Source organism: Streptomyces sp. NPDC002888 (assembly GCF_042888465.1).
Taxonomy (GTDB): Bacteria; Actinomycetota; Actinomycetes; order Streptomycetales; family Streptomycetaceae; genus Streptomyces.
Genome location: NZ_JBIAPU010000004.1, coordinates 115,343 through 173,013, shown reverse-complemented (window position 1 = coordinate 173,013; position 57,671 = coordinate 115,343). Strand labels below are relative to the sequence as shown.

42 protein-coding genes, 2 tRNA genes and 1 pseudogene (2 of these 45 running past the window's edge) are annotated in these 57,671 nt (G+C 68.2%); 10 read left to right on the top strand and 35 right to left on the bottom strand.

All coding sequences use genetic code 11. From position 1 onward, the window contains the following. From ACFYWX_RS08460 to ACFYWX_RS08425, 8 genes are all read right to left on the bottom strand, one after another. On the bottom strand, positions 1 to 750 hold the beginning of the coding sequence (locus tag ACFYWX_RS08460; RefSeq protein ID WP_389423200.1) for an alkaline phosphatase D family protein. Its footprint begins 810 nt before the window's first position; 750 of the gene's 1,560 nt are visible here — the first part of the coding sequence; the start codon lies at positions 748 to 750; its stop codon lies beyond the left edge, outside the window. Between the two features lie 347 nt (positions 751 to 1,097). Then, positions 1,098 to 2,534 (bottom strand): GTPase ObgE, encoded by a 1,437-nt coding sequence (gene obgE, locus ACFYWX_RS08455; protein WP_389423199.1) that lies wholly within the window; start codon positions 2,532 to 2,534, stop codon positions 1,098 to 1,100. 115 nt (positions 2,535 to 2,649) lie between these two features. Then, a complete protein-coding gene (rpmA, locus tag ACFYWX_RS08450; RefSeq protein ID WP_389423198.1) occupies positions 2,650 to 2,904 on the bottom strand; it encodes a 50S ribosomal protein L27 in 255 nt (84 codons plus the stop codon). Between the two features lie 14 nt (positions 2,905 to 2,918). Then, complete coding sequence (rplU, locus tag ACFYWX_RS08445; protein WP_007381993.1) at positions 2,919 to 3,239, bottom strand: 50S ribosomal protein L21; 321 nt, start codon at positions 3,237 to 3,239, stop codon at positions 2,919 to 2,921. Between the two features lie 258 nt (positions 3,240 to 3,497). Further along, positions 3,498 to 7,724, bottom strand: a complete 4,227-nt coding sequence (locus tag ACFYWX_RS08440) for a ribonuclease E/G (RefSeq protein WP_389423197.1) — start codon at positions 7,722 to 7,724, stop codon at positions 3,498 to 3,500. 272 nt (positions 7,725 to 7,996) lie between these two features. After that, positions 7,997 to 8,761 (bottom strand): TIGR03936 family radical SAM-associated protein, encoded by a 765-nt coding sequence (locus tag ACFYWX_RS08435; RefSeq protein ID WP_389423196.1) that lies wholly within the window; start codon positions 8,759 to 8,761, stop codon positions 7,997 to 7,999. A 46-nt stretch (positions 8,762 to 8,807) separates the two neighbouring features. Beyond that, positions 8,808 to 9,875: a hypothetical protein gene (locus ACFYWX_RS08430; RefSeq protein ID WP_389423195.1), complete on the bottom strand. Its 1,068-nt coding sequence runs from the start codon at positions 9,873 to 9,875 to the stop codon at positions 8,808 to 8,810. 290 nt (positions 9,876 to 10,165) lie between these two features. After that, a complete protein-coding gene (locus tag ACFYWX_RS08425; protein ID WP_389423194.1) occupies positions 10,166 to 10,405 on the bottom strand; it encodes a hypothetical protein in 240 nt (79 codons plus the stop codon). Positions 10,406 to 10,523: 118 nt separating this feature from the next. On the opposite strand from ACFYWX_RS08425, the gene ACFYWX_RS08420 reads away from it, so the two are divergent. Beyond that, positions 10,524 to 11,504: a hypothetical protein gene (locus tag ACFYWX_RS08420; RefSeq protein WP_389423193.1), complete on the top strand. Its 981-nt coding sequence runs from the start codon at positions 10,524 to 10,526 to the stop codon at positions 11,502 to 11,504. On the opposite strand, the gene ACFYWX_RS08415 is transcribed toward ACFYWX_RS08420, so the two are convergent. Then, positions 11,501 to 12,949, bottom strand: a complete 1,449-nt coding sequence (locus ACFYWX_RS08415) for a Yip1 family protein (protein WP_389423192.1) — start codon at positions 12,947 to 12,949, stop codon at positions 11,501 to 11,503. The two genes, ACFYWX_RS08420 and ACFYWX_RS08415, sit on opposite strands and share 4 nt — an antisense overlap. Positions 12,950 to 13,101: 152 nt before the next feature. Continuing rightward, positions 13,102 to 15,456 carry an ATP-binding cassette domain-containing protein gene (locus tag ACFYWX_RS08410; RefSeq protein ID WP_389423191.1) on the bottom strand — a complete coding sequence of 785 codons (2,355 nt, stop codon included), beginning with the start codon at positions 15,454 to 15,456 and terminating at the stop codon, positions 13,102 to 13,104. Positions 15,457 to 15,616: 160 nt separating this feature from the next. On the opposite strand from ACFYWX_RS08410, the gene ACFYWX_RS08405 reads away from it, so the two are divergent. Next, complete coding sequence (locus ACFYWX_RS08405; RefSeq protein WP_389423190.1) at positions 15,617 to 16,642, top strand: hypothetical protein; 1,026 nt, start codon at positions 15,617 to 15,619, stop codon at positions 16,640 to 16,642. Between the two features lie 29 nt (positions 16,643 to 16,671). On the opposite strand, the gene ACFYWX_RS08400 is transcribed toward ACFYWX_RS08405, so the two are convergent. Next, positions 16,672 to 17,757: a DUF5937 family protein gene (locus tag ACFYWX_RS08400; RefSeq protein ID WP_389423189.1), complete on the bottom strand. Its 1,086-nt coding sequence runs from the start codon at positions 17,755 to 17,757 to the stop codon at positions 16,672 to 16,674. Between the two features lie 99 nt (positions 17,758 to 17,856). Here ACFYWX_RS08400 and ACFYWX_RS08395 point away from each other — a divergent pair, with 99 nt between their 5' ends. Both ACFYWX_RS08395 and ACFYWX_RS08390 read left to right on the top strand, forming a co-directional pair. Continuing rightward, complete coding sequence (locus ACFYWX_RS08395) at positions 17,857 to 19,038, top strand: MFS transporter (RefSeq protein ID WP_389423188.1); 1,182 nt, start codon at positions 17,857 to 17,859, stop codon at positions 19,036 to 19,038. Positions 19,039 to 19,257: 219 nt separating this feature from the next. Further along, positions 19,258 to 20,877 (top strand): recombinase family protein, encoded by a 1,620-nt coding sequence (locus ACFYWX_RS08390; protein ID WP_389423187.1) that lies wholly within the window; start codon positions 19,258 to 19,260, stop codon positions 20,875 to 20,877. 404 nt (positions 20,878 to 21,281) lie between these two features. Here ACFYWX_RS08390 and ACFYWX_RS08385 read toward each other — a convergent pair whose 3' ends face one another. Then, positions 21,282 to 21,839 carry an ATP-binding protein gene (locus ACFYWX_RS08385; RefSeq protein WP_389423186.1) on the bottom strand — a complete coding sequence of 186 codons (558 nt, stop codon included), beginning with the start codon at positions 21,837 to 21,839 and terminating at the stop codon, positions 21,282 to 21,284. Between the two features lie 203 nt (positions 21,840 to 22,042). Between ACFYWX_RS08385 and ACFYWX_RS08380 the strand changes: the two are divergent. After that, positions 22,043 to 23,415 (top strand): annotated as a pseudogene (locus tag ACFYWX_RS08380) (sporulation protein). Positions 23,416 to 23,418: 3 nt separating this feature from the next. Here the strand turns inward: ACFYWX_RS08380 and ACFYWX_RS08375 are convergent. Beyond that, positions 23,419 to 24,333, bottom strand: coding sequence for a phosphotransferase enzyme family protein (locus tag ACFYWX_RS08375; RefSeq protein WP_389423185.1), 915 nt, complete (start codon positions 24,331 to 24,333; stop codon positions 23,419 to 23,421). A 275-nt stretch (positions 24,334 to 24,608) separates the two neighbouring features. Between ACFYWX_RS08375 and ACFYWX_RS08370 the strand changes: the two genes are divergently transcribed. Further along, the gene (locus ACFYWX_RS08370; protein WP_389423184.1) at positions 24,609 to 26,834 is read left to right on the top strand and encodes a hypothetical protein; all 2,226 of its coding nucleotides are present in this window, start codon (positions 24,609 to 24,611) and stop codon (positions 26,832 to 26,834) included. 388 nt (positions 26,835 to 27,222) lie between these two features. Here ACFYWX_RS08370 and ACFYWX_RS08365 read toward each other — a convergent pair whose 3' ends face one another. The 13 genes from ACFYWX_RS08365 to ACFYWX_RS08305 all read right to left on the bottom strand — a co-directional run bounded on the left by ACFYWX_RS08365 (position 27,223) and on the right by ACFYWX_RS08305 (position 46,028). Beyond that, on the bottom strand, positions 27,223 to 29,280 hold the full coding sequence (locus tag ACFYWX_RS08365; RefSeq protein ID WP_389423183.1) for a restriction endonuclease: 2,058 nt from the start codon (positions 29,278 to 29,280) through the stop codon (positions 27,223 to 27,225). Between the two features lie 468 nt (positions 29,281 to 29,748). Beyond that, positions 29,749 to 31,728 (bottom strand): TIGR03960 family B12-binding radical SAM protein, encoded by a 1,980-nt coding sequence (locus ACFYWX_RS08360; RefSeq protein ID WP_389423182.1) that lies wholly within the window; start codon positions 31,726 to 31,728, stop codon positions 29,749 to 29,751. Between the two features lie 102 nt (positions 31,729 to 31,830). Then, entirely contained in the window at positions 31,831 to 33,339 is a 1,509-nt protein-coding gene (locus tag ACFYWX_RS08355) for a CHAD domain-containing protein (protein WP_389423181.1), read from the bottom strand. 45 nt (positions 33,340 to 33,384) lie between these two features. After that, positions 33,385 to 33,993, bottom strand: coding sequence for a hypothetical protein (locus ACFYWX_RS08350; protein WP_389423180.1), 609 nt, complete (start codon positions 33,991 to 33,993; stop codon positions 33,385 to 33,387). A 24-nt stretch (positions 33,994 to 34,017) separates the two neighbouring features. Further along, a complete protein-coding gene (rodA, locus tag ACFYWX_RS08345) occupies positions 34,018 to 35,217 on the bottom strand; it encodes a rod shape-determining protein RodA (protein ID WP_389423179.1) in 1,200 nt (399 codons plus the stop codon). Continuing rightward, positions 35,214 to 37,469 (bottom strand): penicillin-binding protein 2, encoded by a 2,256-nt coding sequence (gene mrdA, locus ACFYWX_RS08340; protein WP_389423178.1) that lies wholly within the window; start codon positions 37,467 to 37,469, stop codon positions 35,214 to 35,216. Before mrdA ends, rodA begins: the two co-directional genes overlap by 4 nt. 176 nt (positions 37,470 to 37,645) lie before the next feature. After that, the gene (gene mreD / locus ACFYWX_RS08335) at positions 37,646 to 38,317 is read right to left on the bottom strand and encodes a rod shape-determining protein MreD (protein ID WP_389423177.1); all 672 of its coding nucleotides are present in this window, start codon (positions 38,315 to 38,317) and stop codon (positions 37,646 to 37,648) included. A gap of 13 nt (positions 38,318 to 38,330) precedes the next feature. Next, complete coding sequence (mreC, locus tag ACFYWX_RS08330) at positions 38,331 to 39,278, bottom strand: rod shape-determining protein MreC (protein ID WP_389423176.1); 948 nt, start codon at positions 39,276 to 39,278, stop codon at positions 38,331 to 38,333. 154 nt (positions 39,279 to 39,432) lie between these two features. Beyond that, the gene (locus ACFYWX_RS08325; RefSeq protein WP_130436780.1) at positions 39,433 to 40,452 is read right to left on the bottom strand and encodes a rod shape-determining protein; all 1,020 of its coding nucleotides are present in this window, start codon (positions 40,450 to 40,452) and stop codon (positions 39,433 to 39,435) included. Between the two features lie 365 nt (positions 40,453 to 40,817). Beyond that, positions 40,818 to 41,231 carry a nucleoside-diphosphate kinase gene (gene ndk / locus ACFYWX_RS08320; RefSeq protein ID WP_389423175.1) on the bottom strand — a complete coding sequence of 138 codons (414 nt, stop codon included), beginning with the start codon at positions 41,229 to 41,231 and terminating at the stop codon, positions 40,818 to 40,820. A gap of 51 nt (positions 41,232 to 41,282) precedes the next feature. After that, entirely contained in the window at positions 41,283 to 41,639 is a 357-nt protein-coding gene (locus ACFYWX_RS08315; protein WP_389423174.1) for a DUF4233 domain-containing protein, read from the bottom strand. A gap of 9 nt (positions 41,640 to 41,648) precedes the next feature. Next, positions 41,649 to 43,169 carry a bifunctional folylpolyglutamate synthase/dihydrofolate synthase gene (locus ACFYWX_RS08310; RefSeq protein WP_389423173.1) on the bottom strand — a complete coding sequence of 507 codons (1,521 nt, stop codon included), beginning with the start codon at positions 43,167 to 43,169 and terminating at the stop codon, positions 41,649 to 41,651. Positions 43,170 to 43,403: 234 nt separating this feature from the next. Beyond that, a complete protein-coding gene (locus ACFYWX_RS08305) occupies positions 43,404 to 46,028 on the bottom strand; it encodes a valine--tRNA ligase (protein ID WP_389423172.1) in 2,625 nt (874 codons plus the stop codon). A 136-nt stretch (positions 46,029 to 46,164) separates the two neighbouring features. Here ACFYWX_RS08305 and ACFYWX_RS08300 point away from each other — a divergent pair, with 136 nt between their 5' ends. After that, on the top strand, positions 46,165 to 47,184 hold the full coding sequence (locus ACFYWX_RS08300; protein WP_389423171.1) for a hypothetical protein: 1,020 nt from the start codon (positions 46,165 to 46,167) through the stop codon (positions 47,182 to 47,184). A 74-nt stretch (positions 47,185 to 47,258) separates the two neighbouring features. Here ACFYWX_RS08300 and clpX read toward each other — a convergent pair whose 3' ends face one another. The 5 genes from clpX to ACFYWX_RS08275 all read right to left on the bottom strand — a co-directional run bounded on the left by clpX (position 47,259) and on the right by ACFYWX_RS08275 (position 52,107). Then, complete coding sequence (gene clpX, locus ACFYWX_RS08295) at positions 47,259 to 48,548, bottom strand: ATP-dependent Clp protease ATP-binding subunit ClpX (protein ID WP_389423409.1); 1,290 nt, start codon at positions 48,546 to 48,548, stop codon at positions 47,259 to 47,261. 182 nt (positions 48,549 to 48,730) lie between these two features. Continuing rightward, on the bottom strand, positions 48,731 to 49,411 hold the full coding sequence (locus tag ACFYWX_RS08290; protein WP_389423170.1) for an ATP-dependent Clp protease proteolytic subunit: 681 nt from the start codon (positions 49,409 to 49,411) through the stop codon (positions 48,731 to 48,733). 50 nt (positions 49,412 to 49,461) lie between these two features. After that, positions 49,462 to 50,070 (bottom strand): ATP-dependent Clp protease proteolytic subunit, encoded by a 609-nt coding sequence (locus ACFYWX_RS08285; RefSeq protein WP_389143684.1) that lies wholly within the window; start codon positions 50,068 to 50,070, stop codon positions 49,462 to 49,464. 349 nt (positions 50,071 to 50,419) lie between these two features. Continuing rightward, positions 50,420 to 51,814, bottom strand: a complete 1,395-nt coding sequence (gene tig / locus ACFYWX_RS08280; RefSeq protein ID WP_389423169.1) for a trigger factor — start codon at positions 51,812 to 51,814, stop codon at positions 50,420 to 50,422. Positions 51,815 to 52,030: 216 nt separating this feature from the next. After that, a tRNA-Pro gene (locus tag ACFYWX_RS08275) sits at positions 52,031 to 52,107 on the bottom strand. A 164-nt stretch (positions 52,108 to 52,271) separates the two neighbouring features. Here ACFYWX_RS08275 and ACFYWX_RS08270 point away from each other — a divergent pair. Next, positions 52,272 to 52,342, top strand: a tRNA-Gly gene (locus ACFYWX_RS08270). Positions 52,343 to 52,373: 31 nt separating this feature from the next. On the opposite strand, the gene ACFYWX_RS08265 is transcribed toward ACFYWX_RS08270, so the two are convergent. Then, entirely contained in the window at positions 52,374 to 52,568 is a 195-nt protein-coding gene (locus ACFYWX_RS08265; RefSeq protein WP_351140186.1) for a hypothetical protein, read from the bottom strand. 601 nt (positions 52,569 to 53,169) lie between these two features. On the opposite strand from ACFYWX_RS08265, the gene ACFYWX_RS08260 reads away from it, so the two are divergent. Next, positions 53,170 to 54,387 (top strand): acyltransferase family protein, encoded by a 1,218-nt coding sequence (locus ACFYWX_RS08260; protein ID WP_389423168.1) that lies wholly within the window; start codon positions 53,170 to 53,172, stop codon positions 54,385 to 54,387. Here ACFYWX_RS08260 and ACFYWX_RS08255 read toward each other — a convergent pair. Both ACFYWX_RS08255 and ACFYWX_RS08250 read right to left on the bottom strand, forming a co-directional pair. Then, positions 54,384 to 54,911, bottom strand: a complete 528-nt coding sequence (locus tag ACFYWX_RS08255) for an HD domain-containing protein (RefSeq protein ID WP_389423167.1) — start codon at positions 54,909 to 54,911, stop codon at positions 54,384 to 54,386. The two genes, ACFYWX_RS08260 and ACFYWX_RS08255, sit on opposite strands and share 4 nt — an antisense overlap. A gap of 6 nt (positions 54,912 to 54,917) precedes the next feature. Continuing rightward, positions 54,918 to 56,099 (bottom strand): PP2C family protein-serine/threonine phosphatase, encoded by a 1,182-nt coding sequence (locus tag ACFYWX_RS08250; RefSeq protein ID WP_389423166.1) that lies wholly within the window; start codon positions 56,097 to 56,099, stop codon positions 54,918 to 54,920. A 163-nt stretch (positions 56,100 to 56,262) separates the two neighbouring features. Here ACFYWX_RS08250 and ACFYWX_RS08245 point away from each other — a divergent pair, with 163 nt between their 5' ends. Continuing rightward, positions 56,263 to 57,510 carry a GNAT family N-acetyltransferase gene (locus ACFYWX_RS08245; RefSeq protein ID WP_389423165.1) on the top strand — a complete coding sequence of 416 codons (1,248 nt, stop codon included), beginning with the start codon at positions 56,263 to 56,265 and terminating at the stop codon, positions 57,508 to 57,510. 54 nt (positions 57,511 to 57,564) lie between these two features. Here the strand turns inward: ACFYWX_RS08245 and ACFYWX_RS08240 are convergent, their stop codons facing one another. Further along, positions 57,565 to 57,671, bottom strand: partial view of an Fpg/Nei family DNA glycosylase gene (locus ACFYWX_RS08240; protein WP_389423164.1) — the 3' end only. The gene runs 697 nt beyond the window's last position; the window shows 107 of its 804 coding nt (coding positions 698-804); its start codon lies off the right edge, out of view — the gene reads right to left on this strand; the stop codon is at positions 57,565 to 57,567.

Sequence of the window (57,671 nt, the reverse complement as noted above, 5' to 3'; positions counted from 1 at the left end):
GTCGACCTCGTGGTCGTCGAACGTGACCACCCAGGGTGCGCCCGCGTGCATCTTCTGGAGGTCGGGGTCGGTCCGGTACTGGGCGTACCGGTTGCGGTACTGCGTGAGGGTGTACGGCTCACCGCTCCCCTCGTGCTTGCGCAGCGCGGTCGCCGAGGGCGTCGACTCGTAGACGTAGTCGCCGACGAAGAGGACGACGTCCGGATCCTGGGCCAGCATGTCCTTGTACGGCGTGAAGTAGCCCTGCTGCCAGTTCTGGCAGGAGGCGAGCGCCAGACGCAGCGAACCGCCGGTGCTGCGGACGGAGGGCGCGGTGCGGGTGCGGCCGACGCGCGATATCTGCCCGCCGGCGCGGAAGCGGTACCAGTAGGGGCGGCCGGGCCACAGCCCCCGTACATCCACGTGAACGCTGTGCCCGTACTCGGGCCGCGCCTGGGCGACACCGCGCCGCACACCGGTGCTGAACCGCTCGTCCTGAGCGATCTCCCACTCCACGGACACGACCTGGTTCGGCATGCCGCCGCCGTTCAGCGGATCGGGGGCGAGCCGCGTCCACAGCACGACCCCGTCGGGCAGCGGGTCCCCCGAGGCGACCCCGAGTTTGAACACCCCGTCGGGCAGCGCGTTCCCGGCCGCCCGGGCGGTCGACGGCAACCACAACTGCGCGGAGGCCGCGGCCCCGACCACCGCGGCACCGGCGGTCAGAAAGCGACGACGGTCGTGCGAAACGGCTCCGGTCACGCCGGTCATCGGGAAACTCCCTTACCTCGCAGGCCTCTTGACCTCCGGAAGCTCCCACGCGCAGCGGGTCCGCCCGCTGAACAGAACCATTCCCGTACATGACAAACAGCCAGACAAGAGAAAACCCGTTGCCCCTGGGGGGCAACGGGTTGAACGTGACATTACGTCAGGCAAACCGCAGGCACGCGCGCCGCCAGAGCCACGCCGTCAGTCCGCGGGCATGCGTGCCGCCTGGGGCGGCTCCCGACCCACAGAAGGGCGGCACCCGGTAAGCGCCGGAATGCGCGACCCACCCACGGCCCGCACCAACCCCGCGCACACCTCAGGCAAAGCCCACGCCAAAGAACCCGGCACAACTAGAACGGCTCGAACCCGTCGTACTCCTGCTCCGCCTCGTCCCGTTCGGCCTGGCGGTCGCGGCGGCGCTGGGTCGCGGGCCGCGGGGCCTCGAAGCGGTGGTCCTCACCGCGCCGGCCCAGCATCTCCGCACCGGCGGTCACGGACGGCTCCCAGTCGAAGACGACCGCGTTGTCCTCGGGCCCGATGGCCACACCATCGCCCGACCGGGCCCCGGCCTTCATCAACTCGTCCTCCACACCGAGGCGGTTGAGACGGTCGGCGAGGTATCCCACAGCCTCGTCGTTGTTGAAGTCGGTCTGCCGCACCCAGCGTTCGGGCTTCTCGCCCCGGACGCGGAACAGCCCGTCGTCCTCGCGCGTGACGGCGAACCCCGCGTCGTCCACGGCCTTGGGCCGGATGACGATGCGCGTCGCCTCTTCCTTGGGCTTCGCGGCCCGCGCCGTGCCGACGAGGTCGGCGAGCGCGAACGACAGCTCCTTCAGCCCCATGTGGGCGACGGCCGACACCTCGAAGACACGGTAGCCACGTGCCTCCAGGTCGGGCCGCACCATCTCCGCGAGGTCCTTGCCGTCCGGTACGTCGATCTTGTTCAGGACGACCATGCGGGGACGGTTGTCGAGCCCGCCGTACTGCCGGAGCTCCTCCTCGATGATGTCGAGGTCGGAGAGGGGGTCACGGTCGGATTCGAGCGTGGCCGTGTCCAGCACGTGCACGAGCACGCTGCACCGCTCGACGTGCCGCAGGAACTCCAGACCCAGCCCCTTGCCCTGGCTGGCGCCCGGGATGAGACCGGGCACGTCGGCGATGGTGTAGACGGTCGACCCGGCGGTCACGACCCCCAGGTTCGGGATGAGGGTGGTGAACGGATAGTCGGCGATCTTCGGCTTGGCCGCGCTGAGCACGGAGATCAGGGACGACTTGCCGGCGCTCGGGTACCCGACCAGCGCCACGTCGGCGACGGTCTTCAGCTCCAGCACGATGTCGTGCAGATCGCCTGGCTCCCCGAGCAGCGCGAACCCGGGCGCCTTGCGCCGCGCCGACGCCAGCGCCGCGTTGCCGAGCCCGCCCCGGCCGCCCTGCGCGGCGACGAACGACGTGCCGTGCCCGACCAGGTCGGCGAGCACGTTGCCCGCCCTGTCGAGGACGACCGTGCCGTCCGGCACCGGCAGGACCAGGTCCTGCCCGTCCTTGCCGGACCGGTTGCCGCCCTCACCGGGCTTGCCGTTGGTGGCCTTGCGGTGCGGGGAGTGGTGGTAGTCGAGGAGGGTGGTGACGGACTGGTCGACGGTGAGGATCACATCGCCGCCGCGTCCGCCGTTGCCGCCGTCCGGACCGCCGAGCGGCTTGAACTTCTCCCGGTGGACGGAGGCACAGCCGTGACCTCCGTTGCCTGCGCCGACATGCAGTTCGACGCGGTCCACGAAGGTGGTCATGGTGGGTGCCTCCAAAGACGTGCGGGTGTTACCTGGTCAACACGCGAAAGGCGGACCCGCCTTCCCACCCGGGAAGTGAGGTCCGCCTCGCGAAGCGTTCGGTCTAAGCCTGAGCTCAGGCGACCGGAACGATGTTCACGACCTTGCGGCCGCGGAACGTACCGAACTCCACCGCACCGGCCTGCAGCGCGAACAGCGTGTCGTCGCCGCCACGGCCGACGCCGGAGCCCGGGTGGAAGTGGGTGCCACGCTGGCGGATCAGGATCTCACCCGCGTTGACGACCTGACCGCCGAAGCGCTTCACGCCGAGCCGCTGGGCATTCGAGTCGCGACCGTTCCGGGTGGACGATGCGCCCTTCTTGTGTGCCATGTCTCCTCAGTCCCTTACTTCGCAGCCGCGGGGATCTCAGTGACCTTGATCGCCGTGTACTGCTGGCGGTGGCCCTGACGACGGCGGTAGCCGGTCTTGTTCTTGTAGCGAAGGATGTCGATCTTCACACCCTTGTGGTGGTCCACGACCTCGGCCTGGACCTTGATACCGGCCAGCACCCACGGGTCGCTGGTCACAGCGTCGCCGTCGACAACGAGCAGGGTCGAGAGCTCGACCGTGTCGCCAACCTTGGCGGTGGAAATCTTGTCAACCTCAACGATGTCGCCGACAGCAACCTTGTGCTGGCGACCACCGCTGCGCACGATGGCGTACAAGCGGATCTCACTCTCTCGCTCGGAAACGGCACCCCCGCAGTCCAGCCACCCGGGCACGAACACGGACGGCCTCTCCCAGTCACCGAAGTACCCGGGAGGAAAAGGTTTACGGGGATGTGGCACGTCATTCGACACGCCGACGGTCAAGATTACGGGGCCCCGGCCGAAAGGGTCAAACCGAGCCGGGCTCCGCAGGTATGCGGCCGATCACGTCGGCAGTGGTGCCGGAGCGCGCGGCCCCGGCACCACTGACGTCGGTCAGCCCTCGTCGGTGGAGGCCGACACGGAGGACGGTGCCTCCTGCTCAGCCGCCACGGTCTTCTTGGCCGCGGCCTTCTTCGCCGTGACCTTCTTGGCCGTCGTCTTCTTCGCGGCCGTCTTCTTGGCCACGGTCTTCTTGGTGGCGGCCTTCTTCGCCGTCGCCTTCTTGGCCGTCTTGCGGGCGGCCGTCTTCTTGGCCGGCGCCGTGTCCTCGCCCGCCTCCTCGGCGGCCGGGGCCTCGACGGCCTCCTCCGCCGGGACCGCGGGGACGACCACGACGGCTGTCTCCTCGGACGCGGTGGGTGCGGTGGCCTTGCGCACGGCGCGGCGCCGCGGACGGGCCGGAGCGGCGCTCTCGGCGGGCGCCTCGGCCTCGGCGGCCTCAGCGACCTGAGCGGCGGTCTCGGCCGGCTCCGCGGCCTGCGCCGCCTCGGGCTGCGGGGTCGGCGCGGCCTCGGAGACCGTCACCACGGCCGCCTCCGCCCCGGCCGGCGAACCGGCGGGCGCGGTCGCCTTGCGGGTCGCACGACGGCGCGTACGGCCCTTCGGCGCGGCCTCCTCGGCTGCGGGAGCCTCGACGACCGGGTCCTCGACGGCGACCGGCTCGGCGTGCGCGACGGCGGCCTCCTCCGGCAGCACCGGACGCGCGACCTCTTCCTCGGCCGTGACGTCCTGAGCCGTCGGCTGGACCGTCGGCGCCTCGGCGACGACCTCGGCCTTCTTCACCGTCTCGCTCTTCGCGCCGCCCTTCGGCGCACCGGCCGGGGCCGACGCCCGCCGGCTCGCCCGGCGCCTGCCGCGACCACGTCCGATGGCGGCCTCCGCCTCGGCGACGCTGCTGTACAGCTCCTCGTCCGGCGCGAAGTCGGGTGCGGTGAGCGCGACCGGCTCGGCCACCTCGGCGGCGACCTCGGCCTCGCTCTCCGCCTCCTCCTCGGCGGTCAGGACGGCCTCGGTGGTCTCCACGGCCTCGTGCTCGTGGACGTGTCCGTCGCCGCCCCGCCCGCGCTTCTTGCGCTTGCCGCCGCCTCCGGTGGAGGTCGGCTGCTCCATGTGGACGATGACACCGCGCCCGTTGCAGTGGACGCAGGTCTCGGAGAACGACTCCAGCAGGCCCTGGCCGACCCGCTTGCGGGTCATCTGCACGAGCCCCAGCGAGGTCACCTCGGCGACCTGGTGCTTCGTACGGTCCCGGCCCAGGCACTCCAGGAGGCGCCGCAGGACGAGGTCCCGGTTGGACTCCAGCACCATGTCGATGAAGTCGATGACGATGATGCCGCCGAGGTCGCGCAGCCGCAGCTGACGCACGATCTCCTCGGCCGCCTCCAGGTTGTTCCTGGTGACCGTCTCCTCGAGGTTGCCGCCCTGACCGGTGAACTTGCCGGTGTTGACGTCGACCACGACCATCGCCTCGGTCCGGTCGATCACCAGCGAACCGCCGCTGGGCAGCCAGACCTTGCGGTCCAGCGCCTTGGCGAGCTGCTCGTCGATCCGGTACGTGGCGAAGACGTCGACCTCGGAGGTCCACTTCGACAGCCGCTCGGCGAGGTCCGGGGCGACGTGCGAGACGTAGCCGTGGATGGTCTGCCAGGCGTCGTCGCCGCTGACGACGACCTTGGAGAAGTCCTCGTTGAAGATGTCGCGCACGACCCGGACGGTCATGTCCGGCTCGCCGTACAGCAGCGTCGGGGCGTTGCCGCCCTTCGCCTTCTTCTGGATGTCCTCCCACTGCGCCTGGAGCCGTTCGACGTCCCGCCGCAGCTCGTCCTCGCTCGCGCCCTCGGCGGCGGTGCGCACGATGACGCCCGCGTCCTCGGGGACGATCTTCTTGAGGATGGTCTTCAGCCGGGCCCGCTCGGTGTCGGGCAGCTTGCGGCTGATGCCGGTCATCGAGCCCTCGGGGACGTACACGAGGTAGCGGCCAGGAAGCGAGACCTGGCTGGTCAGACGGGCGCCCTTGTGCCCGATCGGGTCCTTGGTGACCTGCACGAGCACCGACTGGCCCGACTTCAGCGCGGACTCGATGCGACGCGGGCCGTTGGCCATGCCCAGCGCCTCGAAGTTCACCTCACCCGCGTAGAGGACCGCGTTGCGGCCCTTGCCGATGTCGATGAAGGCGGCCTCCATCGACGGCAGCACGTTCTGGACCTTGCCCAGGTAGACGTTGCCGACGTACGAGGTCGACTGCTCCTTGTTGACGTAGTGCTCGACGAGCACGCCGTCCTCCAGGACGCCGATCTGCGTGCGCTCACCGCTCTGCCGGACGATCATCACGCGCTCGACGGCCTCGCGCCGGGCCAGGAACTCGGCCTCGGTGATGATCGGAACACGACGGCGGCCCTGCTCACGCCCCTCGCGGCGGCGCTGCTTCTTGGCCTCGAGACGGGTCGAGCCCTTGATGGACTGCACCTCGTCGGACGGCTCGGAGGGCTTGCGCGGCTCGCGGACCTTCACAACGGTGCGCTCGGGGTCGTCGGTCGACGACTCGGCCTCCGTGCCGGAGTCACCGGCACGACGGCGACGGCGACGGCGGCGACGGCTGCTGGAGCTCGACCCACCGGACTCGTCGCCGTGTGCGTCGTCGTCCTCCGCGTCCTCGTCGGCCTGCTCGGCGGTGTCCTCGGCGTCCTGCTCGGCCTGCTCGGCGGCGAGCTCGTCGGACTCGGCGTCCCCGGACTCGCTGCCCTCGGCGTCACCGGAGTCGCCCCGGCGCCGACGACGGCCACCGCGCCGACGGCGTCGCCGCGACCCGGTCTCCTCCGACTCGTCACCCTCGGCGGTGTCCTCGGCCGAGTCCTCGGCCTCCTCCGACTCGCTTTCCTCCACGGCGGTCTCGGCGACCCGGACGGTCTCGGCCTCGGCGGGCCGGGCGGTCTCGGTCTCGTCGCCGCCCGCGCCCCGGCGCCGACGACGCCGTCGCGAGCCGGCCTGCTCCTCCGGGAACTCCTCGACGGCCTCGGTCTCGACGGGCTCCTCGGTGACATCCTCCGCAGCCGTGGCGGCCGCTTCGGCAGCGGCCCGCTCCGGCGTCTGGAACCTCGGCTCGGCGAACACCGGCGCCTGGAACACGGCGACGGCGGGCCGCGCCGGCCGACGCGGCGCCTCGGCCTCGCCGGCCTCCGCCCGCCCGGACTCCGAGAACCCGACAGCAGCCTTGCGCACGGACCGGCGCCGGGCACGGCGCGGGGCGCCGGCCTCGTCGGCCTGGGCGGCGGCGTCATCGGCGGCCACGGTGACAGGGGTCTGCCCACCCGACACCGCGTCGGTACGGGCCTCGTCGCTCGGCGTGGCGGCCTCGGACACGGGAGCCTTCGCCGCGCCGGTGTCGGCGTCGGCGGACTCGGAGACCTGGGCCGACTCGTCGCTCACGGCCGCCTCCGCCTCCACCGGAGCGGAGACACGACGCGTGGCACGACGGCGCGCCCGGCGCGGGGTGGCCTCCTCACCGGAGGCAGCGGTCTCGGCGGAGGAAGCGGCGACCTCGGCGGGGGCGGCGACCTCGGCCTCCCCAGCACCGGCGGCAGCCGTCTCCGGCTCCGCACCGGCCTGAGCCACGCCCGTCTCGGCGGCCTCGGCATCCTTCGGCGCACCCGCAGGCGTGGTCGTCCGGCGGGTGGCCCGGCGGCGCGGACGCGCGGCGGGCGCGGTCTCCTCGGCAGCGGGGGCAGTCTCAGCGGCCGGAGCGGCGGCCTCGGCCGTCACCGACGCGTCGGCCGCGCTCTCCACGGCCTCGGCCGGAGCGGGAGCCGCGGCGGGCGCGGACACGCGGCGCGTCGCACGACGACGGGCCCGGGGCGGAGCGGCCTCCTCGGCCTCCCCCGCCTGCTCCGGCGCCTCGGCCACCGCAGGGGCGGCAGTACCGGTCTCCTCCGACGCGGCAGTCACCGGCACGACCGTTTCGGCGGCCTCGGCCGAAGCCGGAGCCCCGACGGGCGCGGACGCGCGCCGTGTCGCACGACGCCGCGGACGCGCGGCGGGCGCAGCGGCCTCGGTGGCCTCCTCGACGGCCTCGACGGTCTCGTCGGTCTTCTCTTCCTCGTCCTCGTCCGTCACAGCCGGTATGGCCGGCGCGACGATCTCCGCCGACTCCTCGGCGGACGCGGCGGTCGGCGGACCGGCCGGGCGGGACGCGGCACGGCGCCGGCGGCGCGGCGGCAGCGTGTCGCTGGGGCTGTTCTTCTCGGAGTCCGTCACGGACTCATCGGTTTCGGTCGGCTCGAGCATGCGGGCGTTTCTCCCGTCAGGCTCCCGGGCGCCGCGCCTGGTCCGGCGTCGATCACGTCGATCGCCGTTGACGTCCGCGGCTCGCGCGATGCGCGGTGCCGCCGTCCGGGGCGCGGGCGCCGCACGGGAGCTCTCTGTGTCCTGTCTCGCCGGTTCCGTACGCCGAATGCGTACGGCCTGGCGAAAGTCTTGTGGTCGGTGCGCTGCCCGACCCAGGTGGCTCCCGAGTCCGAGGGCTGCGCTACGACGTCCGTCCCTTCGCGGGACCTTCCTTACGCCGACACCTTCGCGGCGGCAGTCGGATCGGCCGTTGAGTTGGCCTCCGCTGCCTCGCGGTCGGGCGCGAGCGGGTCGGTCACCGTGCCGGTCTCTTCATCGAGCAGCCCCTGCGCCAGCCTGGTCACCGCTGCGGGGACCGGCGGCGCCAGGTCGGCCACGGCGCGGAGACCGGACAGGACGTCGTCGGGTCGAACGGCAGGCGTCACGTGCCGAACAACCAGCCGCAGTATCGCACAGGGCTGGTCGGTCGGCCTATCAGCCGGGTCACTGTGCGTTTCCAGTTGTACGACCGCGGGGCGGGCGTCGAAGGTGCGGACGCCGTTCTTGGTCTTGCGCTGGACCTCGACGGTCTCGGCCGTGTTGAAGGCCTCGACCGCGCGGCCGGCGTCGGCCGGGTCCACTCCCTCCAGCCGCAGCTCCCACACGGAGGCCGTCAGCCGGTCGGCGAGACCCGAGATGCGGGCCTCGACCGCGTCGACGATGTCGAGCCCGGTGGGAAGCGACTCGTCGAGGAGGAGCCTGAGCTTCTCCGGGTCGCGCGCGTCGGTGAGCGCGATCTCCAGGTACTCCGCCTCACTGCCCGTGCCGGTGGGTGCGGCATTGGCGTACGACACCTTCGGATGCGGCGTGAACCCCGCCGAGTACGCCATCGGCACCTCGGCACGGCGCAACGCACGCTCGAAGGCGCGCTGGAAGTCACGGTGGCTGGTGAACCGGAGGCGGCCGCGCTTGGTGTAGCGCAGTCGGATGCGCTGCACCGCGGGTGCGGGCGGCGGGCCTTCGGGCTGTCGCTTGCCCAGTGTCCTAGTCCTTCGTGAGAGCGGTCGTACTACTACCAAGAATACGTGTCTCACGGTCAGAGGGTTCCCGCCGGGCCACCGCCTCCCGCTCGCGCGGCTCGCCGAAGAGCATGCGGCGGAAGTCGGCACGCGCCTGCCGTACGGAGTCACGGGCGGCGGCGAGGGCCTGCCGGGTGGCCCGCCCCACGGCGCGGGCGGCGTCGGCGGCGGGCCGCAGCACCAGGTCCCGTACGACGTGCCCGACCGGTGTCAGCACCGTGCGGTACACCCACCGCACCGGCTCCACGAAGATCCACCGGAAGAGGGTCCCGAGGAACCGTCCGACGGCGAGCGAGATGTGCCCGGCGATCCGCCAGGCGTGCCCGAGCGCGTCCCACACCTCGCGCCCGACGACGGCGAGGACGCGTCCGACGGGTGTGAGGATCCAGCGCCAGAGGGCGAGCGCGGGCAGCACGAACAGAATGCGGGTGGTCCAGTACAGGACCATGCCGACCAGCCGCACGACCCCCGTCACACACCAGGCCACGGCCCGGCCGACGGGCGCGAGGATCCACTCGTACAGCCATACCGCGGGTACGACGACCAGGTACCGCGCGAGCCCGGCCATGACGGTGTACATGCCACGGCCGAGGGCGGCGAACACGGCCCCGATGCCCCTGAGCAGCCACATGATCCCGTGCCCGACCGGGGTGAGCACGCGCGCGTACACCCAGGCGAAGGCATGCCCGACCGGCGTGAGCACGTACCGGTGGAGCCAGATGAGCGGCACGACGACGAGGACCTTGCCGAGCCACGCGAGCACCTTGCCGACAGGGACGAGGAGGTAGCGCCACAGGCCGACGACCGGCCAGACCAACAAGACCTTCCCCAGCCACAGCAGCGCCCGCCCGAGCGGCCTAAGCACGGTGTCCCTCAGAACGCGCCCGACGACGACGAGCGCGTCCCACACCATCCGCACCGGCACGACCAGCACGAGCACCACGATCCGCACGGGAATCCGGATCGCGACGGCGAGACACCCTTCGGGTGGTGCCTGCTGCTGGGGCTGAGCTGATGGCTTTTCGAGGTCCATGACGGCGTAGACGCCTCAGCCGCCCGTCCGGTTCGTGGAGAGCGACCCTTCGGCGACAACACCTGGTCCGAGGCCCGGCGTTCGCGTTGCACGATGCGCCGACCGGGTGAACAGTGGATTCATGGGGCCGGCCCCGGGTCCGCAACGGATGAAGCAAGCAGCACGCGAAGCGCATCTGGAACGACTATGGCCAGAACCGCCCGGCGACACGCCTTCCACAGGGTCAACGCGTCTGTCCTGGTTGCGGCGCTCGCGTTTCCAGCAGGTCTGACAGGTGCGGTGACAGCACTTCAGTCCTCCGGCGTGAGCAGCACCGAAACACCCGCCCAGACGACACCGCCTCCGTCACCCACGGCCACGTCGCCTCCCTCGTCGACGCCGAGCGCGACGCCGAGCGCGACACCGAGCGCGACACCGAGCGCTACTCCGAGCGCTACTCCGACGCCTACGTCCACGCCGTCCACAACGAGTGGTACGTCGACTTCGGGCGACACGCCGACCTCTGAGCACTCGTCAGGTGCCAGCGACACAGACCAAGGTCCGTCCGATCCCCCGACGGAACAAACAGAACAGATTGAAGACGTAACGACGAGCCTGGACGAGGCGAAGGAAGACCTGCCCGAGGAACTCGCGCCGACTGTTGACGAATTGACGACCACCCTCGAAACAGTCGAGGACCCGGAGACGTCGCCGCAGGACAGGCAGGGCGTCATCGAGAGCGTGAAGCAGCTGATCACCGCGCTGGAAGCCATCGGTGACGAGGGCACACCCGACGAGCTGCGGGACCAGCTGATCACACTTGTGGAGGAGGTGTCCTCCACCCTGACGGTGGGCAGCGACCCCGAGGTGTCGCCCGAGGAGCGGTCGTTGATCATCCTGGTGGTGAAGCGGACGACATCTGCTGTGCCCCTGATCTGCGACCCCGACACACCGCAGGAGCTGCGGGACCGGATGATGGCGACGTGGGGACAGCTGAACGACGCGTTGGCGGAAGGCGGGGGTGACCAGACGGTCGGCTGGTTCGCGCGGCAGGTGAGCGCCACGGAGGCCACGGCCGCCGCCCCGGAGACGTCTCCGGAGCAGACGCAGGAACTCGCGCAGAGCGCCTACGACCAGAGTCGGTCCCTGAGGGCCTACAGCGCCCCCGAGACGTCGCCGGAGGGCAAGGCCCGGGCGAAAAAGGACATGAAGGACCGGGGCGCCCGGATCAATAAGCAGCAGGAGGACGCCGCGGCGGATCAGGAGCAGTCGGACGCGTCCCTCGCCGAAGAGGCCACCGTCTGCACCAGCGCCATATTCGAATCGGTGGCGGATCACACCCTCGCGCAGGGGCTGGAGAGCCTCGTGCCCGACGACTGGGACACCGAAGGGGTCAAGGATTTCTGGAAGGCCGAGGAGGCGGAGGACGACGATGAACTCCTCGATGTCCTCGCCCAGCTGCGGAACGACGCGCACGTCCACGGCCCGTTCGAGATTTCGTCACTCATCCCCCAACTCGCTGAGATCCTTCCGAGAGACGAACTCTTCGGAACCCTCGGCACACCGGCTTCCCAGTGCGAGCAGACCGCTTCGGACCTCGACCAGGACTACGGAGTCGATACGGGAACCTGGCTCGCGGAGGCGGATTAGGAGGACCTCAGCAGTTCCGCCAGGGACACCTCTGATGTGAGGGACACCTGCGCGGCCCCGTATCTGTCCAGCTCCCTCTTCTCCTCCTGCCGGAAATTCGACTCCCCCTGGAAGTGGAACGGTGAAATGGACGCGATGGGATCACGCAGTGGAGACCAGATCGCCGTCACATAACGCGGTGCGCGCGTCAGATTGACGAGGTTGTTATTGTGCCGCACCAGCCCGTGATAAATGACCGTCGGGGCGCACCCGCTGCTCAGCGGACAGTAATACCTTCCAGACCTTTTCTTCCAGGAGTAGTGAGGAGTTTCGAACTCCTCCACATCGAGTTTCCCCCGGTCCTTTCTCATATAGAAAATCCTGAGGTCGACCTTCACCGTGTCGTACGTCGCGTCCTTGGGAAGCTGGAAAACATGTCTGAGGGTGTATTCCTGTCCGCTTTCGATCCGGTTGCCCGGGCCGTAGAAATGTCCGCTGCTCAGCATGGTGTAGCCGATCTGACCGACGTGGAGTTCTGCTTCCTCGCCCCGCTTGCCCGCACTCTTTCTCCACTCGTCCTCCAAGTCCCCTTCATCGCTGTACTTTTCGTACCCAGCACCTCTGGCACGGACCTTGTACATGTCATTGACGATGTACACCGGAATTCCTCCGGTGTTCTTCACGTAAAGCGTCAGCGGGACCTGAACGTAAGAAGAGACCGTACGATCCACCTGCGCCTTCCCGAACTCAGCCTTCAAGGCGAAGTGCATCGGGGCCGCCGTGGGTTGGTACATGGTTGAGTAGGCCAGACTGATGCCGGTCAGGAGCGCGGTCGCGACCACACCGGCCGCGAACCTCTTGGGCTGCGGAACCCCCTTCCACGACTTGTCGCGAACAAGAAAGAAAAGCGCCCAGACGGACCAGCACCACAGAGGCATGAAAACCAGCGCGTACGTCGTGAACTCCATCTCTTCGAACCACATGAGCAGCAGAAGACTGTCCGTGGCCAGCGCGATGAGCACACCGAGCAGGACGACCGCCCCGGAGACCTTGGACTGCCGTTTCGACCCGTAGTCGACCGCCGCGCCGGCCGCCAGCAACTGCACCGCGCCCGCCAGGAGGAACGACACCCCACTGATCCGTTGCGCGAACGTCAGCGCCCCGGAGGCGTCCGGCCCTCCGACGACCGCGTTGAGGGCCATGGACGCGAGCAGTCCGGCCACCACGAGGACAGTGACCCCGCGCCGTCGCCAGGCGCGGTCGGGCCACGCCCGGCTGTCACCCCCGCGCCAGCAGACGGACGCCGGATCCTGAAGATCCAAGTCCTCCGGGTAGCCGTGTCGCCCGAGGATTTTCCGCAGTTCGCCCAGGGACCAGGCGCGCCCCACCGTCTCACCGCCCACGACGACCCGACGCAGTCCACGGCTGTCCGGTGGCTCGACGACGACCCAGGGACGGATGCTCATGGCCCCAGGCTCGAACCCGGGACAGCCCGGTGCACGCGGGGCTACCCCGTTCGGCTCCCATGTCCCGAGCGGCGAGCAGCCGCTCGGATCACGGCCGGGGCCGGTGAACGGGCCCGCCGCGCGAGCCCGTCCCACTGACCACGAGAACCTCGTCAGGCGCCGACGTACGCCGCGAGATGCTCCCCGGTGAGCGTGGGGCGGGCGGCGACGAGGTCGGCCGGGGTGCCCTCGAAGACGATGCGGCCGCCGTCGTGGCCGGCGCCGGGGCCGAGGTCGATGATCCAGTCGGCGTGCGCCATGACCGCCTGGTGGTGCTCGATGACGATGACCGACTTGCCGGAGTCGACGAGCCGGTCGAGCAGGCCGAGCAACTGCTCGACGTCGGCGAGGTGAAGGCCGGTGGTCGGCTCGTCGAGGACGTAGACACCGCCCTTCTCCGCCATGCGCGTGGCCAGCTTCAGCCGCTGCCGCTCGCCGCCGGACAGCGTGGTGAGCGGCTGGCCGAGGGTGAGGTAGCCGAGCCCGACGTCGGCGAGCCGGTCAAGGATCTTGTGCGCGGCCGGCGTGCGCGCCTCGCCCACGCCGAAGAACTCCTCGGCCTCGGTCACCGACATCGCGAGCACCTCGCTGATGTCACGGCCGCCGAGGTGATGGTCCAGGACCGCCGCCTGGAACCGCTTCCCCTCGCAGTCCTCGCAGGTGGTGGCGACGCCGGCCATCATCGCCAGGTCGGTGTAGACGACGCCGGCGCCGTTGCAGGCCGGGCACGCGCCCTCGGAGTTGGCGCTGAACAGTGCCGGCTTGACGCCGTTGGCCTTGGCGAACGCCTTGCGGATCGGGTCGAGCAGTCCGGTGTACGTCGCCGGGTTGCTGCGTCGCGAGCCGCGGATGGCGGTCTGGTCGACCGAGACCACTCCGTCCCGCCCGGACACCGAGCCGTGGATCAGCGAGCTCTTGCCCGAGCCCGCCACCCCGGTGACGACGACCAGCGCGCCGAGCGGGATGTCGACGGCGACGTCCTGCAGGTTGTTCGTGGTGGCGCCGCGCACCTGAAGCACACCCGACGGTGTCCGCACCGAGGGCTTCAAGGAGGCCCGGTCGTCCAGGTGCCGCCCGGTGAGCGTGTCGGTGGCCCGCAGTCCTTCGACAGTGCCCTCGAACACCACCTCGCCGCCCTCGGAGCCGGCGCGCGGGCCGAGGTCGACGACATGGTCGGCGATCGTGATCGCCTCCGGCTTGTGCTCCACCACCAGCACGGTGTTGCCCTTGTCGCGCAACTGGAGCAGCAGGTCGTTCATCCGCTGGATGTCGTGGGGGTGCAGCCCGATCGTCGGCTCGTCGAAGACATAGGTGACGTCGGTGAGCGAGGACCCGAGGTGGCGGATCATCTTGGTGCGCTGCGCCTCGCCGCCCGAGAGGGTGCCCGAAGGGCGGTCGAGGCTGAGGTAGCCGAGGCCGATCTCGACGAACGAGTCGAGCGAGTGGCCCAACGCGGTCAGCAGGGGCGCCACCGACGGCTCGTCCAGGCCCCGGACCCAGTCGGCCACATCACTGATCTGCATCGAGCAGACGTCGGCGATGTTCTTCCCGTTGATCTTCGACGACCGGGCCTCGGCGCTGAGTCGGGTCCCGTCGCACTCGGGACAGGTCGAGAACGTCACCGCCCGCTCCACGAAGGCGCGGATGTGCGGCTGCAGCGCGTCGACCTCCTTGGACAGGAACGACTTCTGGATCTTCGGGATCAGCCCCTCGTACGTCAGGTTGATCCCGTCGACCTTGATCTTGGTCGGTTCCTTGTGGAGCAGGTCGTGCAGCTCCTTCTTGGTGAACCGGCTGATCGGCTTGTCCGGGTCGAAGAAGCCGCAGCCCCGGTAGATACGGCCGTACCAGCCCTCCATGCTGTAGCCGGGGATCGTGAGCGCGCCCTCGTTGAGTGACAGGCTGTCGTCGTACAACGCCGACAGGTCGAAATCAGTGACCGCGCCCATGCCCTCACAGCGGGGACACATGCCGCCGAGACGGTTGAACGTGGCCTTCTCGGCCTTCGTCCTGCCGCCGCGCTCCACGGTGATCGCGCCGCTGGCCTTCACCGACGGAACGTTGAACGAGTACGCGTTGGGCGGCCCGATGTGCGGCTTCCCGAGCCGGCTGAACAGGATGCGCAGCATCGCGTTGGCGTCCGTCACGGTCCCGACGGTCGAGCGGGCATTGGCCCCCATCCGCTCCTGGTCGACGATGATCGCGGTCGTCAGCCCGTCGAGCACGTCCACCTCGGGCCGCGCCAGCGTCGGCATGAACCCCTGCACGAACGCGCTGTACGTCTCGTTGATCAGCCGCTGCGACTCCGCGGCGATCGTGTCGAACACCAGCGAGCTCTTGCCCGAGCCGGACACCCCGGTGAACACCGTCAGCCGACGCTTCGGGATCTCGACACTGACGTCCTTGAGATTGTTCACCCGCGCCCCGTGCACGCGAATCACATCATGACTGTCCGCAACGCTCACCATTTCTCCCTCACTCACGCCATCCCGCGCTCACCGTAGACGCGACAAGGTGCCCGGCGCTTCTCGAATACTGACCTCTCCGCGTCCTCTCTTGACTCTGACGCAGCTGGAACCTGGACGATCGCGCCGTACGAAACAGCGACGCTCATCGGAGGCACCCGTCATGCTGCGCGGCAAGGGCATCCACTACGACACCGGCACCTTTCCCAACGGCGACACCTCGCGATCCGTCTTCGACCCCCGGGACGCCGAACGGGACATGCGGGTCATCGCGAAGGACCTGCACTGCAACGCGGTCCGCATCACCGGCGGCGACCCGGACCGGATCGAGACCACGGCGCGGTACGCGGCGGACGCCGGGCTGGAGGTCTGGTTCTCACCGTTCCCCTGCGAACTGACGAACGCCGAGATGCTGCCGCTGTTCACCGACTGCGCGGAACGGGCCGAGCGGCTGCGCCGGGACGGTGCAGCGGTCGCCCTGGTCACTGGCTGCGAACTCAGCCTGTTCGCTCGCGGGTATCTGCCCGGCGACACCTTCAACGAGCGCGTCCCGGTGCTGGCGGGCCCTGATCGCGAGGTCGCGCTCCAGGGCATCCCCGACAAGGTCAACGCCTTCCTGGGGGAGGTCGTCGACGCCGTACGCCCTCTCTTCGGCGGTCGCCTGAGCTACGCCTCCTGCCCCCTGGACGGCGTGGACTGGACCCCCTTCGACGTCGTGGGCCTGGACGCGTTCCGAGGCCTGCGCAACGCCCCCACCTACCGCGACGACCTGCGGGGGGAGTTCGCCCACGGCAAGCCCGTCGCCGTCATGGAAGCCGGCTGCTGCACCTACCGGGGCGCGGGCGACTACGGCGGCGCCGGCTGGTACATGGCCAAGGAAGCCGACGGCGTCACCCTCAAGCCCGATCTGGTGCGCGACGAGAGCGAGCAGGTCCGTTACCTCGACGACCTCATGACCGTCTTCGAAGAGGAGGACGTCGACTCCGTCTTCTGGTTCAGCTTCGCCGGCTTCGCCACACCCCACCGCACGACTGGACCGGACGAGGACATGGCCTCCTACGGCATCGTCAAGATCCTCGACGACCAGAGCAACTACCCCGCGGACACCCGCACCCACCCCGACATGCCCTGGGAACCGAAGGAGGCGTTCCACGCGCTCGCCAGCCGCTACCAGGCACGCGAGAGGTAGGCAGGGCCACTCGCACGGCACGGCACCGCTCAGCGCAGCACGGCCGACAGCAGGTCCGTGCCCAGTGTCGTCATCGCGGGCAGGTTGAGGGTGTAGTGGACGTAGCGACCGTGCCGCCTGGCTGTCAGCAGGTCGGCGCGACGCAGGACGGCGAGATGGCGGGAGACCTCCGGGGGCGAAAGCTCCCAGGCGTGGGCCAGCTCGCCGGTGGTGTGCGGGCCGCGAGCCAGGGTGCGCAGGAGGCGCAGCCGTATCGGATGGGCGAGCGCCTCCAGCCGTAGCCCGACCGTCTCCAGCGACACCGGCTCCGGCGGGTTCGGCTCGGCCACGGGGTACTGCACCACCGGCTGCCACCCGGGAGCGTGGACCACCACCAGGTGCGGGCGGCCGTAGACGCTGGGGATGAAGGTGACCCCGGTGCCGTGCGCGGCGGTCGCCTTGTCCTGCAGCTTGTCCACGACGATGCAGTCGCCGTCCGGTGCCAGCGCGATGGCGCCGGAGACCGACGCGAGTGCCGCGCCGATGCCCTGGCGCGCCAACAGGTCGGTCTTCAGGCGCAGGTCCGCGGCGAGCCGCGCGGCGACACCGGTCCAGGCGGTGTCGAAGAACGCCTCGGCGCACTGTTCGAGTGTGTGGCGCACCCGCGCCCGCACGGCGGCCGGGTCCGCGAGCAGCCGTTCCGTGAAGGCCTCCTGGAGCGCGCCGCGGGCCTGGGCCAGATCCATGGCCCGCTCGCGCGCATCCGCGTCGGTGAGCGGGGAGGGCGCGGCGAAGTGGACCCGGTTGCTGCCACACGTGGTGACGAGCGCGGCCCTCACGTACGTCTCGTCGTCGATCCGGTCGACGTCGTCCAACTCCTGGGCGAGGGTCTGCCGAGGGCGGGCGGGGACCAGGAAGTCGGCGCACGAGGAACGCCAGAGGAACTCCGCCTCCCGCAAACGCTCGGCCAGCTCCGGTCGCAGCCCGGCCCGGACGTCCGCGGCCCAGCCGGCGAGCTGCGGGTGATGCCCGGGGGCGGCCAGCACATGCAACATCGCGGTCAGCTCGGCCAGCGGCGAGGCGGCGAACCGCAGCCGGTCGGACGGCAGACCGGTGATGTCGATGCGCAACGTCATCCCTTCATCATCGCTGGCCGGATGGCCGGTGAAGGCGTCGGTTGACGGTGTCCGTCAACCGACGTGCCCCGCCCGGCGGCCGAACGCACGGTGAGCCCCATGCCCACCACCAAGATCCGGCCCCGCGCCCTCGTCCGTGCCTCCGGAGGCCCCCGCTACGCCGTCGCCCTGGCCGTGGACGCGCTCGGCACCGGCCTGCTGCGGCCCTTCCTGCTGCTGTACGGAGTGACCGTGCTGCGCCTGTCGGCATCGCTCACCGGCACCGCCATGACGGTGGGTGTCGTCGCAGGTCTGGTGTGCATGCCCGCGTTCGGCCGCTGGTTGGACCGGGGCGCGCGCAGCACGGCCGTGGCGGCCTCGATGCTGGTGCGGGTGGCGGGCACGGCACTCCTGCTGGCCGCCCCCGCCGGTAACGTCTGGCTGTTCGCGGCGGCGGCGCTCTTCCTCGGCATCGGCAACCAGGCCTGGCCGGCTGCCCACGCCGCCCTTGTGGCCACGGTCTCCCACGGCCGGGAACGGGACGCGGCGCTTGCGGCGGGCCGCGCCCTGCGCAACGCCGGCCTGGGCGTCGGCGCGCTCATCGCCACCGCCTGCCTGGCGGGCGGCACCTCGGCGTTGCAGGCGCTGGCGGCCGTCACGGGCCTCAGCTACATCGCCGCGGCGGCCCTGGCCCGGTCGGTCCGTGTGCATGCGGATCCGGCCGCGGGCTCGGCCCAGGAACAGGACGACGAGCCCGCGACCGGCATGCGCGCCCTGCTCGCCGCCAACGTGATCTACGTCTTCTGCCTCAACGTCCCCGAAATCGCACTGCCGTTGGTCCTGGTGACCCAGCTGCACGCGTCCCCTGTATGGTCGGCGGGCATTTTCGTGGCCAACACGGTGCTCGTGGTCACTCTCCAGGTGCCGATCACCGTCCTGCTGTCCCGCTACTCCCGGCGGACCGTGCTGGCCCTCGCCGGCGTGGTCCTCGCCCTGTCGTATCTCGGCTTCCTCGTCGCTGCCTCGCTGGACCGCGGCTGGGCCGCCCCCGCCATCGCCGCGGTGTCCGTGCTCTGCACCCTCGGCGAGATCATCTACGCCGGTAGCGCCACGGCGCTGGTCACCGCCCTCGCCCCGGCCCACGCCCTGGGCCGCACCCTCGCCCGTTTCCAGCTCTCCACCGGCTTCGGCCTCGCCGTCTCTCCAGCGGTCATCACCGCTCTCGCCCCCCACGGCTCCGCCGCCCTGTGGGGCAGCCTCGCCGCCGCAACGCTTCTCTCCGCCTCAGCCGTCGCCCACTGAGCCCGTCCACCCGTGCCCTGGTCGGGCGGGTGTACCCGCGTCGGCAGCCGACGCGGGTACACCCGAGCGCATCACCCGCTTCAGCCCCCGCTGCCGCTGGGCACGGGGCCGGCGTTCTTGACCGTGAGCGGCAGCAGCTTCTTGCCGGTCGGGTTTGGATGCTCGTGTCCATCTGCTGCTACACACCAACAGGCCCAAATCTGAGCTACGGTCATCGACATGGGAAAAAGGGCCAGGACTCGCAAGACAGCTGAGCAGCGGCAATACGATGTTGAGGCCGAGTGGACCACGGCAGACTTAGCGCTCTTACGAGAGCTGAAGAGGGCAGACGCACTCTTACCTGACGACGCACCACGGGCCCTGTTGTCCGTGCGGCTGTCCGTCCTCACCGACGACACGACGTCACCGGTTCGGCAGGAACTCGATCTGCGCAAGCTGGCCCTGGATCGCGGCTGCCGAGTTGTCGGCGTAGCCAGCAACCTCAACGTGTCAGCTACCAAGGTTCCGCCGTGGAAGCGCAAGGAACTCGGGGACTGGCTCAACAACCGAGCGCCAGAGTTCGACGAGATCCTCTTCTGGAAGCTCGACCGCTTCGTACGACGGCTGACCGACCTCAGCACCATGATCGACTGGTGCCTGAAGTACGGGAAGAACCTGGTCTCCAAGAACGACTCGATCGACCTGACCACCACGGCCGGGAAGGTCATGGTCACGATCATCGGTGGCATTGCCGAGATCGAGGCGGCCAACACGAGCACCCGTGTGACGAGCCTCTGGGACTACACCAAGACCCAGAGCGACTGGCTTGTGGGCAAGCCCACGTACGGATACGAGACAGCGGAGAACGAGGACGGCAGGGTCGTACTCGCCATCGATGAGGACGCGCACCGAGCGCTGCACTGGTGCCGCAACGCCGCGATGAGGGCCAGGCCCGCTTCGGCCCGTCGCATGGCCAAGGTCCTCGTACGCGCCGGACTCTGCGGGCCGGGCCTGACTACATCGACAATGCTCCGCCGGCTCAGGAACCCGGCGCTCATGGGGTACCGCGTGGAAGAGGACAAGAACGGGGGTGTACGCCGCTCGAAGATCATCCTCGGTAACGACGCCAAGCCCATCCGTGTGGCAGACCCGATCTTCACCGAGGACGAGTTCAAGAGTCTTCAGGACGCCCTGGACCGACGAGCGAAGAAGCAGCCCACTCGACGCCCCGATGGCGCGACGAAGTTCCTCGGCGTCCTGATCTGCCATGACTGCGGCAGCAACATGACGGTGCAGAGGAACCGTGTGAAGGACCGGTCCTACCTGTACCTGCGATGCGGCAAGTGCAAGGGCGGCGGCCACGGCGCACCGAACCCCGAAGAGATCTACAGCAAGCTGGTCGACGACGTCCTGAGGGTTCTCGGGGACGAGCCGGTTATGACCCGCGAGTACCGGCAGGGTGCCGAGGCCCGCAAGGAACTCCAGCGCCTCGAACAGTCCATCAGCTACTACATGACCGGGCTCGAGCCAGACGGCCGCTTCACAAAGACGCGCTTCACCAGGGAGAAAGCTGAGAAGACACTCGATGACCTCATCAAGCAGTTGGAGGCCATCGACCCCGAGTCGACCAAGGATCGGTGGGTGGCCGTGCACAACGGCAAGTCCTTCCGCTCGCACTGGGAGGAAGGCGGTATGGAGGCCATGGCCGCCGATCTGCTCCGGGTCGGCGTGAAGTGCGTGGTCAAGCGAACCAAGGTAAAGGGCGTGCGCGCACCGCGCATCCACATGAAGCTGATGATCCCCAAGGACGTGAGGGACCGCCTGATACTCAAGGAAGACGACTTCGCGGAAGCGTTCTGACACAGGTCGGCCGACGTACGAGGACAGCCGCTTCCCCGAGGCTGAGGGGGAGGCGGTTTCTCGTCTCACGAGAACCACGACGCGGGGTCGAATGGCTCTTCGGTGCCGTCACGGATCATCAAGTTCCTTGAACCAGGGTCGAAATGCAGCACGACGGCCCCGGTACCATCAGGCACCGGGAACCGCCGTGTTCCCAACCGGGCCACCCTTCGCTTCCAGGGCTGATGGGGTGGCCCGGTCTCGGTATGGGGTTGTGAAGCGCGGCCCCTCACTCGGAAGGGAAAACAGGGGTCCCGAAGAAGGGCCGCGCCCTTGGCCAGAGTGGTCGGACTCCAGCCGTTGACCGGGCCGCCGCCCACTCCCGATCGCGAGGGAGTCATCAGCAGGCGGCGCTCCGGTGTCTGTCAGGCCGAGGTGTCGGCCCCCGACTCGTCGAGGTCGAAGCGGCACCACACCGTCTTGCCTCCGCGCTCGTGCGGCGTCCACCAGACCGCCGTCGCCAGCCGCTGGACGATCAGCAGCCCCCGCCCCGCGTCGGGTAACACTGCCTCGGACAGCTCTCCCGCCAGACCTGGAGAGAATGGTTCTACGTACGGGAGCAGGGGAGGTGTCGAGTCCTCGTCGGTGACACCGATGAAGAGCCACTTCGGCCACATCTTGAAGCTCACGTCGATGCGCCGGCAGCCGCCGGGGTAGGACAGATGCAGATCCGGCACGGCATGGTTCACGACATTCCCGACCAGTTCCGAGACCGCCAACCGGGCGTCGTCCACGACCGATTCCACGCCCGAACGCCGAAGGAAAACGGCCGTCATGTCACGCGCCATGCGTGCGGCATCTGCGAACTCGGCGTAGAGCGTCAGCGTCAGGTAGTGCCCGTCGGAGGACGGGTCCGGATCGATGTACCAGTGGGCGTACGCGTCCAGTTCGCTCGCCAAGCGCTTCGCTTTCCCCGCGTCCATCACGTCCCCTTCTCCGAGCGCACGCATCGACTGCTTGCTTCGTGGAAGCCAGTACACGGCGCCAGGTGCGTGACTGGGAGTGTTCACCAGGGGGTTCATGTGAACACCGGCAAATACAAAGGGGGTTCATCAATGAACCCCCCAGAGTGATACTCCTGTGACAGGATGAACACTCGCCGTCATTCTCGGGGTGGCAGGGGAGCATGAGCCGAGAGCCGAACGCGCAGTTAATCGCCCTCATGGACGAAGCTAAGGTCTCCACAAGGGCCTCGCGAAGCGCATGAAAGACGCCGCTGCCCAGCGTGGCATCCGCCTCGGAACAACGCACGTCTCCGTGCAGCGATGGCGGGACGGCGCTGGCATCCAACCGCAGACGGCCGCGATCATGGCCGATGCCCTTGCCGCCAAATTCAGCCGCCGCATCACGCCCAGCGATCTCGGCTTCTTCGACCACACCCAGCTGACCGCCACACAACCGATCGGCTACCCGAGTACGGTCCCCGACGCCCTCTCCGCGCTGGAAGGACTGGCCGACGAACGAGCCGAAGCCCCAGGTTCCGATCACCTGGCTGTCGAGGACAGCGACCTCAGCTCAATGGTCCTGTCATGGATGATCACCCGCCCCGACGGTATCCAGGCTGACAGGCCCGCTCACCAACGCGTCGGCATGCGCGACGTGCGCGCCATCGGGGACGCCGCCAGCATGTTCATGCAGCTCGACTTCAAGTACGGCGGAGGCCACGGTCACAAGGCCCTGCGCCACTACCTCCGCCACGAAGTCCTACCCCTGTTGGACGCCAGTTACAGCGAGAAGGTGGGCACCGCGCTCTTCGGCGCCGCCGCGGAAGTCTCCCAACTCCTGGCGTGGACGGCGTACGACACCGGCAACCACCGCCTCGCCCACCGTTACCTGACATCCACCCTGCGCCTCGCACAGGTCATCGACGACCGCATGTTCGGCGCCCGCATCCTCGGCAACCTCAGCCACCAGGCCAACTACCTTGGCAACCACGCCCAAGCCATCCAACTGGCCCGCGCCGCCGTCGAGGGCGCCAAGGGCCGAGCCACCCCACGCGCCATGGCGAACTACGCGGCGATGGAAGCCGGCGCCCTGTCCCACGTGGGTGAGCGCAGCGCGGCCGGCCGCGCCATGAACGAGGCAGAGCGCCACTTCGAACATGCCGATACTGCCCAAGACCCGGCATGGCTCGACTACTTCGACTCCGCGGAACTCATGGGCGAACTCTGTCACTGCTTGCGCGACCTCAAGATGCGCCGAGAAGCCATCCAGCAGGCCCAGCGCGCCGTGGACAGCACAGACCCGAAGTACGCCCGAACCCTCGGCTTCTGCCGCATGGTGCTCGCCCAGAGCCAGCTACTCAACGGCGAACTGGAAGCCGCCGTCACAACAGCCAGCCTGGCCGTGGACGGCGGCGACACCCTCCAGTCGACACGCTTCCAGCGCTACGTCACCGACTTCCAGGCCCAGGTCAGCATCCACGCAGCGAACCCGACCGTGGCAGCCTTCAACGACCAGGTGCACGACGCACTGGCACGCCTGGAAGACGACGACTAGCGGCTACCAGGGCCGCCAGTCACGAGGCGCATCGTCATTCCGCAGACCCGCGATACGCCGGCGGTACTCGGCCGCCGTCTTCTCGTCCTCCTGAACGTTCTGCATGAGCCACGTCGTCATGCCGAACTCTTGCAGTCCACGCAGCGTCTCGTACCCGCGCCAGTCGTACAGGTCACGCCCGTAGGCGGCCACGAAGTCGGCGTACTGCTCGTCGGTCTGCCATCCAAGGCTGTGATGCTCGACAGCGGTCACCATCAGATCCCACTCAGGATGGTCGTAGCAGAAGGCCTCGAAGTCGATCAGGAGCACCTGCCCCTGATCATCAACCATGAGGTTCTGCACGTGGGCATCCCCGTGCACAGGCCCCTTGGGAGTCTCGAACCGCAACTCGTCGTACTTGTCGCGGAGCTCCCGCCACCGCTTGCGCAGAAAGACCTTGTCGTCCTCCGGGATGACGGCCCGATCCATCCGCAGCTCTTGCTTGTCGAAGGGATCGAACGACGGGAGCTCAAGCCCCGTCGGCACCTTCAGGGAGTGCAGATGCCGCAGGATGCCGCCCAACTCCCCATAGGTGGCCTTACGGTCACCTTCGACGATCTGATGCCAGAACGTCACGGGGTGCCCCTCAATCAAGAGCGGCTGCTCAAGATCCTCGACGATCCGAGCGGCCGGAAACTCCTCTCCGGCCAGCCACCGCGAGACAGCCACCTCTGTACAAGCCGTCCGCAGCCACTCTTCGCCACGAGCCACGCGCACGATCACCGGGGCCGAAGCCAGCCGGAACAAGGCGTTCTCCCCGAGGCGAATCAACCTCGCCCCCGTGTCATCAAGCCCCGCAGTCCGGCACGCAGCCACCATCACCCGCGTAGCCCTCGCCGACGTGAACCCCTCTTCCGATCGAGCAGCGTCAACCGCCATGCCCGTACCAGCTCCCCTAGTCGCGCGATCAACCAGCACACGCCTACGGGTGACCAACCCGACACGCGCCGGACACTCTCCAACCGTACCCAACTGAAGGCCGCGCTCCGAATGCATGTTACGGGAAACCTATGTAAAATTCCGCCTCTCCTAAAGGAACTCGAAGAGTTGACAGGGGACATACAGCCGAGCATTATTTAAAGAGAAGTTCACTAACATCTTGGCTCTATACGGCTTCAAGATATGTTCCGCTACATAGGCGAGGAGCGGAAACTATGACTTCGTCTGGCGAGCACTGCATCGTCATATCAGGAGATGTCGTCGTCGGTTGGGCCCTTACTAGCACAGCCAAAGAGCCTTCCGGAGATCCCGTCGGCAAATGGTACGACCAAGATAAAGTGAAGGTCAGGCCCCTGGAAGGCGGGGCTTGGCTACTGAGCAGCATAATTCAGAAACTTAAGCCACCTGGCTTCTGCGTGGCGTCACCAGACTGGGGAGAGCCCTTCGATGATCAGAATTTCAACAAATACAATCATTATTTTGCGACCCTGAAGAATTTCGAGCCGAACAAGGACAAGGACCCTGTATGGAGACAATCCTTGATTCAGGGCTATAGTCGCCGCCCAGTCCCTTGCGGCGGCATTAATCCCTCGTCTCCAGAAAACCAACATCTCGACTACGTAATCCCTAATGACCCTGCCAATCCTGACATAGTTGTTATCGAGGATGCGGGCGTCGGCTACAGAGATGTGCACGATGCGCCTTGCTGGCCAAGATCGATCGAAGCTGATACAGGGCAAGCTCCCTGGTGCATCATCGAAGCGGGGTACGGCGCAGGAAGTGGCGGTGGCATAGCTCGGGGAGAATTGTGGGCCAGACTTAGCAGCGAGTCACGGCTTGACCGCCTCATCGTGGTAACAACTGCCGAAGATTTGCGACATGACTCCAAACTCGAAATAAGCAAGAATCTATCATGGGAAAGAACTGCAGAAGATTGCGTGCATGCGATTCTAAAGCAAGGTCGACTATCCCGCTGTCGCTACTTTGTGATTTCTTTCGGGCCGGTCGGTGCACTTCTATATGATCACGACCAAGATGACTTCAGATTGCATTTCGAACGCCGAAATATGGAGGACGCCGAGACGTACAAAAAGGGCGGCATGTGGGGATTCACAACCACACTGACAGCCGCTATCTCCATGGCGCTGATGGAACACTGCAAGAACCCTTCCTCTCCTCCGCACATAGACACCGCAATTGAAGCAGCTCTTGAGGCCGTGCGGGCAGGCTACGAGGAGGGATACAACATAAATGGCAAAACCAAGGGCGGGTTTCCTGCAATCGACTTCCCCATACAGACCGTGACGAGTGAAATAAAGAGAGTGTCGAAAGAAATGACAAAAGGCGGGGAAGGTGACACGTTCGGTCAAGTACATATTCCGAAGCCAACTCAGCGTAGCGATTCTGCTCGTGCTCCCAAATGGTCAATGCTAGGGGAATGGATATCACAAGACACGGCGACAGCAGAGAAGGTCGTCAAATACGGTATTGACTTCGCCCTGCCGGAGGTGCCGATCGGCAGGTATGCAGGCCTAGTGACTGTAGATCGCAAAGAAATTGAAAGCTACGAATCAATAAGGAACCTGGTTCGAGCATACTGGAATCGACCGGTGACGCGTAATCCAGAACCTGTCTCGATAGCTGTTTTCGGCGCTCCAGGAAGCGGCAAATCATACGCAGTCAAGCAGGTGGTCGAGTCTTTGCAGCTGCCTCATAAATTTTTGGAATTCAACCTATCGCAATTTGAGTCAGTTACCGATCTGCTGAGCGCTTTTCATGTTATAAGGGATATTGGACTCCGAGGTGAATTCCCAGTAGCGTTTTGGGATGAGTTTGACGCCTTTCATGAGAGGGATCTAGGGTGGGTTCGGCACTTCTTGTACCCGATGCAAGATGGGAAGTTCCGACAAGGTGAAATTGAGCATCCCATTGGCCGAGCACTGTTTGTTTTCGCAGGAGGCACCTCTCATAGCTTGGATGCCTTCGAAGGGCGACATGATTTTGAGGCCGCGAAAGGGCCAGACTTTATGAGCAGGATACGCGGTCATGTAAATCTTCTTGGAACCAATTCAGGGAAGGGCGATCGATACCACGTAATACGTCGAGCCATTCTTCTCCGCACATGGCTCGAGAAATTTCCTAAGCTCATGGATGAAAAGGGAAACGCCGATATCGATGATGGTGTGCTTAGGGCCTTCTTGCACGTTCCCCGCTACAAGCATGGCGTACGATCGATGAAGGCCATTGTTGAAACCAGTTCCTTGTCACGAGCTAGCCAATTCGGACGATCCAATCTTCCCGCTCCTGGACAGCTTGCCCTCCACGTAAACGCGAGGGATTTTATGTCGCTGGTTCGAACCGGCGAATTGAACGCACAGCCAGCGAAACAGTCTGGCGAGAACCGGCGTCAGCGGACGCGTTCGAATCGAAAGCGAAAATGAGTCTGTGGGGCGTAAAAAACTGATGAACCCGATACAGGTTGCGCAAGGTGCGGCTGACGTGCGCACTACTGATCCGCCGAATTGCTAGCGGGCCGGGGGGAATTGATGCGGTAGATCGAGCGCGGCCAGTGGCCGGGAGTTGGTGCAGATCAGTCTGCCATCGATACCTGCCTGGTGCCCGCGGCGACACCCCCGGAAGCGTGTCCGCGCCGGCCCCACGTGCGGCCCTTGAACGACCTCAGAGCCTGCCACCCTCGTCTTGGACCTGCACGCACAGCCGGTCCATTGCGTAACCGCCCTCAGCGGCGGCAGCCTCTTCCGCTGTGGCTCAGTTATGGACATGGATCGAACTGGGGGCAAATTCCGCACTACGTGTGGCCTCGAGACGTCACTCAACATCGATGCCATGGTCACGGACGAGCTGCTCCAGGCCGCCCATGTAGCCCTTCCCACCCAGCACAAAGTCCCAGTCTCCATTAGACCTGCGCCGGAAGGAACCGAGCACCAGCGCGGTCTCACCGGAGCGACCGTCGGAGACCTCGAGGCAGCCGAGTTCCGTCATCGCCGGGTTCAGCAGTCGGATGCAGGCATCGGTGAACCCGGACAGGTCGGCCGGAGGGTTCACCTCGGGGTTGACGGCCGCAACCAGCACAAACCGATCAGCCTCATCTGGCAGTGCGTCGAAGGAGACACGGATTGCTGCCTTGTCCGGAGCCGAAGCCAGTACCGCACGTACCGAGCCGTCCGGGGTCTGTGGGTTGTTGAAGAAGACGAAGTGGTCTTCGCTGAGGACTTGGTTGCCGCGGCAGACAAGCGCGCAGACATCCAGCGCGACGTTGCCGGACCACGTCATGCCCAATACGTTGTAGTCACCGGGCGGAGTTGAAGGATCGGACAGCGCCGGCCGCGCCGGGGCCGCTCGTTCGCCCTCCCCGAGGCGGCCACGGAGGCCGTGCCGATGCAGCAGGTCGACGAGTTCGCTGCCTGAGATGAGTTCCAAAGGCTTGCCGCGAGCGAAGGTGTGCGAACCAGGACCGAAGCTCGACGTGGTCACCAGGACACCCTTGTTGGCACCGGCGTCCTGCACCGTCCCGTACAGGTCGCGTACCGCAGTGGGCGACACGGTGTTGCGGTAACGCTTCACCTGGACGACGATCTTGCCGCCTCGGATGGGTGTCGGGTCCAGGGCGTCGACATCCACGCCGCCGTCGTTCGAGCGCTGAGTCGTCACCGCCTGCATCCCCATGGCACGGAACAGCTCGGCGACGAGTGATTCGAAGGCAATCGGATCCATGTCGTACAGGTCCGGCTCCTCATCACCGCCATGGGTGACGACACCGTTCCCGACATCCTGGGGCTTCCGACTCGGCCGTACAGACGTAAGCTGATCAGGCCGGGCCGCAAGCTGTGCCCTCAGCGCCTCCGTCAGACAGCTGGTCGGGTCCACCTGCTCCAGATGCAGGTCTGTGAAGACGGCCCGCTGGGCCATGACGGTCGCCAGGTAGATGTGCGCTTGCCGTCCTGTCGCCGGATCATGGGCGTCCACGAAACCGTTCAGCGCCACCGAGTCCAGGATGCCGTACTCGTCCGCCGAGAAGAGCTGATGCAGGACCAGCAGCATGCTCTGCGCCATTACCTCCCGGTACAGCGCACGGCGCTGGCTCACGGGACGTGCGGTCTCCTTGTCCTGGTCCGAGGCCTGTACGTACCTCACCGACTTTGCTTCCGGTACGACGTCGTACCCAGGCAGCTCCCAGTCCAGCACCAACTGCCGCGCTGCCGCATCGAAGGCCGCCGAGACCTGCCGAGGAAATCCCTCGGGCCATGCCGAGGACGCGTAGAGAGCAGCCGTGAAGTACTCGACCACGGTGTCGGGGTCACCTCGTCGGACGCCCTGGGCCACCTCGTTGATCCCGGCGTTGTGCCGACGCACCTCCGACCGCTGAGCCTCAGCCCACTGCTCGTAGTCTCGTTGCAGGGCCGCTAATTGCTGCTGCCGCTGTACTTCGGCAACCTGTGCAGCCTGCCAGTCCCGCTCGAAACGAGCCCGCGCCTCGGCCTGAGCCTGTGCGCGCCGGTTCGCGGTCCAGCCTCCCTGAGCCTGGTACTGATTCGGATCAGGCATACGCACCGGCCACGCGAGCTGACCAGGGTCGAACGGCGCGATCTCTTCAACGCGCGTCAGGGACGACGCCCTGAATGCCGGCGCCTGGCACCCAGCGGCCAGCAGTCCCTGCGACGTGGCGACCTGAGCTTCCAGCTCCTCCGTACGCCGCCTGGCCTCCGCATGCCGATAGTCCCGGTGGCTCTGAGTGGCAAACCGCTGATACGCCCGCGCTTGTCGCGCTTCCTCCCGGCGCTGTCTGGCCTCAGCTTCCACTTGGCGCTGTTGTTGACGCTGCATCTCAGCCCAGACACCGACCAAACCAGCAGAGCGACGACTCATGCGCTACAGGCCCTCCCCAGGACGTCGGCACCGCCGACCACACGCTGGTTGCCCCAACAACCAGAAGTACTTAAACGACTTTATCCAGCAATGACCGTCCCGGATATCAACTTGCCACAGGCAACCGGAATCGGCCATCCGGGCAGGTCGTCACAACCCGCAGGCGGCGACAAGGCCTCGTCTTGTAGAGGCACCGAGTTGCTCTCAGACACCACTGAGCCCCCTCCGTTTTGAAGGGGGCTCCCATGGTCATCCGGGGACTTCGGTGAGACCGCAGAGGCTCAGACCCACTCCACCTCCGAGTGAATGTCCGAGGGTCCTCCACAACCCGGCAGCGGCGTACGAGGCCTGTGCTGCGGCACTGCCTGCCGGCGACTCGATGAGCCGACTGCAGCCAGCACAGCAGCGACCTCGTCCTCGCTCACCCCCGCCAGCGCCTCAACCACCCGATCGAGTGCCTCGCTCACCTCAGTGCGCGTGACCGCTCGGTGCCGGCGTCGGACCCGCGTTCTTGACCGTAAGAGGCAGCAGCTTCTTCCCGGTCGGTCCGATTTGTATAGCCGTGTCCATCTGCGGACACACCCCGCAGTCGAAGCACGGGGTCCAGCGGCAGTCCTCGACCTCGGTCTCGTCGAGGGCGTCCTGCCAGTCCTCCCAGAGCCAGTCCTTGTCGAGGCCGGAGTCGAGATGGTCCCAGGGGAGGACTTCCTCGTAGGAGCGCTCGCGGGTGGTGTACCAGTCGACGTCGACGCCGAAGGGGGCCAGAGCCTTGTCGGCGCACTGCATCCAGCGGTCGTAGGAGAAGTGCTCGCGCCAGCCGTCGAAGCGGCCGCCGTCGTCGTAGACCGCGCGGATGACCGCGCCGATGCGCCGGTCGCCCCTGGACAGCAGGCCTTCCACGATGCCCGGCTTGCCGTCGTGGTAGCGGAAGCCGATCGAGCGGCCGTACTTCTTGTCGCCGCGGATCTTGTCGCGGAGCTTCGTCAGCCGCGCGTCCGTCTCCTCGGCCGACAGCTGCGGCGCCCACTGGAAGGGGGTGTGGGGCTTGGGGACGAAGCCGCCGATCGACACCGTGCAGCGGATGTCGTTGGCGCCGGAGACCTCGCGGCCCTTCTGGATGACGCGCATGGCCATGTCGGCGATCTGGAGGACGTCGTCGTCGGTCTCCGTCGGCAGGCCGCACATGAAGTACAGCTTCACCTGGCGCCAGCCGTTGCCGTACGCCGTCGAGACGGTCCTGATCAGGTCGTCTTCCGAGACCATCTTGTTGATGACCTTGCGGATGCGTTCCGAGCCGCCCTCGGGGGCGAAGGTCAGACCGGAGCGCCGGCCGTTGCGGGTCAGCTCGTTCGCCAGGTCGATGTTGAAGGCGTCGACGCGGGTGGAGGGGAGGGAGAGGCCGATCTTGTCTTCCTCGTAGCGGTCGGCCAGGCCCTTGGCGATGTCGCCGATCTCCGAGTGGTCCGCGGAGGACAGGGACAGCAGGCCCACCTCCTCGAAGCCCGTCGCCTTCAGTCCCTTGTCGACCATGTCGCCGATGCCCGTGATCGAGCGCTCGCGCACCGGGCGCGTGATCATGCCGGCCTGGCAGAAGCGGCAGCCGCGCGTGCAGCCGCGGAAGATCTCCACCGACATGCGCTCGTGGACCGTCTCGGCCAGCGGGACGAGGGGCTGCTTCGGGTACGGCCACTCGTCCAGGTCCATGACCGTGTGCTTGGACACGCGCCACGGGACACCCGACCTGTTGGGGACGACACGGGCGATGCGGCCGTCCGGCAGGTACTCCACGTCGTAGAACGCCGGGATGTACACCCCGCCCGTCTTCGCCAGGCGGAGGAGGACCTCCTCGCGGCCACCCGGCCGGCCCTCCGCCTTCCACTCACGGATGATCCGCGTCATGTCGAGCACGGCCTGCTCGCCGTCGCCGATGACCGCCGCGTCGATGAAGTCGGCGATCGGCTCCGGGTTGAAGGCCGCGTGGCCGCCCGCGAGGACGATCGGGTCGTCGATCGTGCGGTCCCTGGACTCCAGCGGGATGCCCGCCAGGTCCAGCGCCGTCAGCATGTTCGTGTAGCCCAGCTCCGTGGAGAAGGACAGGCCGAACACGTCGAAGGACTTCACCGGTCGGTGGCTGTCCACCGTGAACTGCGGGACGCCGTGCTCCCGCATCAGCGCCTCCAGGTCCGGCCACACGCTGTACGTGCGCTCGGCGAGGACGCCCTCCCGTTCGTTCAGGACCTCGTAGAGGATCATGACGCCCTGGTTGGGCAGCCCGACCTCGTAGGCGTCCGGGTACATGAGCGCCCAGCGGACGTCACAGGACTCCCACGGCTTGACCGTGGAGTTGAGCTCTCCGCCGACGTACTGAATCGGCTTCTGTACATGCGGGAGCAGAGCTTCGAGCTGCGGAAACACAGACGCAGCGGCCTCCGCGGATTCGGCAGGCATCTCGCGAACCTTCGTGAGCTGACAGGGGTGACCATCTAGCGTAACGCGGCTGCGGACCTCCCTCGTACGCCCGGACGGCCGAGCGGCTCCTCCCCCGCTCGCTCAGATGTCCGTCCCGCTCCTCACCGACGCCCACATTCCGGGCAGCTCCGCCTCCACCACCGCCGCCCGGTGCTCCTCCCGCCCGTACAGCACCCCGTACGTGAAGGAGCTCTCCCCTGCCGCGTGCGCCACCGCGGACAGCTCGCGCAGGGTCTGGCGGGCCATGACGCTGTCCTGGTGGTCGCCGAGCAGGCTCTGCAGCGACTTCATGGACTTGACCAGGCCCTTGGCCGGGCCGCCGAGCACGGGAGCGGCCGTCTCCGCCGCGTAGCGGGTCCGCTTGGCCTTCTTGCGGGCCTCATGCAGCCCGAGGTCCCGGTCGTGGCCGGGTGGCTGCTCCATGGCCTCCTCGACCAGCGCGGAGACCTTGCCGAAGTCCTTGCGTACGGCCTTGGCGAGCACCTTGGACGGTTTGCGGCCGGCCGCCTTTTGCAGGGGCGGGTCGGCGACCAGGGCGTCAAGGGTGTCGAGCAGGGTCAGATAGCGCTTGGAGTCGAGGACGCCCAGCACCCTGCGGCGCGAACCGCCGTGCCCGGCACCGGCCCAGCTGTTCAGCCGCTCCCGTATCGGGCCGGAAACCAGGGTGGCGGACAGCTCGTCGAGGGCCGTGGTCAGGCGCTCGGTGAGCACCTCCTGGTCGCGGCCCACGCCCAGCTCGCCGGCCAGCCACTTCAGCTCCGCGCCGACCTCGTCGGTGACGGTCCGGTCGAGGACCTTGGGGAAGGAGCGGAAGGTGCTGCGCAGCCGACGGGTAGCGACCCGCATGTCGTGCACGGAATCCTCGGCGTCCCGGCGCACGGCCGGGTCGAGCTCGACGATGGCGTCCCGCTGGGCCCGGACGTACGCCATGACGTGGTCGCCGGCGGTGACGGGGTCGCCGGGTTCCGTCGCGGCCTTCGGCCGCTTGCGCCGGGGAGCCGTCTCCGCGAGCGCCCGTGCCAGCTTCGACGCGGACTTCGACGGCCGTACGCCCGCCTTTCGCAACCGCTTCTCCACCGTGTCCAGGAAGGCCGGGTCACCGCCGTCGGCGAGTTCCACCTCGATCTCGGTCCACTGGGCGGTGCCCTCGCCGCCGAACAGCCGCTCGGCCCGTACGGCGTCCACGCCGACCTCGGCGAGCAGCTGCCCGCCCTCGTCGACGAGGTCGCGTACGTCCCGGTCGGAGCGCAGCCGGATCACCGCCACCAGCTGGCCTGCGCGGACGCGCGAGCGGACCAGTCCCGCGAGCTCGTCCGGGACGGTGTCGGAGAGGGGGGCCTGGATCTCGTCCCGGACACCGGGGCCGACCGGCAGCTTCAGGTGCCAGCCGGCGTCGGAGCCGCCGGTGCGGCGGCGCAGGGTGATGGAAGCCGCGGCCAGGCGCAGGTCGGAAGTGTCGTAGTAGGTGGCGTCCAGTTCCGCGACGCCCTTGTCCAGGACGGACGCGACGCCGGCGACACCGGTGAGGTCGGGAAGCCCACTGTCGTCGGATTCGTACTTGCGCTCGATCTCGCGTTTCGTCTCCGCCATGAAATGAATCTAGTGCCAGATGGGCGCAGACGGCAGAGGGGCACCTCAGGTCGTCAGCAGGGCGCGCATCGCCTCCCCGTCCGGGAACGGCGCGTCCTTGGCCGTCCGGGAGACGACGTGGACGTGGGCGTCCTCGAACTGGTGGTACGACAGGGGTTCCGGTCCCTGTCCGACGATCACGACGTTGTGCTCCAGGCGCCAGCTGACGTACCGGGTGTCGTATCGGGGCTGTCGGATGTCGTGGTTCGGCAGGCCGAGCCGGTCGGTGAAGCGCTGGACGACGGTGCCGAAGTGGGCGTCGAACTCCGGCCGCCAGGCGCCTTCCTCGCTGGTCCAGCCGGGCAGCGTGCCCCAGCAGTCCTCGTCGAGCAGGCCGCCGTCGACCGAGTAGAGGTAGGCGAAGGGCAGGTAGAGCGAGCCGTCGCCGTCGCAGGTGACGAAGTGGCCCTGCGGTGTGACGCGGGTGGCCTCGGGGACGTCGGGCGTGTCCTCGTACACCCGCCCCCGCACCGCTTGTGACCAGTCGGGCCAGCCGACCTCGCGCATCCGCGCCTCGACGACGTCGTCGTCGGTCAGGTCCAGCTCCGCCAGACCGAGGAGATGGCCGACCAGCTCCTCGGTCACCGGGCACAGGGCCACGTACTCCTCGGACATCCCGCTCCCCCCTCGCAACCGCCGCTACGCCGACATCGGCCGCTGCACCCGAATGGACTGCAACAGCCCCACCGCCACCCACACCGCGAACATCGAGGAGCCGCCGTACGACACGAACGGCAGGGGCAGTCCGGTGACCGGCATGATGCCGAGGGTCATGCCGATGTTCTCGAAGGCCTGGAAGGCGAACCAGGCGACGATCCCGGCGGCGACGATCGTGCCGTACAGCTCGGTCGTCTCGCGGGCGATGCGGCAGGCGCGCCACAGGACGATGCCGAGCAGGAGGATGATGAGCCCCGCGCCGACGAAGCCCAGCTCCTCCCCGGCGACGGTGAAGACGAAGTCGGTCTGCTGCTCGGGCACGAACTGGCCGGTGGTCTGGGAGCCGTGGAAGAGCCCCGACCCGGTCAGCCCGCCCGAACCGATCGCGATCCGCGCCTGGTTGGTGTTGTAGCCGACGCCCGCCGGGTCGAGCTCGGGGTTGGCGAAGGCCGCGAAGCGGGCGATCTGGTATTCGTCCAGGATGTGCAGCTGCCAGACGGCGATCGCGCCGGCCGCGCCCGCGCTGATCAGGCCGAAGACCCAGCGGTTGGAGGCGCCGGAGGCGAGCAGCAGGCCCAGCACGATGATCACCATGACCATGACCGAGCCGAGGTCGGGCATGAGCATCACGATCAGCATCGGCACGGCGGCCAGGCCCAGGGCCTGCAGGACGGTGCGTTGGTCGGGGTACTGCCGGTCGCCCGCGTCGACCCGGGCAGCCAGCAGCATCGCCATGCCCAGGATGATCGTGATCTTCACGAACTCCGAGGGCTGGAGCGAGAAGCCGCCGCCGAGCACGATCCAGGAGTGCGCGCCGTTGACGGTGGAGCCGAGCGGGGTGAGCACCAGCAGGATCAGGAGGACCGAGAGGCCGTAGAGGATCGGCACCACGTTGCGCAGGGCGCGGTGGCCGAGCCAGACCGTGCCGATCATCAGGACGAGCCCGATGCCGGTGTTCATGAGGTGCCGGACCAGGAAGTAGTACGGGTCGCCCTGGTTGATCTCGGTGCGGTTGCGGGTGGCCGAGTAGACCAGGATCGAGCCGAGCAGCGACAGGGCGAGACCCGACAGCAGTATCGGCCAGTCGAGCCGGCGGACCAGCGAGTCGCGGGCGAAGATCCGCGTCCAGCCGGCCCGTTCGGGCCCGTAACCGGAGACCTGGAAGCTGTTCGCCCCGGTCATGAGAGCATCCTCCGGCTTCCCCTCTTACGGCCTCGTCTGCGGGTGTCCCGGTTGGTGGCCGTCGGCGACGCGACGGTGCCCGCCGGCTGGCTTTCGTCCGGGGCCTTCTCGCCCTCCTGGCTGGCCCGCTGGTCCTTGGCGGGGTCCTTGGCGACCTTCGGAGCGGTGATCGAACCGTCCGTCCTGATCTTCGGCAGGCTCTCCTGCGGGGTGGGCAGCAGGGCGTTCTTCTTGTCGATCTTGCCGTCGTCGGAGACGCCGTACAGCGCGTCGTAGATGTTGCGCACGGCGGGACCCGAGGCGCCGGAGCCCGTACCACCCTGGGAGATCGTCATGACGACCGTGTAGTCCTTGGTGTACGTGCTGAACCACGAGGTGGTCTGCTTGCCGTAGACCTCGGCGGTGCCGGTCTTGGCGTGCATCGGGATCTTCTCCTGCGGCCAGCCGACCTGGGCGAAGCGCCAGGCGGCCGTACCGCGGGTGGCGACGCCCGCGAGGGCCTCGTCCATCTCGCCGAGCGTCGTCCGGCTTATCGGCAGCTTGCCGTGCGACTTGGGCTTGATCTCCTGGACGGTCTTGCCGTCGGCGCTGACGATGGCCTTGCCGACCGTGGGGTCGTGGAGGGTGCCGCCGTTGGCGATGGCGGCGTAGATCGTGGCCATCTGGATCGGGGTGACGAGGGTGTCGCCCTGGCCGATGGAGTAGTTGATCTCGTCACCGGCGCGCATGAGGTTGCCTTCGAGGCAGTTCTCGTAGGCGATCTTCTCGACGTAGTCGCCGTCCTTCTTGCCCATCTTGCACCAGGCGTCCTTGTTCGCCTTCCAGAAGTTCTGCTTCCACTGGCGGTCGGGGACGCGTCCGGTGACCTCGTTGGGCAGGTCGATGCCGGTCTCCTTGCCGAGGCCGAACTGGTGGGCGGCCTTGAAGAAGTAGTCGTTCGCGCCGCCCTTCTTCGGCTTGAGGCCGCCGTCCCTCTGCCACTCCTTGTGGGCGAGGCCGTAGAAGACGGTGTCGCAGGAGACCTCGAGGGCGCGGCCGAGGGAGATCGGGCCGAAGTTCTCCGACTCGAAGTTCTTGAAGACCTGGCCGCCGACCGAGTAGGAACTCGTGCAGGGATAGCGGCCGTTGAAGTCGTAGCCGGCCTCGACGGCGGCGGCCGTGGAGATCACCTTGAAGGTGGAGCCGGGCGCGGACTGACCCTGTATGGCCCTGTTGAGCAGGGGGTAGTTGGAGGCCTTGCCGGTGAGCTTCTTGTAGTCCTTGGCGGAGATGCCGCCGACCCAGGCGTTCGGGTCGTAGGAAGGGTTGGACGCCATGGCGACGATCCGGCCGGTCTTGGCCTCCATCACGACGACCGCGCCCGAGTCGGCCTTGTAGTTTTCGTTGGTGTTCCGGTCGAACTGCTTGCGGGCCTCCTTCATCGCGTCGTTCAGCTCGTACTCGGCGACCCGCTGGACGCGCGCGTCGATGCTGGTGACGAGGCTGGAGCCGGACTCGGCCGGGGTGGCCTCGGCCTGGCCGATGACGCGGCCGAGGTTGTCGACCTCGTAGCGCGTCACGCCGGCCTTGCCGCGCAGCTGCTTGTCGTACTGACGCTCGAGGCCGGAGCGCCCGACCTGGTCGGAGCGCAGGTACGGCGAGTCGGTGTCCTGGGCCTTGGTGATCTCCTCGTCGGTGACCGGCGAGAGGTAGCCGAGGACCTGGGCCGTGTTGGCCTTGCCGGGGCCGGCGTAGCGGCGGACGGCCTCGGGCTCGGCGGTGATGCCGGGGAAGTCCTCGGCGCGCTCGCGGATCTGGAGGGCTTGCTTGGGTGTGGCCTCGTCGGTGATGGGGATCGGCTGGTACGGCGAGCCGTTCCAGCAGGGCTGCGGCGTCTTGGCGTCGCACAGGCGGACCTTCTGCATGACGTCCTGGGGGGCCATGCCGAGGACGCCCGCGAGCTTGGTGAGGACGGCCTTGCCGTCGTCCTTCATCTTCAGCAGGTCGGTGCGGGAGGCGGAGACGACGAGCCGCGTCTCGTTGTCGGCGAGGGGCACTCCGCGCGCGTCCAGGATCGAGCCGCGTACGGCGGGTTCGACGACCTGTTGGACGTGGTTGCCGGAGGCCTCCTTGGCGTACTCGGCGCCTTCGCGGATCTGGAGGTACCACAGGCGCCCGCCGAGGGTGCCGAGGAGGGAGAGGACGAGGATCTGGATGACGATGAGCCGGATCTGGACCCGTGGGGTCCGGCCGGTCTCGGGAATGTTGGTCACTGCGGCTGTCTCCCCCTCTCAGTGCGCGGACGTATGTGCGCGAACATGTGTGCTGACGGCGGACGGGTGTGTGCGTACGCATGGTGAACGACCGGCCTGTGAGGCCCCGTTCCGCCGGGACCTCCCCCGTTCGGGTGATCCATCCACTGGCGCGCTCCGCGCGCGGGCGCCCGCGCTCACAGCCGCTTGACTCCCTTGATGCGGCCGGCGCGGGCGCCTCTCGACCGGGCGGCCTTCACGCGCAGCCCACCGCGCTGTCCGCCGATCTTGAGGCCGGTGCCGCCGGAGAGCCAGCCGGAGGAGATGTCGGTGGTCTTGGCGCCGGAGTTGGTCTCGGCGAGCGGGTCGTTCTCGGCGCGCCGGGCCAGCGCCATGATCCCGGGGACGACGAACGGCGCGAGCAGCAGGTCGTAGAGGGCGGCCGTGAACAGCAGGCTGGGCAGGCCCACATGGCGGGCGGCGGTGTCGCCGACGAGGGCGCCGACGCCGGCGTAGAGGAGGGTGGAGCCGATGGCGGCGGCGACGACCACGACCATCGGGCCGGTTGCCGACTTGAGTTGGCCGGTCTCCGGCTTGATGAGCCCGGCGAGGTAGCCGATGACGCACAGCACGAGGGCGTAGCGCCCGGCGGCGTGGTCGGCGGGCGGGGCGAGGTCGGCGAGCAGTCCGGCGCCGAAGCCGATGAGGGCGCCGCCGACATGGCCGTACACCATGGCCAGGCCCAGGACGGTGAGCAGGAGGATGTCGGGGACCGCGCCGGGCAGGTGGAGGCGGGCGAGGACGCTCACCTGGAGCACCAGGGCCACGACGACCAGCGAGGACGACAGCAGGATCCGGTTGACGCGCACGGGAAATCAGCTCCTACTGCTCTTGCTCGAACTGGCCGTCGACGGGCGCGCTCGCGGACGGGGTGACCGTGACGGTGACCGTCGGCGTGGGGGTCGGTCTGGGCTTGGCCGGGAGCACGGTGTCGCGTGGGTCCTTCTTCGGGGTCTCGACGACGACACCTACGATGTCCAGTTTGGTGAAGCCGACGTACGGGGTGACGTAGAGGGTGCGGGTCAGGCCGCCGCCGGACGGGTCGACGCGGGAGACGACACCGACGGGCACGCCGGGCACGAAGGGCTTGTCGGCCTGGGAGCCGAAGGTGACGAGCCGGTCGCCCTTCTTGACCTCGGCCTTGCCGTTGAGGAGTTCGACGCGCAGCGCCTGGTCGCCCTGCCCGGAGGCGAAGCCGAGTTCGTCGGTCGACTCCATGCGGGTGCCGACGGTGAAGTCGGGGTCGTTGGCGAGGAGGACGGTGGCGGTGTGGGGGCCGACGGTGGTCACGCGCCCCACCAGTCCGTCCCCGTTGAGCACGGTCATGTCGCGCTTGATGCCGTCGCCCGCGCCGACGTCGATGGTGATGGTCCAGGAGAAACCCTGGGCCGCTCCGATCGCGATGACCTCGGCGCCCTTGATGCCGTACTGGCCCGCGCCCGCGGTCTTCAGCATCTTGTCGAGCTGGCTGAGGCGGCTGCGGTTGCGGTCGTCGCTGCCGAGCTTCGCCTTGAGGGCCGCGTTCTCCTTCTCCATGGCCGCGAGCCGGTCGTGGCGCTCACCGGAGTCGCGTACGGCGGAGACCGCGTTGCCGACGGGATCGACCGCCGACGACACCCCGTTCTCGATCGGACCGAAGGCCGCGGCCGCGGCCTGCCGGGCACCGTCGACCGGGGAGTCCTCCCCGCCACGGATGTCCACCGTGATCAGTGCGAACGCGATGGCGATCAGCAGCACCAGGAGCAGGCGGCTCTCTCGTGTGTCCCTCACGTGCGGCGGCCGTGCCCTTCCCTCTAGGAATGCGTGATTCAGGAATGTGCAGGGTGTTTGGAACGTACAGGCGTTTATGGGTGATCTTATGCCTCGATATCAACGATCCGCCGTACGAGGAGATCATCTCGTACGGCGGAATCGAAGAGTTACGTCATCTGCGCGGCGCGGCGTCCAGGACCTGCTGGAGCGCCTCGAATTCCTCGACGCACTTGCCGGAGCCGAGCGCCACGCTGTCCAGCGGGTCCTCGGCGATGTGGATCGGCATGCCGGTCTCGCGGCGCAGCCGCTCGTCGAGTCCGCGCAGCAGCGCTCCGCCGCCCGTCAGAACGATTCCGCGGTCCATGATGTCGCCGGACAGCTCCGGCGGGCACTTGTCGAGGGTCGTCTTCACCGCGTCCACGATGGCGTTGACGGGTTCCTCGATCGCCTTGCGCACTTCGGCGGCCGAGATGACGACGGTCTTGGGCAGCCCGGAGACGAGGTCCCGGCCGCGGATTTCGGTGTGCTCGTCGGCGTCGAGGTCGTACGCCGAGCCGATGGTGATCTTGATCTGCTCGGCCGTCCGCTCACCCAGAAGAAGGCTGTACTCCTTCTTGATGTGCTGGATGATCGCGTTGTCCAGCTCGTCGCCCGCGACGCGGATGGACTGAGCGGTGACGATGCCGCCGAGGGAGATGACCGCGACCTCCGTGGTGCCGCCGCCGATGTCCACCACCATGTTGCCCGTGGCCTCGTGGACCGGCAGGCCGGATCCGATGGCCGCGGCCATGGGCTCCTCGATGATGTGCACCTGGCGGGCGCCGGCCTGGGTCGACGCCTCGATGACGGCGCGGCGCTCGACGCCGGTGATGCCGGACGGCACACAGACGACGACCCGGGGACGGGCGAGATACCTCCGCTTGTGGATCTTCAGGATGAAGTAGCGGAGCATCCGCTCGGTGATCTCGAAGTCGGCGATGACACCGTCCTTCAACGGACGCACGGCGACGATGTTGCCGGGGGTCCGTCCGATCATCTTCTTGGCTTCGGCGCCGACCGCGAGGATGCCACCGGTGTTGGTGTTGATCGCGACGACGGACGGCTCGTTGAGTACGATCCCGCGACCCCTGACGTACACCAGCGTGTTGGCGGTCCCGAGGTCGACAGCCATGTCACGGCCGATGAACGACATTGAGTTCCCCATCAGGATTCGTCTGGCCTTCCCACGAGCTTTTGAGGGCTTTTCAGGTCGGCGAAGGTGGGTGCTGTGACGTGAAGGCTTCCATCGTAAACGCGCCTGCACGGACACTGCGCGAGGGTCTTCGCCATTGTCAGCAGATGCGGAGCCGCCTCGCTTGTGGAGACGGTCCATAGGGGGCACACGTTCCCCCGATCGCCACGCATATGCCGAGGGACGGCCGAAAACGTACGGCCGTCCCAGGTCAGGCGTCACCTCGAACTGACGGTTCCTCAGAAAAATCCACGGAAACTCCGCCACCCACTCGGGCGTGGGCCCTGCAACGTGCCGGCAAGAGGTCTTGCGGAATCCCGGACGGGCTACGCGCGGCCGGGGAAGAAGATCTTCACCTCGCGCTCGGCGGACTCCTCGGAGTCGGAGGCGTGGATCAGGTTCTCGCGGACGATGACGCCGAAGTCGCCGCGGATGGAGCCGGGCGCGGCGGCGATCGGGTCGGTGGGACCGGCCAGGGCGCGGACGCCCTCGATGACCCGCTCGCCCTCGACGATCAGGGCGACGACCGGACCGGAGGACATGAACGCGACCAGCGGCTCGTAGAAGGGCTTGCCCTTGTGCTCGCCGTAGTGCTGCTCCAGGGTCTCCTGGTCCAGCGTGCGCAGCTCCAGCGCGGTGATCTGCCAGCCGGCCTTGCGCTCGATACGGCTGATGATCTCGCCGGTCAGGCCGCGACGGACGGCGTCGGGCTTGAGCAGGACGAGGGTGCGCTGGGTCACGAGGGCTCCTTGGGAGTCAAAGCTTGTGCGGGTGATGAGATTACCCGGTTGTTACGCAGCGTCAGCCCCCGAGGAACCCGCCTGAGCGGCGAATCTCGCCTTCGCCTCGTCGATCTTCCGCCCGAAGTGCACCGACGCCCACCACAGCGCCGCGAACACCACCCCGAGGAAGAACATCGCCGGGACGACGAACCCGGCCGCGATCAGCGCGACCTGCAAGGCCCAGCCGAGCACGACCCCGCCCGGCCGGGTCACCAGACCGCACAGCACCAGGCTGAGGAACATCGCGACCCCGCACACCGTCCACACTGTGGAGGTCGACAGGTCGGGATCCTTCATGGCGACCAGCCCGGCGAAGCCGATGACGAAGAACTCACCGATGAGGGTCGAGGAACAGAGCGTACGCATGGTGAGGACTCAGCCCTTCCCGAGCAGCAGTCGGGCCTCGCCGACGGTAATGACGGATCCGGTGACCAGTACGCCGCCGCCGGCGAACTCGCCCTCCTCCTCGGCCAGCGTGATCGCCGCCTCCAGCGCGTCGGGCAGCCGCGGCTCCACCTGCACACGGTCCTCGCCGAACACCTCCACGGCGATCGCGGCCAAATCGTCCGCGTCCATCGCCCTGTGGCTGGAGTTCTGGGTGACGACGACCTCCGCGAAGATCGGCTCGAAGGCCTCGAGCAGCCCCCGCACGTTCTTGTCGCCACTGGCACCGACCACGCCGATCAGCCGGCTGAAGTCGAACGCCTCGCCGACCGCCTCCGCCGTGGCAATCGCGCCCGCCGGATTGTGGGCCGCGTCCAGGACCACGGTCGGGGACCGCCGTACGACCTCCAGCCGCCCCGGCGACGACACCGCCGCGAAGGCCTTGCGGACCGTGTCGATGTCGAGCGGCTCGGGCCGCTGGGAGCCGACGCCGAAGAACGCCTCGACCGCGGCGAGGGCGACGGCGGCGTTGTGCGCCTGGTACGCGCCGTGCAGCGGCAGATACACCTCGGTGTACTCGCCGCCCAGGCCGCGCAGGGTCATCAGCTGCCCGCCCACGGCGACCTGCCGCGACACGATCCCGAACTCCAGGCCCTCCCGGGCCACGGTCGCGTCGACCTCCACGGCCTTCTTCAGCATCACCTGCGCCGCGTCGACCGGCTGCTGGGCCAGGATCACGGTCGCGTCCTGCTTGACGATGCCGGCCTTCTCCGCGGCGATCTCGGCGTGCGTCTCACCCAGCCGGTCCGTGTGGTCGAGAGCGATGGGGGTCACGACGGCGACGTCCCCGTCGATCACGTTCGTGGCGTCCCAGCTGCCGCCCATGCCGACCTCGACGACGGCCACGTCGACCGGCGCGTCCGCGAAGGCGGCGTACGCCATCCCGGTCAGCACCTCGAAGAAGGACAGCCGGAACTCCTGCTGGCCATCGACCATCTCCACGTACGGCTTGACGTCCTGGTACGTCTCGATGAACCGCTCGGCGGAGATGGGCGCCCCGTCGAGGCTGATCCGCTCGGTGATCGACTGGACGTGCGGGGACGTGTAGCGCCCGGTGCGCAGCTCGAAGGCGCCGAGCAGGGCCTCGATCATGCGGGCGGTGGAGGTCTTGCCGTTCGTTCCCGTGATGTGGATCGAGGGGTAGGACCGCTGCGGCTCCCCCAGCACGTCCATCAGCGCGGAGATACGGCTGACGGACGGCTCCAGCTTGGTCTCGCCCCACCGCGTGGCCAGGTCCGCCTCGACCTCGCGCAGGGCCTTGTCGATTTCGGGGTCGGCCGGCCGCGCGGGCACGTCGGCCTCCGGCGGGCCGCCCTGGGTGCGCAGGGTGCGACTGCCGGCCTCGATCACCGCGAGATCGGGATCACGGTCGGTCTCGGCCGCGATGATCTCCTCGAAGGAGCCGAGGGGGTCGGGCTGGTCGTGGTTGCCGTTCGGGGGGAGCTCGCTCACGGGGCCAGTCTACGGAGCCCCAGCCATCGCCGTGGCTGCGGGCATGCGTGCCGACGCAGCCTGCGGGCATGCGTGCCGCCTGGGGCGATGGGGGTCCCCCGCTCGAGCGAAGCCGAGAGTGGGGGAGGGTGGGGACAGGCGGTGCCCGTCAGCGCCGGACCGCGCGACCCACCCGACGGCACGCGAAGGCCCCGGAACCTCGAAGCTCCGGGGCCTTCACCAACGTACCGACGCCTACGCCTGAGGCAACCGCTCCAGCTGCGCCAGAATCCGCGTGATGTCCTCGTCCGCCTTGGCGAGCCGCCCGCGGATCTTGTCCACCACGTTCTCCGGCGCCTTCGCCAGGAACGCCTCGTTGCCCAGCTTCGCCGTGGCCTGCGCCTTCTCCTTCTCCGCGGCGGCGAGGTCCTTCGCCAGCCGCTTCCGCTCCGCAGCGACGTCGATCGTGCCGGACAGGTCCAGCGCGACCGTCGCCCCGGCGACCGGCAGGGTCGCCGTGGCCGAGAAGCTCTCACCCTCCGGCTGGAGGCGGAGCAACTGCCGGATGGCCGCCTCGTGCGGGGCCAGCGCCGTGCCGCCCAGCTCCAGACGGGCCGGAACCCGCTGGCCGGGCTGGAGGCCCTGGTCGGCGCGGAAGCGGCGGACCTCGGTGATGACGGACTGGAGCGACTCGATCTCCCGCTCCGCGTCGGCGTCCCGGAAGCCACTGTCGGCCGGCCACTCGGCGATGACGACCGACTCGCCGCCCGTCAACGTCGTCCACAGCGTCTCCGTGACGAACGGAACCACCGGGTGCAGCAGCTTCAGCGTGACGTCGAGGACCTCGCCCAGGACCCGCTTCGAGACCTCGGCCGCCTCACCGCCCGCCTGGAACGTGGTCTTCGACAGCTCCACGTACCAGTCGAACACCTCGTCCCACGCGAAGTGGAACAGCGCGTCGGAGAGCTTCGCGAACTGGTAGTCCTCGTAGAACGCGTCGACTTCGGCGACGACGGAGTTCAGGCGGGAGAGGATCCAGCGGTCGGTCGCCGACATCTTCGAGGCGTCCGGCAGCGGGCCTTCCACCGTCGCGCCGTTCATCAGCGCGAAGCGGGTCGCGTTCCAGATCTTGTTGGCGAAGTTGCGGGAGCCCTGGACCCAGTCCTCGCCGATCGGGACGTCGACGCCGGGGTTGGCGCCACGGGCGAGCGTGAACCTGAGCGCGTCGCTGCCGTACTTGTCCATCCAGTCCAGCGGGTTGACCGCGTTGCCGAAGGACTTCGACATCTTCTTGCCGAACTGGTCGCGGACCATGCCGTGCAGGGCGATGGTGTGGAACGGCGGGGTGCCGTCCATCGCGTAGAGGCCGAACATCATCATCCGGGCGACCCAGAAGAAGAGGATGTCGTAGCCGGTGACCAGGACGGAGTTCGGGTAGAACTTCGCGAGCGACTCGGTCTGTTCGGGCCAGCCGAGCGTCGAGAACGGCCACAGGCCGGAGGAGAACCAGGTGTCGAGGACATCGGTGTCCTGACGCCAGCCCTCGCCGCTCGGCGGCTCCTCGTCGGGCCCGACACAGACGACTTCACCCTCAGGGCCGTACCAGACGGGAATGCGGTGCCCCCACCACAACTGCCGCGAGATGCACCAGTCGTGGAGGTTGTCGACCCAGTCGAAGTACCGCTTCTCCATCTCCTGCGGGTGGATCTTGACGCGCCCGTCGCGGACGGCGTCACCGGCCGCCTTCGCGAGCGGGCCGACCTTGACCCACCACTGCATGGACAGGCGCGGCTCGATGGTGGTCTTGCAGCGCGAGCAGTGGCCGACGGAGTGGACGTACGGCCGCTTCTCGGCGACGATCCGGCCCTCGGCGCGCAGCGCGGCGACGATGGCGGAGCGGGCCTCGAGCCGGTCCAGGCCCTGGAAGGGGCCGTGGGCGGTGATGACGGCGTGCTCGTCCATGACGGTGAGGGACGGCAGGTTGTGGCGCTGGCCGATCTCGAAGTCGTTCGGGTCGTGCGCCGGGGTGACCTTGACGGCGCCCGTGCCGAACTCGGGGTCGACGTGCTCGTCGGCGACGACCGGGATGGAACGGTCGGTCAGCGGCAACTTGATGAGCTTGCCGACCAGGTGCCGGTACCGCTCGTCCTCGGGGTGAACGGCGACGGCCGTGTCACCGAGCATGGTCTCGGCGCGGGTGGTGGCGACGACGAGCGTCTCGTCGCCCTCGCCGTACTTGAGGGAGACGAGCTCGCCGTCGTCGTCCTGGTACTCCACCTCGATGTCGGAGATGGCGGTGAGACAGCGCGGACACCAGTTGATGATGCGCTCGGCGCGGTAGATCAGCTCGTCGTCGTAGAGCCGCTTGAAGATGGTCTGGACGGCCTGGGAGAGGCCCTCGTCCATGGTGAAGCGCTCACGCGACCACGCGACGCCGTCTCCCAGGCGGCGCATCTGGCCGCTGATCTGGCCGCCGGACTCGCCCTTCCACTGCCAGACGCGCTCGACGAACGCCTCACGGCCCAGGTCGTGCCGGGACTTGCCCTCCTTGCCGAGCTCACGCTCGACGACGTTCTGGGTCGCGATGCCGGCGTGGTCCATGCCGGGCTGCCACAGCGTCTCGTAGCCCTGCATCCGCTTGCGGCGGGTGAGGGCGTCGATGAGCGTGTGCTCGAAGGCGTGCCCGAGGTGCAGGCTGCCCGTGACGTTCGGCGGCGGGATGACGACGGTGTACGGCGGCTTGTCGCTCTTCTCGTCCGCCTCGAAGTAACCCCGCTCTACCCAGCGCTCGTACAGCGGCCCCTCTACGTCGGCCGGCGCGTACTGGGTCGGCAGTTCGGTGTCGGGCGCTGGTGGCTGCTGCTGAGCGTTCTCGGTCACGGGCTCAGTTTAGGGGTGTCACCGCACAGTCCCGAAACGCGTTTGTTCTGTAACGGGCCCACCCCCGATGGCATGCGCACGCTGCGTCTGCGCCAGGATGTCTGAAACACATAAGCATCTGGAGGGGAACCCAGAAATGAGCTACAACCAGCCGGGCCCGTACGGCGGGCAGCCCCAGCAGCCCGGACCGTACGGCCAGCAGGGCCCCTACGGCCAGCCGCCGCAGGCCCCCCAGCCCGGCTACGGCTACCCCCAGCAGCCCCCGCCCGCCCAGCCCGGCTACGGCTATCCGCAGCAGGCGCCGCAGGGTGCCCCTCCGCAGCAGCCCAACCCGTACGGCCAGCAGCAGCCGCCCTACGGTCAGCAGCCCCCGTACGGCCAGCAGCCGCCCTACGGCCAGGCCCCGTACGGCGCGCCCCAGCCGCCGGCACCGGGTGGCGGCAAGAAGAAGACCGGTCTCATCATCGGCGCGGTCGCCGTCGTCGCCGCGATCGGCGTGGGCGCCTACTTCGTGATCGGCGGAGGCGGCGGCGCGGCCGGCCTGTCGGACGACGGGGCGCACAAGCTGGAGACTCCGGCGACGGTGGTCAGCGACTACAAGCGGGTCGGCAAGGGCGGCGAGAGCACCGACGCGGACACCGTGAAGTACCTGGAGACCAGCGGCGTCAAGAACGGCAAGGCGGTCATCGGGCAGTACTCGACGGCCGACTTCGGCAACTACGACCCGCAGAACCCCGACCCCAAGGACCTGCCCAGCAAGAGCGAGCTGCTCAAGGCCAGGGGCGTGACCATGGTGGGCGGTTACGGCGAGATCGCTGACCCCAAGACGGCCCTCGACAAGTACTTCGCCGCCATCCAGAAGCAGATCGAGGCCAGCAACTCCAGCTCGTCGAGCTCTTCTTCTGGCAGCGAGTCCCAGACCAAGCTGGTGGGCCAGCCCGAAGAGGCGGACATCGACGGCGCGGTCATGAAGTGCCAGGCGGCCGAGGGCACCAACAACCTCACCCAGAAGCCGTCGACCGACTGGTTCTGCGTGTGGGCCGACTACAGCACGATCGCCATGGTCTCCCCCGGTGACAACACCAAGAGCATCACCAAGGAGTCCGCGATCGACATCACCACCAAGATGCGCGAGGACGTCCGCGTGAAGGCCTGACGGCCCCAAGTCCACGGCGAAGGGGCCCCGGTCGGTCGACCGGGGCCCCTTCGTCGTGCCGTGTGCGTCGGCGGTTACGCCGTCTTCTGCTCGCCCGGGCCACGGCCGTTGCGGGCGTCGCGCGGGATGAGCGTCGGGTTCACGTTGGAGTGGACGACGTCCGCCGTGATGACGACGCGGGCCACGTCCTTGCGGGACGGGACCTCGTACATCACCGACATCAGGACCTCTTCCATGATGGCCCGCAGACCGCGCGCGCCGGTCTGGCGGAGGATGGCCTGGTCGGCGATGGCCTCCAGGGCCTCGCGCTCGAAGTCCAGCTCCACGCCGTCGAGTTCGAAGAGGCGCTGGTACTGCTTCACGAGCGCGTTGCGGGGCTCGACGAGGATCTGGAGGAGGGCCTCGCGGTCCAGGTTGTGGACCGAGGTGATGACGGGGAGGCGGCCGATGAACTCGGGGATCATGCCGAACTTGACCAGGTCCTCGGGCATGACGTCCTCGAACTGGTCCTTGGCCTCCAGCTCGCGCTTGGAGCGGATCGTCGCGCCGAAGCCGATGCCCTTGGCGCCGGCCCGGGACTCGATGATCTTCTCCAGGCCCGAGAAGGCGCCGCCCACGATGAACAGGACGTTCGTCGTGTCGATCTGGATGAACTCCTGGTGCGGGTGCTTGCGGCCGCCCTGGGGCGGGACCGAGGCCGTGGTGCCTTCCAGGATCTTCAGCAGGGCCTGCTGTACGCCCTCGCCGCTGACGTCGCGCGTGATCGACGGGTTTTCACTCTTGCGCGCGACCTTGTCGATCTCGTCGATGTAGATGATCCCGGTCTCAGCCTTCTTGACGTCGTAGTCGGCCGCCTGGATCAGCTTGAGCAGGATGTTCTCGACGTCCTCGCCGACGTACCCCGCCTCCGTGAGCGCCGTCGCGTCGGCGATGGCGAACGGGACGTTCAGCATGCGCGCGAGGGTCTGTGCGAGGAGGGTCTTGCCGGAGCCCGTGGGGCCCAGCAGGAGGATGTTGGACTTCGCCAACTCGATGGCGTCCTCGCGGCTTTGACCGCCGCCGTTCTCACCTGCCTGGACCCGCTTGTAGTGGTTGTACACCGCGACCGACAGGGCCTTCTTGGCGGGCTCCTGGCCCACCACGTAGCCCTCGAGGAACTCGTAGATCTCGCGCGGCTTCGGGAGTTCCTCCCAGCGGACCTCGCTCGTCTCCGCGAGCTCTTCCTCGATGATCTCGTTGCAGAGATCGATGCACTCGTCGCAGATGTAGACACCGGGCCCTGCGATGAGCTTCTTGACCTGCTTCTGGCTCTTGCCGCAGAACGAGCACTTGAGCAGATCGCCGCCGTCACCGATGCGTGCCACGGTGTGCTTCCCCTTCGCCTGGGAGACGCCTAGGTCCAGCGGCTCCTGGTGCTGCCTTATGTCCGACGGTACCTTGCCGGGCCCCTCGTTCGGGCCCCCCTTGGCACGGTTCACTTTGACGTGCACCTTGTCGGGCACGCGCCGACCCGTACCAAGGGCGGCAGACGCTGGGTGCGTCCGCGTCAGCGGACGTCGGCGTTGTTCATCTTCCGGGTGGAGATGATCTGGTCGATCAGGCCGTACGACAGGGCGTCCTCGGCCGTGAGGATCTTGTCGCGCTCGATGTCCTCGCGGATCTTCTCGATCGGCGTGGTGGAGTGCTTGGCCAGCATCTCCTCCAGCTGCGCGCGCATCCGCAGGATCTCGTTCGCGGCGATCTCCAGGTCGGAGACCTGGCCCCGGCCCGTCTCACTGTAGGGCTGGTGGATCAGCACGCGCGCGTTGGGCAGCGCCATCCGCTTGCCCGGCGTACCGGCGGCGAGCAGGATGGCGGCGGCGGAGGCCGCCTGGCCCATGCAGACCGTCTGGATGTCGGGCTTGACGAACTGCATCGTGTCGTAGATCGCCGTGAGCGCCGTGAAGGAGCCACCGGGGCTGTTGATGTAGACCGAGATGTCCCGGTCGGGGTCCATCGACTCCAGGCACAGCAGCTGCGCCATGACGTCGTTGGCGGAGGCGTCGTCGATCTGCACGCCGAGGAAGATCACGCGCTCCTCGAAGAGCTTCGCGTACGGGTCGTACTCGCGGATGCCCTGCGAGGTGCGCTCGACGAAGCGCGGGATGACGTAACGGGACTCGGCCGCGGGACCGGTGTATTCGGCGCGCGTACGGTCGTACAGGCCGCTGCCGGGGAAGTCGTTCACTGTCTGTCTCCTAGGGGCTGAGGCGGTCGGCTGAGGGCTGTCCTGAGGCCTCAGGCCCCGGTGCCGCCACCGCCCGGGATACCGGCAGCCGTGGTGATGACGTCGTCGATGAGGCCGTACTCCTTGGCCTCATCGGGGTCGAACCAGCGGTCGCGGTCCGAGTCGCGGGTGACCTGCTCGACGGTCTGGCCGGTGTGCTGGGCCGTGAGCTCGGCCATGCGCTTCTTGGTGTGCAGCAGCCGCTCCGCGTGGATCTTGATGTCGGAGGCCGAACCGGCCAGACCGGCGGAGGGCTGGTGAATCAAAATCTCGGCGTTCGGCAGCGCGAAGCGCTTTCCGGGGGTGCCCGCGCTGAGCAGGAACTGCCCCATGGAAGCGGCGAGGCCCATCGCGATGGTCATCACGTCGTTCTTGATGAACTGCATCGTGTCGTAGATCGCCATGCCGGCCGTGATCGAACCGCCCGGGCTGTTGATGTAGAGGTTGATGTCCTTGTCGGGATCGGCCGCGGCAAGGAGCAGCAGCTGCGCGGTGATCTTGTTTGCGATGTCATCGTCGACCGGCTGGCCGAGGAAGATGATCCGCTCGTTGAGCAGCCGGTTGTAGACCTGGTCGCCGAGGCCACCACCGATGGAAGGCTCGCCGGCGGCTGAGGGCATCAGATTCGTCACGTATCCACCTGCTCGTCTTACGACGGCGCCGGGCCGTCTCACGTTTCCCTGCGGGGCTGGAGCCGTTCGGGGACTCCACTGCCCTCGTATTCATGGACCCTAACGCGCGCGTCCCTCCGGGGAATCCCGGAGAGGTGGGTGTTCGCCGGGGGCGTAGCGAGGGGGTGCCTCTGAGTCGCGGGCGACCGCGGGTCCGATGCGGCTCGTCGCGCCTCGCGGCGGCGCCGCATACCGATACAGCCCCACGCCCCTTGGCCGGCTGCCCCGGGCGTACGCCGAGGGCCCCGGAGCTGATGCGCCCCGGGGCCCTCGTTCCACGTCAGAGGTGACGCGGGGATCAGGCCTCGGCCTTCTCCTCGCCCTCGCCCTCGGAGTCGCCCTGCGCCTCGGCAGCGGCTTCCTCCGTGGAGGTCTCCTCTTCCTCGTCGTCCAGGTCGATGACCTCGCCGTTGGTGTCCTTCACCGTGGCGGACTCGACGACCAGGGCCAGAGCCTTGCCGCGGGCGACCTCGCCGACGAGGAGGGGCACCTGGCCGCCCTCGACGACCGCCTGGGCGAACTGGTCGGGGGACATGCCGGAGGAGGCGGCGCGGCGCATGAGGTGCTCGGTGAGCTCCTCCTGGTTGACGTTGAGCTTCTCCCGCTTGACCAGGTCGTCGAGGACGAACTGGGTCTTGATGCCCTTGACCGCGGCCTCACGGGTCTCGGCCTCGAACTCCTCGGCGGTCTTGCCCTGGATCTCCAGGTACTTCGCCAGGTCGAGACCCATCTGGCCGAGCTGGTGGTGCTCGAGGTTGTGCTTGCGGGTGTTGACCTCGTCCTCGAGCAGCTTCTCGGGGACCGGGACCTCGACCAGCTCGAGCAGCTTCTCCAGGACGCGCTCCTGGGCCTGCGTGGCCTGGTCGTACTGCTTCGTGTTCTCCAGGCGCTTGCGGCTGTCGGCCTTCAGCTCCTCGAGGGTGTCGAACTCGGACGCGAGCTGCGCGAACTCGTCGTCCAGCTCGGGAAGCTCACGCGCGGCGACCTGGGTGACCTTGACGGTGACCTCGGCCTCCTTGCCCGCCGCGGAGCCGCCCTTGAGCTCGGAGGTGAAGGTGGCCTCGCCACCGGCCTCCAGGCCCTTCACGGCGTCGTCGATGCCTTCGAGCAGCTCGCCGGAGCCGATGGTGTAGGAGACACCCTCGGCCACGCCGTCCTCGAGGATCTCGCCGTCGACCTTGGCCTGCAGGTCGACGGTGACGACGTCGCCGTCCTCGGCGGCGCGCTCGACCGGGGAGGTCGAGGCGAAGCGCTCGCGGAGCTGCTCGACCGCCTTCTCGAGGTCCTCGTCGGTGACCTCGACGGCGTCGACCTCGACCTCGATGCCGGAGTAGTCCGGGATCTCGAGGGACGGGCGGATGTCGACCTCGGCGGTGAAGTTCAGCGTCTCGCCGTCCTTCAGCTCGGTGATGTCGACCTCGGGCTGGCCCAGGACGTCGATCTCGGCCTCGTTGACGGCCTCCGTGTAGAACTTCGGCAGCGCGTCGTTGACGGCCTCCTCCAGCACGGCACCGCGGCCGAACCGCTGGTCGATGACCCGGGCGGGGATCTTGCCCTTGCGGAAGCCCTTCACCGTGACCTGCTGGTTGATCTTCTTGTACGCCGCGTCGAGGCTGTCCTTGAGCTCCTCGAAGGGCACCTCGACAGTGAGCCGAACCCGAGTCGGGTTCAGGGTCTCCACGGCGCTCTTCACGGTTCGGTCTCCTTGTGGCTGACTTCTTGGTTTCTGCCGGGGCCAGACTGGTCCGGCGGATTTCGCCGCCCGGAGGACTTCCAGTGGAGTACTTCCAGCGGACGAGACACACGGGCGCGCAGCTTGCATAGTAACCGCAGCCACTGAACGCCCCAAAGGCGATCAAGCGAGGTGATCGCGCGGGTGGCCGGTGATGGCCGGTCGATGGCCGGTCGATGGTCGGGGTGGCGGGATTTGAACCCACGGCCTTCCGCTCCCAAAGCGGACGCGCTACCAAGCTGCGCCACACCCCGTCTGGTGCGACACGTAGGGTACATGCCCGCAGGCAGGGAGACCGCCGCATTTCGCGAGCTCCCCGGCGCACTCCGGCGCGGGCGGGATTGTGGTGTGCGACGAGCGGGGCCGACCCGCTACGATGCCTTCAGTGCCGCGGTCACCCGACAGCGGCGCGCTCTGTGCGGGCGTAGCTCAATGGTAGAGCCCTAGTCTTCCAAACTAGCTACGCGGGTTCGATTCCCGTCGCCCGCTCTCGTACGACTCGGGGCCGACCGCCGGCAGTTCAGAAGCTGATCGAGTTGATCGTTTCCGCTATCGAGTCCAGGAAGCGGTTGATCGACGGGGCCATGCCCGTCGAGGCGAGGAAGAAGCCGAAGAGGATGGCGACGATGGCGGGGCCCGCCTTGATCGACCCGCCTCTGATCAGCACCACCAGGATGATCGCCAACAGCAGCACCACTGACAGTGAAATGGCCACAACTGATCACACCCTAGGTCGGTCCGCTCTCCCGGCCCGGGGATGCTCCAGCCAGTGCACCCCCGCCAGAACCATCGTGCCACCAACCCGGCTCGCATATGCAGCGCGTGACGCATCGTTGGTCACACCTGTGCCGGATCCGGCCGCGCCGGCCGGTGACGGGGGACCCTGCGGGGGCTCTGCGGGGACCCAACTGCGGTGTGCCGCACATTAATTCGAGGGTGCACCCGCACAGGGAATTAACAGGGATCGTTTCCATGTCCACACAACGCGTTCGCAGGTAATTCGAATTTCAGACATGGCCACATCGGAGACACTTCGCCCGCTGGCCTTATGCACCAATTAGTCGGGATGAATCGCGACATCAAGGGCGCCTGCGGAGGCCCCGATCGGCGGCAGGCAGTGTGCGGACCATCACGTCGACAAGGCGATCGAGTTTGTTAATCCGGGGTACCCGAGACGGATAACCATGAATTGCGCAGGGCGTTTTACGGAAAGCCTCGGACAACGCTAGGGTGCCTCAGATGTTCCACGCCGCCTCGTCCCCCACACCCGCAACGAGGTCTCGGATCTTCTCCCCGAAGACGGGGTGGGAGGATCTGTGACGAACTCGCTACAGCCACACGGCCACAACAGAGCGCCACTCCCCCCGCACCACACTTCGACAACGGGAGTGCCGAGTCCGCGCTCGCCCGAGAACCATCAGAAGAACCCGCAGAATTCGCAGATGCCGCAGGCGCGGCAGAAGCAGCACAAACAGCGCGACTCGTTCTTCGACAACGCCAAGTACCTGGCGATCGTGCTGGTGGCCATCGGCCACGCCTGGGAGCCCCTGAAGGGTGACAGCCGGGTCCTGCAGGCCACGTACATGTTCGTGTACGCCTTCCACATGCCGGCGTTCATCGTCATCTCCGGCTTCTTCTCACGGAGTTTCGACGCCAGCCCGAGCCGGCTGAAGCGGCTGGTCACCGGCGTCGCGGTGCCGTACATCGTCTTCGAGACGGCCTACCCGCTCTTCAAGCGCGCCGTCGACGACGCTCCGGACCAGGACATCAGCCTCCTCGACCCGTGGTATCTGACCTGGTTCCTGTGCGCGCTGTTCGTGTGGCGGCTGACCACGCCCCTGTGGAAGACGGTCCGTTGGCCGCTGCCGCTCGCGCTCGGCATCGCCATGCTGGCGTCGGTCACACCGAACATCGGTGACGACCTCGACCTCCAGCGTGTCCTGCAGTTCCTTCCGTTCTTCGTGATGGGCCTGACCATGAAGGCCGAGCACTTCCGGCTGGTGCGCCGCCGTTCCGTGCGGATCGCGGCCGTGCCGGTGTTCGCGTGCGCGCTGGCCTTCGCCTGGTGGGCGGTGCCGCGGATGAACGCGGCGTGGTTCTACCACCGTGACTCCGCACAGGAGTTGAACTCGCCCTGGTGGGTCGGCCCGGTCATGGTCCTCGCCATGTTCGGCTGCTCGATGGTCCTGACCGCGTGCTTCTTCGCCTGGGTGCCGGGGCGCCGGATGTGGTTCACGGCTCTGGGCGCGGGCACGCTGTACGGCTACCTGCTGCACGGGTTCCTGGTGAAGGGCGGCGACTACACGGGCTGGTTCGACCAGGACTGGCTGCATCGGCCGCTCGGTGAGGTGTTCGTCACGGTGTTGGCGGGTGTGGTCGTCACGCTGCTCTGCACGAAGCCGGTGCAGCGGGTGTTCCGGTTCGCGATGGAACCGAAGATGGAGTGGGCCTTCAAGCGGGACGCCGCGGAGTTGGCGCGCGAGCGTGAGAAGGCCGGGGCTGGTGCCGAGCGTCGCGAGAAGGTGAACGCCTAGGCGTTCGGCGGGGTTTCCCTCGTGGTGAGGCCGAGGAGTGCGCGCATCCGTGCGTACTTCTCGGTCAGGCGTTTACGGGTCGGTTCGTCCAGGATCGCCAGGCGGACGGGGTTCGCGTTGTGTGCGAGGTCCGCTTCCTTGACCAGGAGGGCGCCTGGGGTGGTGAGGATGCGGTGTGCGTACGCCTCGGGGGGTTCGCCGGTGCGTTTGGTCAGGGCGAGGACGATGTCCTTGGTACGGCGGCTCAGGGGGGTCTCCGCCAGCCGGCGCTCGGAGAGTGCGTCGTCCTCGACGGAGTCGTGCAGCCAGGCTGCGGCGATCTGCTCGTCGTCTCCGCCGCGGATACGGACGCCTTCGGCCACGGCGCGGAGGTGTTCGGCGTAGGGGCGGCCCGCTTTGTCGGTCTGGCCCTGGTGTGCGGCGCGGGCCAGGGCTTCGACTTCGGGCAGCGTCAGGTTGGTTCGGGGCGAGTCCGTCACGCGGCCAGTGTCTCTCGGTGCTTCTGCCCGCGGACCGACCGGCATGCCGGGTCAGCGCAGGGTCGTCTGGGCTGTGGGGCCCTCTCTGCAGATCAGGAGGAGGGCTCTGTCGTCGTTGACGTCCTTGGCCACTGCCTCGATGAGGTGCCAGGCGGCGCCGTGGAAGCCGCCTGCGACGTAGCGGTCGGCTTCGCCGGTGAGGCGGTCGATGCCCTCGACGATGTCGCGGTCGGAGGTTTCCACGAGGCCGTCGGTGAAGAGCATCAGCACGTCACCGGGGCGCAGGGAGCCCTTCACGGGGTCGAACTGGGCGCCGTCGTACACACCGAGGAGCGGGCCCTCGGCGGCCTTCTCCTCCCAGCGGCCGCTGCCCGCGCTGAGCTGGAGGCCCGGGGGGTGGCCCGCGGAGTAGAGCTCGTAGTCGCCCGAGTCCAGGTCCAGAACCAGGTGGATGGAGGTCGCGAAGCCCTCGTCCCAGTCCTGGCGGAGGAGGTAGCCGTTCGCGGCCGGGAGGAAGGCGTGGGGCGGGAGCGAGCCCAGCAGGCCGCCGAACGCGCCCGACAGGAGCAGTGCGCGTGAACCCGCGTCCATGCCCTTGCCCGACACGTCCGTGAGGACGACCTCCAGGGTGCGCCCGCCGTTCGTACGGGCCGCGACGACGAAGTCACCGGAGAAGGACTGACCGCCCGCCGGCCGCAGCGCCATCTCGCGGTGCCAGCTCTGCGGCAGCGTCGGCAGCTTGCTCTGCACCCGGATGCGTTCGCGCAGGTCGAAGAGCATGGTGCCGCCGCGCCGCCAGGGCACGCCGACCCGGCTGCGGAACTGCGCGATCAACAGGCCGAAGAAGCCGCAGGCCGCCACGACCAGCACCACACCCGGGGTCACCCGTGACGGGCCCTCCGTGTACGGGCCCAGCTGCACCGACTCCACGATCAGCGCCGTCGCCGCCGCCGCGTACAGGCCGAGCAGGCTGGCCGGGCGCAGCAGCAGGCCGCCGGCGACGATCGGGAGGACCAGGGCGGCCGGTGAGCACCACACCGAGTTGGCGAGCGTGGTGGCCGCGATGAGCGGGATGGTGATCAGCAGACCGGCGAGCGCGATCCAGTCCGAACCGTCGCCGCGGAAGTAGTCGACGGCGCTTCTGCGCAAGCCGGTTCGGGCCCGGTGCATCTGGTGCTTCAACCGGGCCGTGAACGTCTCGGCCTCCGCGCGCCGCTCTCGTCCTGCTGCCATTAGTTCGGGACCCTATCCATCGGACCAGCTGCTTGGCACGGGAGGTCCCACTTGTCCCCCGTCCGAGGTTGGACTTCACAGTGAACTTCAAGGAAAGCCGTCGCGCGTGGCCCCCGGGGAAATTGCCTCGCTCGTCCCGACAAAGTGCTGGTAGGCATGGTGCATGGGGACTGACACGACCGACGCCGCCGGCCTGCGGGTCCTGCGGGCGGACGAATGGGACCAGTGGTACGACAGCCTGCTCCGGGCCTTCGGCGGAGTCGCGGAGTCGTCCGAGGAGCGCGAGCTGTGGCACGCGCTCACCGAGTGCGACCGCTCGCTCGGGGCGTGGGACGGTGACGTGTGCGTGGGATCGGCGGGGGCGTTCAGCTTCCGGCTGACCGTGCCGGGCGGTGCCTCGGTGCCCGCGGCGGGCGTGACGATGGTCGGCGTGGCCGCGACGCACCGCAGGCGCGGTGTGCTGACGTCGATGATGCGCCGCCAGCTGGAGGACGTACGCGCGTGGGGTTGGCCCCTCGCGGTGCTCACGGCGTCCGAGCCGGCCATCTACGGACGGTTCGGTTACGGCGTCGCCACCCACCACGTGAACACCGAGGTCGACACCAGTCGCGTACGGCTGTCGGTGCCGCCCGGCACGGACGACGTACGGCTGCGGTACGCGGCGCCCGCCGATGTGCTCGACGCGTGCGAGGCGGTGTACGCGCGGAAGGTGCCGGAGCGTCCGGGGATGGTGGAGCGGCTGCCCGGCTGGGAGCGGCTCGGGCTGCTCGACCCGGAGAGCGACCGGGGCGGGGCGTCGCCGCTGCAGTGCGTGGTCGCGGAGCGGGACGGCGAGGTCGTCGGCTACGTCCGCTTCCGGGTGAAGCCGCAGTGGGACACCGACGGGCCCAACGGGACGGTCTCGGTGCAGTCCGCGGAGGCCCTCGACCCGGCGGCGCACGCGGCACTGTGGCGGTTCCTGTTCGACATCGACCTGACGTCGACGCTCGTCGCGCGCGGGCGGCCGATGGACGAGCCGTGGCTCCAGATGGTGTCCGACATCCGGCGGTGCGGGCTGCGGGTGCGGGACTCGCTGCATGTACGGCTGGTGGACCTGGGCGCCGCGCTGGAGGCACGGACGTACCAGGCGCCGGTGGACGTCGTGTTGGAGGTGGAGGACGCCTTCTGCCCGTGGAACGCGGGCCGGTGGCGGCTGAGCGGCGACACCAAGGGTGCCTCGTGCTCCCGTACGACCGAGAGGGCCGATCTCGTCCTGTCCGTACGGGAGTTGGGGGCGGCGTACCTGGGCGGTGTGAGCCTGGGTTCGCTGGCGGCGGCCGGGCGGGTGCGCGAGGTGCGGCGGGGGGCGCTGGCGGAGGCGGCGGTGGCGTTCGGGTCGTGGGTGGCGCCGTGGCTGCCGCACGGGTTCTGACGGGCCCGGTGCTGCCGGTCTGAGAGGCGCGGTGCTGCGGGCCCCGGGCGCGGGTCAGTTCTCCTGGCAGGCCGGGCACCAGAAGAGGTTGCGGGCGGCGAGGTCGGCGGTGCGGATCTCGCCGCCACAGATGTGGCAGGGCAGGTTGGCCCTGCGGTAGA

Bases quoted from the DNA above. Each gene is read 5' to 3' on its own strand.
- obgE (WP_389423199.1), bottom strand. From the start codon at position 2,534: ATGACCACCTTCGTGGACCGCGTCGAACTGCATGTCGGCGCAGGCAAC.
- rpmA (WP_389423198.1), bottom strand. From the start codon at position 2,904: ATGGCACACAAGAAGGGCGCATCGTCCACCCGGAACGGTCGCGACTCG.
- ACFYWX_RS08440 (WP_389423197.1), bottom strand. From the start codon at position 7,724: ATGCTCGAGCCGACCGAAACCGATGAGTCCGTGACGGACTCCGAGAAG.
- ACFYWX_RS08430 (WP_389423195.1), bottom strand. From the start codon at position 9,875: ATGGACCTCGAAAAGCCATCAGCTCAGCCCCAGCAGCAGGCACCACCC.
- ACFYWX_RS08415 (WP_389423192.1), bottom strand. From the start codon at position 12,949: ATGAGCATCCGTCCCTGGGTCGTCGTCGAGCCACCGGACAGCCGTGGA.
- ACFYWX_RS08410 (WP_389423191.1), bottom strand. From the start codon at position 15,456: ATGGTGAGCGTTGCGGACAGTCATGATGTGATTCGCGTGCACGGGGCG.
- ACFYWX_RS08405 (WP_389423190.1), top strand. From the start codon at position 15,617: ATGCTGCGCGGCAAGGGCATCCACTACGACACCGGCACCTTTCCCAAC.
- ACFYWX_RS08400 (WP_389423189.1), bottom strand. From the start codon at position 17,757: ATGACGTTGCGCATCGACATCACCGGTCTGCCGTCCGACCGGCTGCGG.
- ACFYWX_RS08395 (WP_389423188.1), top strand. From the start codon at position 17,857: ATGCCCACCACCAAGATCCGGCCCCGCGCCCTCGTCCGTGCCTCCGGA.
- ACFYWX_RS08390 (WP_389423187.1), top strand. From the start codon at position 19,258: ATGGGAAAAAGGGCCAGGACTCGCAAGACAGCTGAGCAGCGGCAATAC.
- ACFYWX_RS08385 (WP_389423186.1), bottom strand. From the start codon at position 21,839: ATGGACGCGGGGAAAGCGAAGCGCTTGGCGAGCGAACTGGACGCGTAC.
- ACFYWX_RS08375 (WP_389423185.1), bottom strand. From the start codon at position 24,333: ATGGCGGTTGACGCTGCTCGATCGGAAGAGGGGTTCACGTCGGCGAGG.
- ACFYWX_RS08370 (WP_389423184.1), top strand. From the start codon at position 24,609: ATGACTTCGTCTGGCGAGCACTGCATCGTCATATCAGGAGATGTCGTC.
- ACFYWX_RS08365 (WP_389423183.1), bottom strand. From the start codon at position 29,280: ATGAGTCGTCGCTCTGCTGGTTTGGTCGGTGTCTGGGCTGAGATGCAG.
- ACFYWX_RS08360 (WP_389423182.1), bottom strand. From the start codon at position 31,728: ATGCCTGCCGAATCCGCGGAGGCCGCTGCGTCTGTGTTTCCGCAGCTC.
- ACFYWX_RS08355 (WP_389423181.1), bottom strand. From the start codon at position 33,339: ATGGCGGAGACGAAACGCGAGATCGAGCGCAAGTACGAATCCGACGAC.
- ACFYWX_RS08350 (WP_389423180.1), bottom strand. From the start codon at position 33,993: ATGTCCGAGGAGTACGTGGCCCTGTGCCCGGTGACCGAGGAGCTGGTC.
- rodA (WP_389423179.1), bottom strand. From the start codon at position 35,217: ATGACCGGGGCGAACAGCTTCCAGGTCTCCGGTTACGGGCCCGAACGG.
- ACFYWX_RS08325 (WP_130436780.1), bottom strand. From the start codon at position 40,452: ATGTCGTTCATCGGCCGTGACATGGCTGTCGACCTCGGGACCGCCAAC.
- ACFYWX_RS08315 (WP_389423174.1), bottom strand. From the start codon at position 41,639: ATGCGTACGCTCTGTTCCTCGACCCTCATCGGTGAGTTCTTCGTCATC.
- ACFYWX_RS08300 (WP_389423171.1), top strand. From the start codon at position 46,165: ATGAGCTACAACCAGCCGGGCCCGTACGGCGGGCAGCCCCAGCAGCCC.
- ACFYWX_RS08285 (WP_389143684.1), bottom strand. From the start codon at position 50,070: ATGCCCTCAGCCGCCGGCGAGCCTTCCATCGGTGGTGGCCTCGGCGAC.
- ACFYWX_RS08255 (WP_389423167.1), bottom strand. From the start codon at position 54,911: ATGCCGGTCGGTCCGCGGGCAGAAGCACCGAGAGACACTGGCCGCGTG.
- ACFYWX_RS08250 (WP_389423166.1), bottom strand. From the start codon at position 56,099: ATGGCAGCAGGACGAGAGCGGCGCGCGGAGGCCGAGACGTTCACGGCC.
- ACFYWX_RS08245 (WP_389423165.1), top strand. From the start codon at position 56,263: ATGGGGACTGACACGACCGACGCCGCCGGCCTGCGGGTCCTGCGGGCG.